At 35.0% G+C, this 57,671-nt stretch carries 55 protein-coding genes and 3 pseudogenes (1 of these 58 running past the window's edge); 13 read left to right on the top strand and 45 right to left on the bottom strand.

All coding sequences use genetic code 11. The features are described 5' to 3' along the window. The 3 genes in view from DSM00_RS13835 to DSM00_RS13825 are tightly spaced (at most 21 nt apart) and all read left to right on the top strand, a layout consistent with a single transcriptional unit that may run on beyond the window. Nucleotides 1-681, top strand: the 3' portion of a protein-coding gene (locus tag DSM00_RS13835; RefSeq protein ID WP_128758568.1) for an efflux RND transporter periplasmic adaptor subunit. The gene continues 402 nt to the left of window position 1, outside the view; 681 of the gene's 1,083 nt are visible here — the last part of the coding sequence; its start codon lies off the left edge, out of view; its stop codon occupies nucleotides 679-681. Nucleotides 682-702: 21 nt separating this feature from the next. Further along, a complete protein-coding gene (locus DSM00_RS13830; protein WP_128758567.1) occupies nucleotides 703-3,909 on the top strand; it encodes an efflux RND transporter permease subunit in 3,207 nt (1,068 codons plus the stop codon). Next, nucleotides 3,890-5,332 carry a TolC family protein gene (locus tag DSM00_RS13825; protein ID WP_128758719.1) on the top strand — a complete coding sequence of 481 codons (1,443 nt, stop codon included), beginning with the start codon at nucleotides 3,890-3,892 and terminating at the stop codon, nucleotides 5,330-5,332. The genes DSM00_RS13830 and DSM00_RS13825 overlap by 20 nt, the downstream gene beginning before the upstream one ends. Nucleotides 5,333-5,746: 414 nt before the next feature. On the opposite strand, the gene DSM00_RS15585 is transcribed toward DSM00_RS13825, so the two are convergent. From DSM00_RS15585 to DSM00_RS13800, 5 genes are all read right to left on the bottom strand, one after another. Next, nucleotides 5,747-5,902, bottom strand: coding sequence for a DUF2306 domain-containing protein (locus DSM00_RS15585; protein WP_164916346.1), 156 nt, complete (start codon nucleotides 5,900-5,902; stop codon nucleotides 5,747-5,749). Between the two features lie 109 nt (nucleotides 5,903-6,011). Then, complete coding sequence (gene leuB / locus DSM00_RS13815; protein ID WP_128758565.1) at nucleotides 6,012-7,127, bottom strand: 3-isopropylmalate dehydrogenase; 1,116 nt, start codon at nucleotides 7,125-7,127, stop codon at nucleotides 6,012-6,014. 121 nt (nucleotides 7,128-7,248) lie between these two features. Then, nucleotides 7,249-7,833, bottom strand: coding sequence for a 3-isopropylmalate dehydratase small subunit (gene leuD / locus DSM00_RS13810; RefSeq protein WP_128758564.1), 585 nt, complete (start codon nucleotides 7,831-7,833; stop codon nucleotides 7,249-7,251). 1 nt (nucleotide 7,834) lies between these two features. Beyond that, on the bottom strand, nucleotides 7,835-9,220 hold the full coding sequence (leuC, locus tag DSM00_RS13805; RefSeq protein ID WP_128758563.1) for a 3-isopropylmalate dehydratase large subunit: 1,386 nt from the start codon (nucleotides 9,218-9,220) through the stop codon (nucleotides 7,835-7,837). Nucleotides 9,221-9,362: 142 nt separating this feature from the next. Continuing rightward, nucleotides 9,363-10,535: a 2-isopropylmalate synthase gene (locus DSM00_RS13800; RefSeq protein WP_128758562.1), complete on the bottom strand. Its 1,173-nt coding sequence runs from the start codon at nucleotides 10,533-10,535 to the stop codon at nucleotides 9,363-9,365. Between the two features lie 128 nt (nucleotides 10,536-10,663). Between DSM00_RS13800 and DSM00_RS13795 the strand changes: the two genes are divergently transcribed. Both DSM00_RS13795 and DSM00_RS13790 read left to right on the top strand, forming a co-directional pair. After that, nucleotides 10,664-12,226: a hypothetical protein gene (locus DSM00_RS13795; RefSeq protein ID WP_128758561.1), complete on the top strand. Its 1,563-nt coding sequence runs from the start codon at nucleotides 10,664-10,666 to the stop codon at nucleotides 12,224-12,226. An 83-nt stretch (nucleotides 12,227-12,309) separates the two neighbouring features. Further along, complete coding sequence (locus DSM00_RS13790) at nucleotides 12,310-13,203, top strand: DMT family transporter (protein WP_317127843.1); 894 nt, start codon at nucleotides 12,310-12,312, stop codon at nucleotides 13,201-13,203. Between the two features lie 17 nt (nucleotides 13,204-13,220). Here the strand turns inward: DSM00_RS13790 and DSM00_RS13785 are convergent, their stop codons facing one another. Together DSM00_RS13785 and panB are read right to left on the bottom strand one after the other, a co-directional pair. Then, nucleotides 13,221-13,931, bottom strand: coding sequence for an RluA family pseudouridine synthase (locus tag DSM00_RS13785; protein WP_128758560.1), 711 nt, complete (start codon nucleotides 13,929-13,931; stop codon nucleotides 13,221-13,223). Nucleotides 13,932-13,971: 40 nt separating this feature from the next. After that, a complete protein-coding gene (gene panB / locus DSM00_RS13780) occupies nucleotides 13,972-14,790 on the bottom strand; it encodes a 3-methyl-2-oxobutanoate hydroxymethyltransferase (protein WP_128758559.1) in 819 nt (272 codons plus the stop codon). Between the two features lie 68 nt (nucleotides 14,791-14,858). Between panB and DSM00_RS13775 the strand changes: the two genes are divergently transcribed. After that, nucleotides 14,859-15,311 (top strand): nuclear transport factor 2 family protein, encoded by a 453-nt coding sequence (locus tag DSM00_RS13775; RefSeq protein ID WP_128758558.1) that lies wholly within the window; start codon nucleotides 14,859-14,861, stop codon nucleotides 15,309-15,311. A gap of 221 nt (nucleotides 15,312-15,532) precedes the next feature. Next, on the top strand, nucleotides 15,533-18,790 hold the full coding sequence (locus DSM00_RS13770) for an ankyrin repeat domain-containing protein (protein ID WP_128758557.1): 3,258 nt from the start codon (nucleotides 15,533-15,535) through the stop codon (nucleotides 18,788-18,790). Here the strand turns inward: DSM00_RS13770 and DSM00_RS13765 are convergent. Next, nucleotides 18,787-20,220 (bottom strand): L-serine ammonia-lyase, encoded by a 1,434-nt coding sequence (locus DSM00_RS13765; RefSeq protein ID WP_128758556.1) that lies wholly within the window; start codon nucleotides 20,218-20,220, stop codon nucleotides 18,787-18,789. The two genes, DSM00_RS13770 and DSM00_RS13765, sit on opposite strands and share 4 nt — an antisense overlap. 117 nt (nucleotides 20,221-20,337) lie before the next feature. Here DSM00_RS13765 and DSM00_RS13760 point away from each other — a divergent pair, with 117 nt between their 5' ends. Beyond that, nucleotides 20,338-20,706 carry a S24 family peptidase gene (locus tag DSM00_RS13760; protein ID WP_128758555.1) on the top strand — a complete coding sequence of 123 codons (369 nt, stop codon included), beginning with the start codon at nucleotides 20,338-20,340 and terminating at the stop codon, nucleotides 20,704-20,706. Beyond that, a complete protein-coding gene (locus tag DSM00_RS13755) occupies nucleotides 20,706-21,986 on the top strand; it encodes a Y-family DNA polymerase (protein WP_128758554.1) in 1,281 nt (426 codons plus the stop codon). The genes DSM00_RS13760 and DSM00_RS13755 overlap by 1 nt, the downstream gene beginning before the upstream one ends. Before the next feature lie 9 nt (nucleotides 21,987-21,995). Here DSM00_RS13755 and DSM00_RS13750 read toward each other — a convergent pair whose 3' ends face one another. Beyond that, nucleotides 21,996-22,655 (bottom strand): CPBP family intramembrane glutamic endopeptidase, encoded by a 660-nt coding sequence (locus DSM00_RS13750; protein WP_128758553.1) that lies wholly within the window; start codon nucleotides 22,653-22,655, stop codon nucleotides 21,996-21,998. Nucleotides 22,656-22,919: 264 nt separating this feature from the next. On the opposite strand from DSM00_RS13750, the gene dnaK reads away from it, so the two are divergent. Next, nucleotides 22,920-24,830 (top strand): molecular chaperone DnaK, encoded by a 1,911-nt coding sequence (gene dnaK, locus DSM00_RS13745; protein WP_128758552.1) that lies wholly within the window; start codon nucleotides 22,920-22,922, stop codon nucleotides 24,828-24,830. 165 nt (nucleotides 24,831-24,995) lie between these two features. Here the strand turns inward: dnaK and DSM00_RS13740 are convergent, their stop codons facing one another. The 25 genes and pseudogenes from DSM00_RS13740 to DSM00_RS13625 all read right to left on the bottom strand — a co-directional run bounded on the left by DSM00_RS13740 (nucleotide 24,996) and on the right by DSM00_RS13625 (nucleotide 44,884). Next, entirely contained in the window at nucleotides 24,996-25,868 is an 873-nt protein-coding gene (locus DSM00_RS13740) for an XAC2610-related protein (RefSeq protein ID WP_128758551.1), read from the bottom strand. Nucleotides 25,869-25,969: 101 nt separating this feature from the next. Next, a complete protein-coding gene (locus tag DSM00_RS13735; RefSeq protein ID WP_128758550.1) occupies nucleotides 25,970-26,428 on the bottom strand; it encodes a MarR family winged helix-turn-helix transcriptional regulator in 459 nt (152 codons plus the stop codon). Further along, nucleotides 26,425-26,859 carry a DoxX family protein gene (locus tag DSM00_RS13730; RefSeq protein ID WP_128758549.1) on the bottom strand — a complete coding sequence of 145 codons (435 nt, stop codon included), beginning with the start codon at nucleotides 26,857-26,859 and terminating at the stop codon, nucleotides 26,425-26,427. Before DSM00_RS13730 ends, DSM00_RS13735 begins: the two co-directional genes overlap by 4 nt. 140 nt (nucleotides 26,860-26,999) lie before the next feature. Continuing rightward, nucleotides 27,000-27,734: an SDR family oxidoreductase gene (locus tag DSM00_RS13725; RefSeq protein ID WP_128758548.1), complete on the bottom strand. Its 735-nt coding sequence runs from the start codon at nucleotides 27,732-27,734 to the stop codon at nucleotides 27,000-27,002. 296 nt (nucleotides 27,735-28,030) lie between these two features. After that, entirely contained in the window at nucleotides 28,031-28,576 is a 546-nt protein-coding gene (locus tag DSM00_RS13720; RefSeq protein ID WP_128758547.1) for a hypothetical protein, read from the bottom strand. Between the two features lie 344 nt (nucleotides 28,577-28,920). Continuing rightward, on the bottom strand, nucleotides 28,921-29,523 hold the full coding sequence (locus tag DSM00_RS13715) for a short chain dehydrogenase (protein WP_128758546.1): 603 nt from the start codon (nucleotides 29,521-29,523) through the stop codon (nucleotides 28,921-28,923). A 12-nt stretch (nucleotides 29,524-29,535) separates the two neighbouring features. Further along, on the bottom strand, nucleotides 29,536-29,805 hold the full coding sequence (locus tag DSM00_RS13710; protein WP_128758545.1) for a CBU_0592 family membrane protein: 270 nt from the start codon (nucleotides 29,803-29,805) through the stop codon (nucleotides 29,536-29,538). A gap of 43 nt (nucleotides 29,806-29,848) precedes the next feature. Beyond that, the gene (locus DSM00_RS13705; RefSeq protein ID WP_128758544.1) at nucleotides 29,849-30,151 is read right to left on the bottom strand and encodes an ArsR/SmtB family transcription factor; all 303 of its coding nucleotides are present in this window, start codon (nucleotides 30,149-30,151) and stop codon (nucleotides 29,849-29,851) included. 301 nt (nucleotides 30,152-30,452) lie between these two features. Next, nucleotides 30,453-31,025, bottom strand: coding sequence for a hypothetical protein (locus tag DSM00_RS15610; RefSeq protein WP_206633813.1), 573 nt, complete (start codon nucleotides 31,023-31,025; stop codon nucleotides 30,453-30,455). Nucleotides 31,026-31,179: 154 nt separating this feature from the next. After that, nucleotides 31,180-31,950, bottom strand: a complete 771-nt coding sequence (locus tag DSM00_RS13695; protein ID WP_128758543.1) for a DUF1883 domain-containing protein — start codon at nucleotides 31,948-31,950, stop codon at nucleotides 31,180-31,182. Between the two features lie 18 nt (nucleotides 31,951-31,968). Next, complete coding sequence (locus tag DSM00_RS13690) at nucleotides 31,969-32,304, bottom strand: hypothetical protein (RefSeq protein ID WP_128758542.1); 336 nt, start codon at nucleotides 32,302-32,304, stop codon at nucleotides 31,969-31,971. A gap of 184 nt (nucleotides 32,305-32,488) precedes the next feature. Continuing rightward, entirely contained in the window at nucleotides 32,489-33,607 is a 1,119-nt protein-coding gene (locus tag DSM00_RS13685) for a hypothetical protein (protein ID WP_128758541.1), read from the bottom strand. Nucleotides 33,608-33,892: 285 nt separating this feature from the next. Beyond that, the gene (locus DSM00_RS13680; protein ID WP_128758540.1) at nucleotides 33,893-34,300 is read right to left on the bottom strand and encodes a hypothetical protein; all 408 of its coding nucleotides are present in this window, start codon (nucleotides 34,298-34,300) and stop codon (nucleotides 33,893-33,895) included. A 50-nt stretch (nucleotides 34,301-34,350) separates the two neighbouring features. Beyond that, complete coding sequence (locus tag DSM00_RS13675) at nucleotides 34,351-34,827, bottom strand: cupin domain-containing protein (protein ID WP_128758539.1); 477 nt, start codon at nucleotides 34,825-34,827, stop codon at nucleotides 34,351-34,353. A 144-nt stretch (nucleotides 34,828-34,971) separates the two neighbouring features. Beyond that, nucleotides 34,972-35,649, bottom strand: coding sequence for an SCO family protein (locus DSM00_RS13670; protein ID WP_128758538.1), 678 nt, complete (start codon nucleotides 35,647-35,649; stop codon nucleotides 34,972-34,974). Beyond that, complete coding sequence (locus DSM00_RS13665) at nucleotides 35,636-36,268, bottom strand: toxin-antitoxin system YwqK family antitoxin (protein ID WP_128758537.1); 633 nt, start codon at nucleotides 36,266-36,268, stop codon at nucleotides 35,636-35,638. The genes DSM00_RS13670 and DSM00_RS13665 overlap by 14 nt, the downstream gene beginning before the upstream one ends. Before the next feature lie 8 nt (nucleotides 36,269-36,276). Further along, nucleotides 36,277-37,047: a YHYH protein gene (locus DSM00_RS13660; RefSeq protein ID WP_128758536.1), complete on the bottom strand. Its 771-nt coding sequence runs from the start codon at nucleotides 37,045-37,047 to the stop codon at nucleotides 36,277-36,279. Nucleotides 37,048-37,297: 250 nt separating this feature from the next. Then, nucleotides 37,298-37,492, bottom strand: a complete 195-nt coding sequence (locus DSM00_RS15580) for a hypothetical protein (RefSeq protein WP_164916345.1) — start codon at nucleotides 37,490-37,492, stop codon at nucleotides 37,298-37,300. Between the two features lie 98 nt (nucleotides 37,493-37,590). After that, the gene (gene map / locus DSM00_RS13655; RefSeq protein WP_128758535.1) at nucleotides 37,591-38,355 is read right to left on the bottom strand and encodes a type I methionyl aminopeptidase; all 765 of its coding nucleotides are present in this window, start codon (nucleotides 38,353-38,355) and stop codon (nucleotides 37,591-37,593) included. An 80-nt stretch (nucleotides 38,356-38,435) separates the two neighbouring features. Beyond that, a pseudogene (locus tag DSM00_RS13650) lies at nucleotides 38,436-38,663 on the bottom strand (DUF4269 domain-containing protein); the annotation flags it as partial. 98 nt (nucleotides 38,664-38,761) lie between these two features. After that, on the bottom strand, nucleotides 38,762-39,742 hold the full coding sequence (locus tag DSM00_RS13645) for an alpha/beta fold hydrolase (RefSeq protein ID WP_128758533.1): 981 nt from the start codon (nucleotides 39,740-39,742) through the stop codon (nucleotides 38,762-38,764). 318 nt (nucleotides 39,743-40,060) lie between these two features. After that, nucleotides 40,061-40,690: a hypothetical protein gene (locus tag DSM00_RS13640; protein WP_128758532.1), complete on the bottom strand. Its 630-nt coding sequence runs from the start codon at nucleotides 40,688-40,690 to the stop codon at nucleotides 40,061-40,063. Nucleotides 40,691-40,832: 142 nt separating this feature from the next. Further along, complete coding sequence (locus DSM00_RS13635) at nucleotides 40,833-42,971, bottom strand: hypothetical protein (RefSeq protein ID WP_128758531.1); 2,139 nt, start codon at nucleotides 42,969-42,971, stop codon at nucleotides 40,833-40,835. 692 nt (nucleotides 42,972-43,663) lie between these two features. Further along, entirely contained in the window at nucleotides 43,664-44,317 is a 654-nt protein-coding gene (locus DSM00_RS13630; RefSeq protein ID WP_128758530.1) for a hypothetical protein, read from the bottom strand. A gap of 186 nt (nucleotides 44,318-44,503) precedes the next feature. Continuing rightward, nucleotides 44,504-44,884 carry a DoxX family protein gene (locus DSM00_RS13625; RefSeq protein ID WP_128758529.1) on the bottom strand — a complete coding sequence of 127 codons (381 nt, stop codon included), beginning with the start codon at nucleotides 44,882-44,884 and terminating at the stop codon, nucleotides 44,504-44,506. 113 nt (nucleotides 44,885-44,997) lie between these two features. On the opposite strand from DSM00_RS13625, the gene DSM00_RS13620 reads away from it, so the two are divergent. Then, nucleotides 44,998-45,372: a winged helix-turn-helix transcriptional regulator gene (locus DSM00_RS13620; protein WP_128758528.1), complete on the top strand. Its 375-nt coding sequence runs from the start codon at nucleotides 44,998-45,000 to the stop codon at nucleotides 45,370-45,372. A gap of 291 nt (nucleotides 45,373-45,663) precedes the next feature. Continuing rightward, nucleotides 45,664-46,068, top strand: a pseudogene (locus DSM00_RS13615) (transposase); the annotation flags it as partial. A 122-nt stretch (nucleotides 46,069-46,190) separates the two neighbouring features. On the opposite strand, the gene DSM00_RS13610 reads toward DSM00_RS13615, so the two are convergent. Next, nucleotides 46,191-47,123, bottom strand: a complete 933-nt coding sequence (locus tag DSM00_RS13610) for a hypothetical protein (RefSeq protein ID WP_128758527.1) — start codon at nucleotides 47,121-47,123, stop codon at nucleotides 46,191-46,193. 227 nt (nucleotides 47,124-47,350) lie between these two features. Between DSM00_RS13610 and DSM00_RS13605 the strand changes: the two genes are divergently transcribed. Beyond that, nucleotides 47,351-48,913, top strand: coding sequence for an IS1182 family transposase (locus tag DSM00_RS13605; RefSeq protein WP_128758526.1), 1,563 nt, complete (start codon nucleotides 47,351-47,353; stop codon nucleotides 48,911-48,913). A gap of 107 nt (nucleotides 48,914-49,020) precedes the next feature. Here the strand turns inward: DSM00_RS13605 and DSM00_RS13600 are convergent, their stop codons facing one another. The 10 genes and pseudogenes from DSM00_RS13600 to DSM00_RS13550 all read right to left on the bottom strand — a co-directional run bounded on the left by DSM00_RS13600 (nucleotide 49,021) and on the right by DSM00_RS13550 (nucleotide 57,391). Then, the gene (locus DSM00_RS13600) at nucleotides 49,021-50,040 is read right to left on the bottom strand and encodes a DUF4238 domain-containing protein (protein WP_128758525.1); all 1,020 of its coding nucleotides are present in this window, start codon (nucleotides 50,038-50,040) and stop codon (nucleotides 49,021-49,023) included. A 172-nt stretch (nucleotides 50,041-50,212) separates the two neighbouring features. Further along, entirely contained in the window at nucleotides 50,213-50,938 is a 726-nt protein-coding gene (locus DSM00_RS13595) for a CPBP family intramembrane glutamic endopeptidase (RefSeq protein ID WP_164916344.1), read from the bottom strand. A 255-nt stretch (nucleotides 50,939-51,193) separates the two neighbouring features. Further along, the gene (locus DSM00_RS13590; RefSeq protein ID WP_128758523.1) at nucleotides 51,194-51,748 is read right to left on the bottom strand and encodes a hypothetical protein; all 555 of its coding nucleotides are present in this window, start codon (nucleotides 51,746-51,748) and stop codon (nucleotides 51,194-51,196) included. A gap of 142 nt (nucleotides 51,749-51,890) precedes the next feature. Then, complete coding sequence (locus DSM00_RS13585) at nucleotides 51,891-52,871, bottom strand: DUF4062 domain-containing protein (RefSeq protein ID WP_128758522.1); 981 nt, start codon at nucleotides 52,869-52,871, stop codon at nucleotides 51,891-51,893. A gap of 167 nt (nucleotides 52,872-53,038) precedes the next feature. Next, nucleotides 53,039-53,395, bottom strand: coding sequence for a hypothetical protein (locus DSM00_RS13580; RefSeq protein WP_128758521.1), 357 nt, complete (start codon nucleotides 53,393-53,395; stop codon nucleotides 53,039-53,041). Then, nucleotides 53,392-53,829 carry a hypothetical protein gene (locus tag DSM00_RS13575; RefSeq protein WP_128758520.1) on the bottom strand — a complete coding sequence of 146 codons (438 nt, stop codon included), beginning with the start codon at nucleotides 53,827-53,829 and terminating at the stop codon, nucleotides 53,392-53,394. The genes DSM00_RS13580 and DSM00_RS13575 overlap by 4 nt, the downstream gene beginning before the upstream one ends. Before the next feature lie 156 nt (nucleotides 53,830-53,985). Then, nucleotides 53,986-54,681, bottom strand: coding sequence for a hypothetical protein (locus DSM00_RS13570; protein WP_128758519.1), 696 nt, complete (start codon nucleotides 54,679-54,681; stop codon nucleotides 53,986-53,988). Between the two features lie 505 nt (nucleotides 54,682-55,186). Then, complete coding sequence (locus DSM00_RS13560; RefSeq protein WP_128758517.1) at nucleotides 55,187-56,095, bottom strand: ABC transporter permease; 909 nt, start codon at nucleotides 56,093-56,095, stop codon at nucleotides 55,187-55,189. A gap of 56 nt (nucleotides 56,096-56,151) precedes the next feature. Beyond that, nucleotides 56,152-56,964: pseudogene (locus DSM00_RS13555) on the bottom strand (IS3 family transposase); the annotation flags it as partial. 46 nt (nucleotides 56,965-57,010) lie between these two features. Next, entirely contained in the window at nucleotides 57,011-57,391 is a 381-nt protein-coding gene (locus tag DSM00_RS13550; RefSeq protein ID WP_128758515.1) for a helix-turn-helix domain-containing protein, read from the bottom strand. Nucleotides 57,392-57,671 lie beyond the last annotated feature (280 nt).

Genomic DNA, 57,671 nt, shown 5'->3' with positions numbered 1-57,671 from the left:
ATGGATAAAGCAAATGCCGAGCTATCTCTCGCTAATGTGCATTTGGGATTTACTCAAATACGAGCACCCTTTGATGGTATTGTTGACCGCTTTCACGTAAGATTAGGTAGTCTCGTGGATGAAGGCGAACTCCTAACTAATCTATCTGATAATAGTACGATGTGGGTTTATTATAATGTACCCGAGGCTGAATATCTAGATTATCAAGAGAATATCACAAAAACTGAAAAGCCACAGGTAAATCTTCTAATGGCAAACAATAAATACTTTAAGCATCCTGGAGTTGTAGAAACAATTGAAGCAGATTTTAATAACGAAACCGGTAACATTCCATTTAGAGCCAGTTTTCCTAATCCTGAAGGTTTACTAAGACACGGGGAGACAGGCAATGTACATGTTACCATACCTATTACAGATGCTCTATTAATTCCACAAAAAGCCACTTTTGAAGTGCTTGATAAAAAGTACGTTTATGTCGTTGATAAAGATCACAAGGTAAAATCGCGCGAGATTACAATAATTAATGAGCTCCCTCATATTTATGTAGTCTCTGAAGGCTTGTCTGTAAATGACCTTATTCTGCTCGAGGGTTTACGCTTAGTTCGTGAAAATGATAAAATTGAATACGAAGTTAAAGATGCTGAATCGGTGATTTCTAATCTTGATTTGTACGCTGAGTAATCGAATCTAAAACGAAAAAACATGTTTAGTCAATTTATAAAAAGACCCGTTTTTGCGATAGTAATTTCGATTATTATCTTATTTATAGGTTCGCTTGCCATCAAGCAGCTTCCTATTTCCCAGTTTCCGCAAATTGCGCCTACGACTGTAAATATATTTATCGCTTATCCTGGAGCAAGTGCAGATGTGTTGGTAAAATCAACTTTAATTACACTTGAAAATGCTATAAATGGAGTAGAAGATATGCGTTACATGGCCACTGATGCAACGAGTGCTGGAGAGGCAACATTACGTATAATTTTTGAACCCGGTGTGGACCCTAATGATGCTGTTGTACGCGTGAAAACGCGGGTAGATCAGGTTATGCCACTCTTACCTGAGTTGGTACAACGGGAAGGTGTTGTTATTACGCCGGTGCAGCCCAGTATGTTAATGTATGTGAATCTGTATTCTAAAGATAAGGGTATGGATGAAAAATTTCTATACAACTATGCCGATGTAAAAATGATTCCTGAGATAAACCGTCTCAAAGGGGTGGCGCGATCTCAGATTTTAGGAAGTCGCCGTTATGCGATGCGCGTTTGGTTAAATCCTGAGCGTATGCGGGCGTATTCTATTTCTGTCGAAGAAGTAATGGAAGCTTTGCAAGAACAAAGTATAATAGGAAGACCCGGTAGAATAGGACAGAGTTCTGGCATAAGTGCCCAATCATTAGAATACGTTCTTACCTACAAAGGACGTTTTAATGAACCTGCAGAATACGAGAACGTTGTTATACGCGCAAATGCAGAGGGAGAAAGCATCCATTTAAAAGATATAGGAAAAGTAGAGTTAGGAAGTGAATTTTTTGACATCTATTCAAACCTTGATGGCCACCCATCTGCAGCAATTGTACTCAAACAGAATTACGGTAGTAATGCAAGTGAAGTAATTGATGAGGTTAAAGAGAAGCTTGAAGAAATGAAAGCAGATTTCCCTCCGGGAATGGATTATAATATTAGTTATGACGTATCAAATTTTTTGGATGCTTCTATAGAGCAAGTTATTGATACGCTTAGAGATGCTTTTCTTTTAGTAGCCTTTGTTGTATTTATTTTTTTAGGAGACTGGCGATCTACATTGATACCTATTATTGCGGTTCCTGTTTCTTTGGTTGGTGCTTTTTTTGTGATTCAGCTGTTTGGGATGTCTATAAACCTGGTTACTTTATTTGCTTTAGTACTCGCGATAGGTATTGTAGTAGATGATGCGATTGTAGTAGTTGAAGCGGTACATGCTAAGTTTCATGAGTTTCCTACTATAACTCCATACAAAGCAGTTAAGCTTGTTCTTGGAGAAATTTCTGGGGCTATTATAGCAATTACTGCCGTGATGGTTTCGGTTTTTCTACCTATAACTTTTATGTCTGGGCCGGTAGGAACATTTTACAGGCAATTTTCAATTACCATGGCGAGTTCTATTGTGATTTCTGCAGTGGTAGCTCTTACGCTAACGCCGGTGTTATGTGCGATGCTCTTAAAAAATAACCACGGAAAAGAGAAAAAAGGAAACCTACTAACTAAAACACTTGACGGATTCAACAATTGGTTTGACAGACTTACAGGAAAGTATGTACGCGTTCTAAAATCTATAGTAAGTAGGAGGGTTTTAACTTTTGGAGTACTTGCTATCGTTTGTGGCTTAATATTTTTTGAAAATCAGATTTTGCCATCAGGTTTTATCCCCAGCGAGGATCAAGGAACTATCTATGCAATTATCCAAACTCCGCCTGGAGCTACGTTAGAGCGAACAAACAAAGTATCCTTAGAACTTCAGAAAATTTGTGAAGAAGTAGCAGGGGTAGAGTCGGTTTCTTCTCTAGCAGGTTATGAGATAATGACCGAGGGTCGCGGATCTAATGCCGGAACTTGTTTAATAAATTTAAAACCGTGGGATGAACGGGAACATACGGTTACCGAAATAATGGAAGAACTAGAAGAGAAATCTAAAAATCTAGGTGCAGTAATCGAGTATTTTGAACCGCCGGCTATTCCAGGATTTGGATCTTCAGGAGGTTTTTCTATGCGCTTGCTTGATAAAACAACAGATACCGATTATCAGGATTTTGATAAAATAAATCAAAATTTTATGGATGAGCTGGGTAAACGTAAGGAGCTAGCTGGATTGTTTACCTTTTTTGCTGCTAATTATCCGCAGTACGAACTTGAGATCGATAATGATCTAGCGATGCAAAAAGGAGTTTCTATTGGCAAAGCGATGGAAAACCTAAACATCATGATAGGTAGTACCTACGAGCAGGGCTTCATAAAATTTGGTCGTTTTTTCAAAGTATATGTGCAGTCTGATCCGCAGTTTAGAAAACTACCTTCAGATATTTTAAATCTGTATGTAAAAAATGATACCGGTGAGATGGTTCCTTATTCGGCATTTATGAAGCTTAAAAAAACGCAGGGGCCAAATGAAGTAACACGTTACAATATGTATAATTCTGCTGCAATACAAGGTCAACCTGCAAAAGGATATACCACAGCAGATGCAATTGCCGCTGTACGTGAAGTAGCTGCGACAACACTACCACAAGGCTATGATATCGCTTGGGAAGGGTTGTCTTATGATGAGGCAGGTAGAGGTAACGAAGCCTTGTATATATTCGGGATCGTATTGGCTTTTGTATACTTTGTACTCGCTGCACAATATGAAAGTTTTATAATTCCGCTTGCGGTAATTCTTTCAATTCCTATTGGGCTTTTGGGATCTTTTGTATTACTTCAGGCAATGGGACTTCAAAATGATATCTATGCTCAAATAGGACTCATCATGCTTGTTGGTCTCCTCGGAAAGAATGCAGTTTTGATTGTAGAATTTGCTGTTCTTAAACATAGCCAGGGCGCTACAGTTTTAGAAGCAGCAATTGAAGGTGCTCGCGTTCGCTTTAGGCCTATTTTAATGACCTCGTTTGCTTTCGTAGCAGGTCTTATTCCATTAATACTTGCTTCAGGAGCAGGAGCCATAGGTAATAGAACGATCGGTGCTTCTTCTTTGGGCGGAATGTTATTTGGAACTCTTTTCGGAGTACTTATAATTCCGGGATTGTATTACATTTTTGGATCACTAGCAGAAGGCAGATCGCTTATTAAAGATGAAGAAGATCACTCCTTGTCTGAAGGATTTGTAAATGAAATAGACCGTTTTTCAAAATTAGAAGATGATGATCAAGATGATAAATAGACTAAATTTAATATATACGGGAGTAGTAATTTTACTACTCTCGTTTTCAGGCTGTAAAGCTCCTGGCCTTATAGAGCGTGATGTAGAAATTAATCTGCCAGAAACTTACTCTGCTACCACAGATACTGCACAGACAACTCTTGTAAACTGGAAAGACTATTTCACAGATCCTTATTTAGGAGCCTTGATTGATACAGCTTTGCAAAACAATCAAGAGTTAAATATTATGCTTCAAGAGATTTCTATTTCTAAAGCCGAGATCAAAGCTAGAAAGGGGGAGTACTTACCATTTGTAGGTTTTGGAGCTGCTGCAGAGACTGAAAAAGTGGGAAGATACACCAGTCAGGGAGCTAATGATGCAAATACAGAAATTAAAGATGGAGTAGAATTTCCGGAGCCGTTGCCAAATTATAGATTTGGACTTCAGGCAAGCTGGGAGTTAGATATCTGGGGAAAATTACGTAACTCTAAAAAAGCTGCAGTTCTCAATTATCTGTCCAGCCTCGAAGGCAGAAACTTTATGGTTACACAACTCGTAGGTGAGCTTGCAGAATCCTACTACGAGTTGATGGCACTGGACAATCAATTGGAAATTGTAAACAGAAATATCGAGATACGTAATAATGCTTTTAAGATAATTAAGCTTCAAAAAGAAGCGGCGCGCGTAACCGGTCTCGCTGTTTCTAGATTTGAAGCCGAAGTATTGCATACAAAGAGTTTACAATTTGATATTCAACAGCGCATTATAGAAACTGAAAACCGAATTAACTTTTTAGTGGGCCGATTTCCGCAGAAAGTAGCACGCAGTACTACTAAATTGGTTGATTTGAATCCTGTAACGATAACCTCTGGAATTCCTGCTCAGTTGTTAGAAAATCGTACCGATGTAAAACAAGCCGAGCTCGCGCTATCTGCAGCAAAGCTCGATGTTAAAGTTGCTAAGGCTCGTTTTTATCCTTCATTAGGAATTAGTGCGGGTATAGGTTATGAGGCGTTTAATCCCAAATACTTATTGAATAGTCCCGAGTCTCTTTTGTATTCTATAGCGGGTGAACTAACAGCTCCTTTACTTAATAGAAATGAAATCAAAGCCGCATATATGACTGCAAATGCTAAACAGATTCAGGCAGTATTTGATTATGAGAAAACGGTGCTTAATGCATATATCGAAGTGGCAAACCAACTTTCTAAAGTGGATAACTTGGCTAAAAGTTATGCTTTGAAAGCACAAGAAGTGGACGCTCTTAACCGATCTGTAGAAATTTCTAATAAACTTTTTAGCTCTGCACGGGCCGATTATATGGAAGTTTTAATGACTCAGCGGGATGCATTAGATTCCAATTTTGATTTAATAGAAACTAAGATGGATCAAATGAACGCGTATGTCCATATGTATCAAGCCTTAGGTGGCGGTTGGAATTAAATTAGTTAGTTAGTGTTGATGTGGTGATGCAAATTTGCCACTGGAAACCGCCCGGATTTGATCTTTCGGGCGGTTTTTTTTATCGTACAATTATATCCAAGCCCGAGCGCATTTTTAATTGCTGAAGTATTCTTTTTCGTCTTGTAAAAATAAGGATAGATCCTAGAAGATAGGGAAGAACCCAAAATAGACTAATACTTAACCAAATGGGCCAATGCGTGACTAATGCAAACAAATGGGAGCCGCCTGCCATTAGCAAACCTACGTAGCTGCACGACATCCACATATAATGCTGCAATACCCATCCGCGATAAGTACGCTTAAACAAAGGGAAATACATACCCAATAAAAGTGTAACGAGAGAGACAATTGATAAAACGTGATAGGGGCCGAACCCGGCGAATAAATCAAAGATTAAAAAGAGGTTAAAATAAGGATGAGCATACTCAATAGATATAAATAGCCGATACGTTTATGAAGTCTAGTGCCTTTTATATTGAGTAACATAAATTCGCCAGAGAATAATGCAAGAACCGAAAATAAGGTATGAATAAGATTTATAATACGCATAGTAATTGGTTTATACGTAGTAATTTAACGAAAAAAAGCGATCCATATCGGGTCGCTTTTTTTCTATTTATCAAAAGTCTTATATCTTAAACTTCTTGTCTAATTTCATTTAGATAATGGTACTCTGTCCCATATGAATATTTTTAAAATTGCGATTGGTATCTTCAGGATGCGTTAGGAAATCGGCAATAAAGTCTCCTACTTTAGCTGTTGTAAAAGGTTTTTTAGGATTAATGTCACCTGTTGTAATTCCTAATTCTAGTGATTTTTCAACTGCATTTTCTATAGCTGCAGCTTCTTTATGTAAATCTAAATGTCGCAACATCATGGCAGCAGATAATATGGAAGCTAGCGGATTTGCAATATTTTTTCCGGTTGCCTGCGGAAACGAACCGTGAATAGGTTCAAACATCCCAACAGTGCTTCCCACTGAAGCCGAAGCTAAAAGACCTATAGAACCTCCAATCACTGATGCTTCGTCTGATATGATATCACCAAATAGATTTTCAGTAAGAATTACATCAAACTGACTCGGATTTAGGATCATCTGCATAGCTGCATTATCTACAAAAAGAAAGTCAAGTTCGACATCTGCATAGTCTTTTGCAATTTCAGTAACGGTTTTACGCCATAAGCGAGAAGTTTCTAAGACGTTAGCCTTATCAACAAGAGTTATTTTTTTTCTTCGGTTTTGTGCTTCTTTAAATGCAAGGTGTGTAATTCTGCTAATTTCTTCTACCGAATAGGAACAACCATCGGTTGCCACTTGACCGTCTTCACTAAGGTGCTTATCGCCAAAATAAATTCCTCCGGTTAATTCGCGATAAATAGAGATATCAGTACCTGAAATTATTTCTCGTTTCAGTGGAGAATTGTCAATTAATCGGTCAAATGCTTTAACAGGTCTAATATTGCAAAAAAGGCCTAAAGACTTTCTAAGTTTTAATAAACCTTGTTCTGGTCTTACTTTAGCTGACGGATCGTTATCATACTTAGGATGACCTATTGCTCCAAAAAGCACGGCATCACTTTCTTTACAAATCTCGATAGTTTCATCGGGAAGGGGATTGCCTGTTTGGTCTATAGCACACGCACCAACTAATGCATTTGTATAAACGAATGAGTGGTCAAAAACATCGGCAATCGCATCTAATGCCTTGATTGCTTGTTCTGTCACTTCAGGTCCAATACCATCTCCGGCTAAAACTGCTATATTAAATTTCATAGATATTTTTTTGATCAAAACCCCACGCAGTTGAAACACGTGAGGTTTTTGATAATTATTGCTATCGTCTAGTTTTGAACAAAACGTTCAAAACTAACGTCATATTTGTTGTTTTTGAGTTTTAAAACGTTTGTTCGCGTTCAAAAGCTTCAATAGTTTCTTTTTTACTTATTAAAAAGTCGATATCGTCATAGCCATTAATCATACATACTTTTTTATACGGATCGATTTCAAATTCTAATTCACCCACAGGCGAACTTAATTCTTGATCTTCTAGATTAATAGTTAATTGGGTATCTGGCTTCTCTTTTATAACGTCTAGCAAACTCTTTAAATACTCAGGTGTTACTTGTATAGGTAAAATTCCATTATTTAAGGCATTACCTCTAAAAATGTCTGCAAAGAAGCTACTTATAACCACTTTAAATCCGTAGCCTGCAATCGCCCAAGCTGCGTGCTCTCTACTAGAACCGCAACCAAAGTTGTCACCAGCTACTAATATAGAACCAGAATACATGTCATCATTAAGCACAAAATTTTCGTTTTTATTGCCTTCGTGATCAAATCTCCAGTCTCTAAATACATTATCACCAAAACCCTGCTTATCTGTGGATTTTAAAAAACGAGCAGGAATAATTTGATCTGTATCTATATTTTCTATAGGTAAAGGAACTGCTGTATCTGTAAGTTTGATAAACTTTTCCATTTTAGTTAAGTTGTTTTGTGATGTCTGTAATTTTCCCTGAAACTGCGGTAGCTGCGGCCATTAGCGGACTTGCTAATATGGTACGAGCGCCCTGACCTTGTCTTCCTTCAAAATTTCGGTTTGATGTAGAAACACAGTACTCTCCTTCCGGAATTTTATCGTCATTCATTGCCAAACAAGCAGAACATCCCGGTTGTCTAAGTGCAAATCCAGCTTCAGTAAATATTTTATCTAAGCCTTCGGCTATTAATTGTTTTGCTACCTGCTGCGAGCCTGGAACTAACCAAGCGTTTACATTAGCAGCTTTCTGTTTACCTTTTACAAAGTTTGCAGCTATTCTAAAATCTTCAATTCGACTATTTGTACAGCTCCCTATAAACACATAATTTATGGGCTTATCAATAAGACTTTCTCCCTTTTTGAAGTTCATATAAGCCAGAGCCTTCTCAAGATTTACATCTTCTTTATCGGGAATATTGCCGGTAACTTTTATACCCATTCCCGGATTTGTACCATAGGTAATCATCGGTTCTATATCAGCCGCATCAAAAGAATACTCTTTATCAAAAACGGCATCGGCATCTGTGGGTAATGTTTTCCAGTAGGCTAGTTTTTTGTCCCACTCTGCTTGCTCAGGAGCGAACTCACGACCTTTAACATAGTCAAATGTTGTCTGGTCTGGAGCAATCATACCGCCCCGGGCTCCCATTTCGATACTCATATTACATACGGTCATTCGACCTTCCATAGACATCTCTTCAAAAATGTTACCTGCATACTCACAAAAATAGCCGGTACCTGCATTCGTACCTATTTGTGATATTACATATAGAATCACATCTTTAGGAAGAACATTCGGTTTTAATTTTCCGGTTACGTTGACGCGTAAACTTTTTGGTTTTGTCAACAACAGACATTGGCTGGCAAATACCTGCGCCACTTGACTCGTACCTATTCCAAAAGCAATTGTACCAAACGCACCGTGTGTAGAAGTGTGGCTATCACCACAAACCATAGTCATTCCCGGTTGGGTAATACCAAGCTCAGGAGCCATAACATGTACAATACCATTATACTTATGACCTAACCCATAAAGAGTAATCCCGTGTTTTTCACAATTATCACTCAATTGTTTTAATTGGTTACGGGATAGTAAATCACGTACCGGTAAATGTTGATCTACAGTAGGGGTGTTGTGATCTGCTGTAGCAACGATTTGATCTGGTCGTGCTACGGGAATGCCGCGTTCTTCAAGTTCAGAAAATGCTTGCGGACTTGTTACCTCGTGAATAAGATGTTTATCTATATAAAGTACTTGCGGACCATTAGGTACCGTGTCTACTACGTGAGCATCCCAGACTTTGTCAAATAATGTTTTTCCTGCCATTGTTATATTCAATTCGTTCTTAAGAACGTACTATTATCATTTATTAGTTGTACTATCGAACACATTCAATAATTAAATTTTTTAAGTAAAAAATAAGGATTCTTATACAAGAATCCTTATTAAAACACTAATATATAAAACGTTAAGCTTCAACCGGAGCTTCAATTTTTACAACTTTCATTATCTCATGAATATCATTGTCGATGATTTCCTTCTTCTTATCTGCAAAGGTAAGAAAGACGTCGTATACATCGTCAAGCTGAAGTTTAGTTAATTCATAACCTACTTTTTTAGATCGATAAGCAAGAGCCGCTCTACCGCTACGTGCGGTAAGTACGATTGCACTTTCTGTAACACCTACTTCTTCGGGATCCATAATTTCATAGGTCTCCCGGTTTTTAATAACGCCATCCTGGTGAATTCCGCTACTGTGCGCAAATGCGTTAGATCCTACAATAGCTTTATTTGGTTGCACCGGCATACCCATTTTTTCGCTTACCATTCTACTGGTATCATAAAGTAAACGTGAATTTATACTGGTGGCTAAACCTAGAGTAGGATGTTGACGCAATATCATAACCACTTCTTCCAGAGATGTATTTCCTGCACGTTCTCCTATGCCATTTATAGTACATTCTATTTGTCGAGCTCCATTAACGACACCGGCGATCGAGTTTGCAGTAGCAAGCCCCAGATCGTTATGGCAATGGCAAGACAAAATCGCACGCTCAATACCTTTTACATTTTCTTTTAAATATTTAATCTTAGCACCATATTCTTCCGGTAGACAATATCCCGTTGTATCCGGAATATTTAAAACGGTCGCACCGGCTTTTATAGCTGCCTCACAAACCCGAGCCAAGTATTCATTGTCTGTACGACCTGCATCTTCAGCATAGAATTCTACATCTTCAACAAATGTTTTTGCATAAGCTACCGCGTCATAAGCGCGTTTTAAAATCTCTTCGCGATTAGACTTAAATTTATGCAGTATATGGGAGTCACTTGTACCTATTCCAGTATGAATACGCGGCTTAACCGCATAGCGTAATGCTTGAGCAGCAACTTCTATATCTTTTTTTACCGCACGGGTAAGACCACAAACAGTGGCATTTTTTACAAGCTTTGAGATTTCTTCTACAGATATAAAATCTCCGGGGCTCGATATAGGAAAGCCAGCCTCTATAACATCAACACCCAGCAGATCGAGACGCTCAGCAATAATCAATTTCTGATTAGTATCTAATTTGCATCCGGGAACTTGTTCCCCATCTCTCAAGGTTGTGTCAAAAATTTGGACTTTATTATCACTCATAAGTGGATTTTTTCTCAATTTAATTGTGAATATATAGAATGGTGGTACTTTTGATATTCTATTTGATCAATAGCCTACGATGTTTAAGTAATTTTAGGATTATTTAATTTACTGAAAATCAAATTATTATGCGTAAAATCATTACAACAGCAAATGATTCAAAAGATTCTCTTTATGTGCTTATTAAGTCCTTATCGAAGTCAGAGAAAAGACAATTCAAGCTTTATGTAGGTCGTCTCGATGGAAATGCCGATTCAAAATATTTGCAGTTATTTAATCTGCTAGATAAGATGAATACGTATGATGAAACCGAAATTTTCAAGAATAACATTGTAAAGAAGCAACAACTCTCAAACCTTAAAGCACATTTATACAAACAGATTCTTATCTCATTGAGACTGAGTCCGGCACATCAAAATATACGTGTACAAATACGAGAACAACTGGACTTTGCCACTGTTTTATATCAAAAAGGTTTGTACCAGCAGTCTCTTAAATTACTGGAGAAAGCTAAACATATGGCGATTGATAACGAAGAGAAAAATGTAGCGTATGAAATCGTTGAGTTAGAAAAAGTAATTGAAACCCAATACATTACGCGTAGTATGAGTACACGTGCAGAAGAGCTGGCAAAGGAGGCCGAAGATTTAAGTGTACAGAATCTAATGACCAGCAAACTCTCCAATCTTTCTCTGCAGTTGTATGGTATTATGCTCAAAACCGGGTATGTGCGTAGTGATGAAGAACGCCAGGAGATAGCTGCCTATTTTAGTAATGCTATGCCCAACTATGATTTGAGCAAGCTAGGCTTTAGAGAGAAATTATGGCTATACAAAGCCTTTTTATGGTACAGCTTCTTAGTACAGGATTTTGTTTCGTGTTTTAAATATGCAACCCGATTTGTAGAACTTTTTGAAGAAAATCCTTCTATGATAGGTAGAAACCCGGTTTTTTATCTGAAAGGAAATCACTACTTACTAGAATCTCTATTCTATTTAAAACATCATACAAAATTTAAAGAGGTCCTTGATGGTCTTGAAGATAGACTTGCAACTGAAGACTTTCCGCGTAGCGATAATTTAGAAATACTCGAATTTTTATATGTGTATTCGCATAAACTGAATTTAAAGTTTATGGTAGGAGATTTTACCACAGATGACGGTCTCATTAACACAATCGAGAAGTACCTCAAACAGTCTCGTCAACGAATGGATGAACACCACATAATGGTGTTTTACTATAAAATAGCGAGTTTGTATTTTGGATCTGGACAAAACAAAAAATGTATAGAATACTTAAGCCGTATCATCAATAATAAATCTCTTAAAATGCGAGAAGATCTTATGTGTTTTGCTCGCATTTTAAATCTTGTAGCTCATTATGAAGCGGGTATGGATTATCATTTGGAAACGCTTTTGAAGAGCACCTATAAGTTTCTCATTAAGATGGATGATCTTCATGAAGTACAGAAAGAAATGATAAAGTTTCTACGAAACTTAGGCGAAGTGTTTCCGGGAGAGATTAAAAATGAATTTATAAAACTTAGAAACCGACTGGAAATCTATGAGGAAGATCCTTATGAGCGACGTGCCTTTTTATATCTTGACATCCTAAGTTGGTTAGACAGTAGAATTCAAAACCGTCCAGTTGCGGAGATCATCAAAGAAAAAGCCCAGGTTTTAAACAGATAATTCTTTGTTTTAACTATAGAGATAACTTATATCAAGGTGACTTAAAATGTACTTGATACTAAAATCTAAAAATTCATATTTTTTTGTCAGTAGCTCCTAATACATTTATTAAAAATATTTTACAACTCAATCTGGCTATGCTCTTGGTGAGTACCAGTGGGGTTTTAGGAAGAGCTGTTAATATGCCGCCAGTTGTTACTATAGCGTGGCGAGCACTTTTAGCGGGTCTATTTTTGTATTTATTTTTAAGGTGGAAACGTATTAGCCTCCGAATTAATAAAGAAGATCGGTTACAAGTTTTTTTAGGAGGTTTGCTTATGGGGATACACTGGGTTGCGTATTTCAAAGCTTTACAACTGAGTAATGTAGCTATAGGTATGTTGACAATCTTTACATATCCAGCACTCACCAGTATTTTAGAACCGCTATTGCTGCGACTTCCTTTTCAAAAAATTCATCTTTTTTTAGGTCTATTAGTATTGGCAGGAATCGCATTTCTAATTCCTGACCTTGATTTTGAAAATCAATATACACAGGCTGTTGCTTTTGGAATAGGTTCTGCGCTTGCCTATGCCTTGCGTAACATATTAATGAAAAAGCAAGTAGCAAAATACCACGGAAGCCTATTAATGTGGTATCAGGTAGTCATTGTAGGTGTTCTTCTTATCCCATTAGGTCTCGACACAACCGCCAAAGCGTTACAAGAAAATATATTTTTTATAATCGCTTTGGCGTTCGTTACCACTGCTGTAGGGCATACCTTATTTCTTTTAACGTTTCGGTATTTTTCAATTACAACAGCGAGTATTATAAGTAGTGTGCAACCGGTTTACGGGATCTTGTTAGGAATACTATTTTTAGGAGAAATCCCTAAGCTTGCAACACTCTTTGGCGGATTGCTAATTTTAAGTGCAGTGGTAATTGAAAGTTTGAGAACGGCTAAAAAAAACAACAAATCTAAAGCGGTTAAACTTTAACGACTCCTAATACGTATCTAATTGTCAGTACAGGCTTTCCAAATAGAATCTTCAGTAGGAGGAGGAGCGACAAACGTGAGTTCTTCTTTAGTTACCGGGTGTATGAGAACCAATTTTCTGGAGTGAAGGTGAATACTTCCGTCGGGATTACTGCGATCAAAACCATATTTTAAATCTCCTTTAATAGGACAGCCAATGGCTGATAGTTGCGAACGTATTTGATGATGACGGCCGGTATGCAGATCTATTTCAAGAAGAAAATAATTATTCAGCTCCTTAATTATGCGATAATCTAATATTCCTTTTTTACTATCTGGTACTTCTTTTACATTACTATAACTCTTGTTTTGCTTGGGGTTACGTTTAAGGTAATGTATAAGTGTATCTGCTGCTTTAGGAGGTGTATTTTTTACTACCGCCCAGTAGGTCTTTTTCGCTTCTTTTTCTGCAAACAATTTGTTTAAGCGCGGTAAGGCTTTTGAAGTACGCGCAAAAATTACAATTCCGCTAGTTGGCCGGTCCAGGCGATGTACTACGCCCAGATATACAGCTCCTGGTTTATTGTATTTTTCAGCTATATAACTTTTTACTACATCACTTAAAGGTGTATCTCCGGTCTTATCTCCCTGTACAATGTCTCCGGGACGTTTATTTATCACGATTAGATGATTGTCTTCATAAATTACCTGAAGATTATCTTTAGTGCTGTGTGTAGATTCTGAATTCAAATAGGTATAGCTATTACTTGGTTATGAACGACTTTTCAGCTTAATATTGCTCCTCGTCATTAGGGAAATCAAGAGACTTCACATCGGTAATGTATTGTTCAAAGGCACCGGTCATTTGTGTATGCATATCAAGATATCTTCTTAAAAAGCGCGGACTAAATTCCTGACTCATTCCCAGCATATCGTGCATGACTAAAACCTGACCGTCAACACCATTACCGGCACCTATTCCTATCACCGGGATAGTAAGACTTTCTGCAACTTCACGAGCAAGTTGATTAGGTACTTTTTCTAATACTACAGCAAAACAACCTAAACGCTCTAATAACAACGCATCTTGTTTTAATTTTTCTGCTTCTTGTTCCTCTTTTGCACGTACTGTATACGTACCAAATTTATATATGGATTGCGGTGTTAAGCCCAGGTGTCCCATTACTGGTATGCCTGCATGAAGTATACGTTTAACCGATTCTTTAATCTCAGTACCACCTTCTAATTTAACCGCGTGACCACCACTTTCTTTCATTATACGTATTGCAGAACGTAAAGCCTCTTTAGGATCACTTTGATAACTCCCAAAAGGTAAATCAACTACAACAAGAGCACGCTTAATAGCACGTACTACAGATGATGCGTGATAGATCATTTGGTCTAAAGTAATAGGTAGCGTAGTCTCGTGACCGGCCATTACATTAGAGGCAGAATCGCCTACCAAAATTACATCGATCCCGGCTCTATCAACTATGGTAGCCATGGTGTAATCATAAGCGGTAAGCATAGCGATTTTCTCACCCTGAGATTTCATTTCAGTTAGTGATTTTACAGTAATACGCTTGTATTCTTTTTTACTTGCAGACATTGTTGCGGTTTTTGTGCGCGTAAAAATAGTAAATTACTAAGGTATTAACTACCTAAGCTTATTTTACAATGATTAAAACGTATATGCTACTGGCTTTACTCAGCCTTCCGTATGGCTTACTTGCTCAAAATCAAGCTACACCAAAAGATGTAATTATTCAATTTTTTGAAGCATTTCATAAACAAGATACCACAGCAATGCGCCTACTGGTAAACGATTCTATTAGAATGGAATCTATAAGTAGTGATGAAGAGCAAGAAATTGTAATTACCCAAACTAATTTCAGCCATTTTCTTAAATCGATAGCATCAATTCCAAAAACCACCGAATTCCGAGAAGAAATCTTAGAATACACGGTAAAAGAAGATGCTTTAATGGCAAATGTATGGACGCCTTATACCTTTTTTATAAATGATAAACCCAGTCACTGCGGAACAAATAATTTTCAGCTTGTATTGGAAAATAAGGTGTGGAAAATCATTTATATTGTAGATACTCGAATAAAAACGGATTGTATCTAGTTTTTCTTTTTGATATGAAGTAATTGTCTATCTTTTCAACCCCTTATGTTATAATTTCCCCTTGATCAAATTTTATTAACTCCAACTAAAAGGGTACGATTTTGATTAAGTTCAGCTTTTTATATTTTCTATTTTTTATCAGTTTTTCGGCGGTTTTAGCACAGCGAGAAACCTCGAATCGACTGCTTTTATCTCCTGGATTTTCAGTAGATATTCGGTTTATGGATCCTTTAGATTATAGTAAGGTTTCCGTTATTTCTGGAACTACTTCTGCCATTTTTAACTCCCCAGAAGAGATTACCACATCTAAGCTGAAAACTAAACTCAATTCGCAACTCAACTATGAGTTTATTACATCTGCATACGACTATGAAAAGCAAGTATTAAAAGCCGATAACCTGCAAAGACCATTTTCCTCCCGATTTTCTTCGGTTTACAACACGGCGAATATATTAGAAACTTCAGAAGATTTTTTAATCGTTTTTTGTTTAAGAACAAAACCTGTCTACGAGCGCCAATTGGCTAACCAACCTCTTTCTGATACATTTAGAGATGCGGTAGTTAGATTAGGAAGAGATATTTCGCCTCAAGGCTTTATATCAAAATTTGGTACGCATTACAGCACACAGGTAACGTATGGCGGAAAATTTATAAGTAAAAATGCAATACGTCGGCAGGATTTTGTAGAGTCACCATACACCGAAAATGAATTTAAAGCTGCCGTTTTAAAATCCATTACGCAACAGCAACAGAATACCACAATTACAGATCCATACATCCACCTAGCACCGGCGCAATATTATACACAAGGAGGAGCAACCACCGAAATGTGGGACGAACGCTGGGAACAAACCGTAAATTCTGAAAATGCTGAAGTCATAGATGCACAATTTGTTGAAATTACGAACTTATTAACCGAGACAAACTTTCCTGATATAGAAGATATCGAACTAAAGAGAAAAAGTTTGCAAGAAGCAATTGAAACCGCCAGACTTAAATCGGTTTCCTGGCAAACAAAAATGCGTCCTACCGAGTTTTTTAAAAAATATTCGCTTCAGTTTACTCAGAAAATAGGAAAGCTAATCAAACAGCGGGTAGGTACCGAAGAGCAAGATGCTAAAAGTTATATAGGCGATTTATTCTTCGGAAGTTTTAATGAGCACGGGGAACCTATGAAAACGACACCACTCATCGATTATAATGGGATTGATCTTAATACACTTCTAACTGAAGAAGAAATTAATGTAAATAAGCTTCTTGAATTTACCATCTCTCCGGAAGAATTGAAAAATGCCTATGTAAGTGTTTGGGACGATACTCAAAAGCTGGTAAAAGGAGCCAACAGAACAACCTTATTTATATCGGGTAACGAGGAGGCTCGTACCTATTTCAGAGAGGCTCTTGTAAAACCAGTTTATAAAGAGGTGACGATTACTACCATTGATAAGGACGTTTTTAAAGTGGCATATAGCCTCGAATTGGTAAAAACAAAAAAGAATCTTCAATCTCTGGCGAGTGGATATAATTACTCATTAGATTCTGAATTGATTGCAGCGGCTGCAAGTGGAGACACTGCAAATCTTGAAAAATTGTATTTCAAAGGAGCATCTCGTAGAACTGATGGTGTTGTAAAAGCGATTATTCAAAATTTTGAAACTGCAGATCTATTAAATCTCGTATTTGATTTTGGTGTAATCCCGAGTACAGATGATCTGGATTTGGCATTTGATCCCGATTATTTTGCTAAGGAAAAAGTAATTGCATTGCTAGAGCGGGGAGCGGTGCCTAAAAATAATATGATTTATAAAGCTGTCGCATATCAAGAGCCCGAAGTTATACACGCGCTTCTGAGAACAGGAGCAAAATCGGTTAATAATGATGTCGCTTTTGCTGCTAAGTCGAATAATTATCAAGTGATTAAAGCTTTGATGTCTTTAGATTATGAAGGTTTTGTTGCTGAAGAAAATATGCTAGCAATCGCCGTGGCAAATGGAGATGAAGAACTAACTAAAAAATTTATTGATTATGGGGCTTCTGCAAATCCGGAGATTTTAAAACTCGCACTTGATGCAGATAGTCCGCAGATTTTAGATCTGGTAAAAGCTGTTTCAAAGAATTCTTCTCAAGTTTTTGAAGTGGTTGCTGCTTCTAATGATGAGGTGCTATTCGATTATTTTGCAAATCAGGGAGCCGTAACTATTACAAATGAGGTCTTAACTACGGCAATATCAAATAACAATATCAATATACTTAAGCAGGCTTTAGATTCTGGAGGTTCGGTAGCATTTGCTTTAAACCAAGCGCTGAAACTGAATAATATTGACGCCATTCGTTTAAGTCTGAAAAAAGGTGGAGCTGCAGATAGTGTTTTTGAATATGCAGCATCAAATAATGATTTTGAGCTTTATAAAGAGCTTATCGAAAAATATAAGGGCGACAGTCAGCTGGCTTTAACTACTGCAGTTTCCTTAGATAAACTAGAATTTGCGAGGTATATACTAGCAGGTAAAGAACATAAGGTAGAGCTAGATACTTCAATGGATTTGGCCGTTAAAAATGAAAATATCGATATGCTGCAATTATTAACTTCTGAAGGTGGTAATCCGCAAACAGTTGTAGAAGCAGCAGTCAAAACGGGGAATGTTAAAATTTTAGAATATCTCATCGGTCAAGGTGTAAATACCACAGATGCTTCTTTAATTAAAAGTGCAGCAGCTGCTAAAAACAAGGAGCTGGTGGCACTATTATTAGCTACAAAGCAGGTTGATATAAATCTGGTACTTACAGATTTAATTAAGTTGCAGAGTCCAGAGATTATTGAGGATGCCCTTAAACAAGAAGTAAGGGTTAGCAAAGAAAACCTAGAACTAGCTATTGCATTAGACAATGAGCGCATAGTTGCTCAATTATTAGAGCAGACTGAACCTTCTGTTTTAAGTGAACGTCTTCTTTCAAAAACAATTGAAAAAGATATGAATGTAGCTGTAGACTTCTTAATAGAAAGGCTTGACAATCCCGATTTTGCGTTTAGAGCTGCTTTTCAATATAAAAACAAAAATGCCTTGCAAATCGCATTACGCCGAGGTGCCACTGTCCAGGAGTCTGATCTAATGGAAGCGGCAAAGTTTCATTTTAATGATGCCATCCCTGTATTACTTAAACAAAATTTACCCGCAAGTATTACCGATATGGAGGGCAATACCTTATTACATATTATTAGCTATCGCTACGATTCGGGAGATGAAAATCTGCTTGATTTGCTAATTGCATCAGGGATTAATATAAATGCTAAAAATAAGATTGGGGAAACTCCACTGCACTGGGCTGTCAAAGCCGGAATGTCTAATGAGATTCTTATAAAGAAACTTATAGAAAACGGAGCTTTACCCGAGGCAGAAACCGTATCTAGTAGATCGGTCACAGATTATGCCGAGACAAAAGAAGTGCGTCAGTTATTAAAACGATTAGAATTGCGTTAGCAATCGCTGAGCGCAACGTTTACCGCCAGACCGCCTTCACTTGTTTCCTTATACTTAGAATTCATATCTTTTGCTGTTTGCCACATTGTTTCAATCACTTTATCAAGGGGCACTTTAGCATTTTTAGCATCTGTATCTAAAGCCATTTCACAAGCGTTGATCGCTTTAATTGCTCCCATAGCGTTGCGCTCAATACAGGGTATTTGTACCAGACCGCCTATGGGATCACAAGTTAATCCCAGATGATGTTCCATAGCAATCTCGCTAGCCATCAAAACTTGTTCTGGAGAACCTCCCATTAGCTCGGTGAGTGCTCCCGCAGCCATTGCGCTTGAAACTCCTATTTCTGCCTGGCAGCCTCCCATAGCGGCTGAGATAGTTGCACCTTTTTTGAATAAGCTTCCTATTTCTGCAGCCACTAGCATAAACTGCTTGACATCTTCAAAATCTGCATCGTGATTTTCGATTACCAGATAATACATCATTACTGCAGGGATTACTCCGGCGCTACCATTTGTAGGCGCTGTAACCACGCGACCTAAAGAGGCATTTACCTCATTTACTGCCAGTGCAAAACAAGATACCCATTTAAGAATTTGTCTAAATTTAACTTCTGTACCGCGTATGCACTCAATCCATTCTTCAGCGTTTGTATATTGGCTTTCTCCTATTAAGGTTTTGTGTGTATCAAAAGCTCTTCGACGTACATTGAGTCCGCCCGGTAAGATACCTTCAGTATGGCAACCGGTATACATCGAGTCGAGCATAACTTCCCAGATTTTTTGTAATCCCTCATTAATTTGCTCTTCGCTGGCCAGCGACTTTTCGTTTTCCCAAACGATCTCCGATATCTTTTTGTTTTCGGCTTTGCAATAAGCAAGTAGCTCGAGACCACTTTCTACAGGAAACGGAAACTGCTTAAGTTGCTCCTGCTTGATTTTTGAACGTTTACGCTCTTCTTGCACTACAAATCCGCCACCTATAGAATAAAAGGTATCCGATGTTTTCTTTCCTGATGCTAATAATGCTCTAAATGTTATACCATTAGGATGAAACTCTTTAAATTTTCTATTGAAAATAATTCCGCTATCAGGGCTAAAATTCAGGGTGCGTTCTCTATTAAATTGAATTTGTCCGGTTGCAGTAATACGATCAATTACCGTGTTGATTTCAGCAATAGGAAACGTCTTAGGGTCTAAACCTTCCAGACCTAAAAGTACAGCGATATCTGTCGCGTGACCCTTACCGGTTAGGGTTAACGATCCATATAATTCAACCGTAATTTGTACGACATTGTCGAATTTATTTTTCTGTTTTAATTTTTCAATCCATCTCAAAGCAGCGCGCCAAGGACCTAATGTGTGCGAACTCGATGGTCCCACACCTATTTTTAACATGTCGAAAACGCTGATACTCTCAATTTTACGCATACCTGAAATTTGGGCTAAATATATAATATTTAGAAGAGCTTAAAAGTTTAGTTCGACCAACTTAATTAACACGGATAAAATCCAATTAATTGGAAATATTCCATAATTTTGCGATCTATGGAATTTGAAAGTATACATAAAATTAAACGTCCCGATAAAACACATAAAGCCGGGAGTTCTGAACAAACCGGATTTCCGAGTCCGGCGACGCATTATCTTGAAAGTACAATAGATTTAAATCTCATTCTTACCCGTAATCGGGATGCTACTTTTTTTATACGAATTCAAGGTGATGGGTGGCGGGAACATATGATTTGCAATCGCGATGTTCTTATTATTGATCGCTCATTACCTGCAACTGCTGGTAAGCTAGCTGTTATTGTAAAAGATGGAGATTTTACAGTAGCCCGTATAGCCAAAGATAGTTTTAAGGATTCTGATACGGTGCTGTGGGGAGTAGTTACCTATATAATACATGCTGTATAATGATAGCACTGGTAGATTGTAATAGTTTTTATGCATCCTGCGAACAGGTTTTTAGACCTGATTTGTGGGGAAAGCCGGTAGTGGTATTAAGTAATAATGACGGGTGCGTTATTGCAGCAAATAAAGAAGCTAAAGCGCTTACTCAAATCCCTATGTTTGAACCGGTATTTAAGATTAAGCAATTACTTATTGATCACGATGTCTCTTTTTTCTCCTCTAATTATACGTTGTACGGAGAGATGTCTCAGCGGGTGATGAATACGCTAAAACAATTTTCACCGCAGGTAGAAATTTACAGTATCGATGAGTCTTTTATAGATCTTGCCAATATGCGTTTTGTAAATTTAGACGCCCACGGGCATCATATAAAAAACACCATATTTAGAAATACTGGTCTACCGGTAGGAGTAGGGATCGCGCCAACAAAAGTGTTAGCAAAGTTGGCAAACCGTATGTCAAAAAAAATAGCTCATTACAAGCACGTATGTGTTCTAGATACACCTGAAGCCTGTAAGCAGGCTTTAAAAGATGCCGAGATTAAAGACGTGTGGGGAATAGGTAAAAAACATTGTCAACGATTAAATAACCGAGGCATTTTTACCGCTAACCAGTTCGCTTACGAAGTATCTCTTGAATGGGTGCGTAAAAATATGACAGTAGTAGGGGAGCGCATTTGGCGAGAATTGCGAGGAGAACCCTGTCTAAGTTTAGAAATGCTTCCGAAGGCCAAAAAAGCAATAGGTACAGCAAAGTCATTTGGTAATAAACTTACCGATTTGGGACTTATAGAAGAAGCTTGTGCGTATTATATAAGTGAGGTTAGTGAAGTACTACGGAAACAGAACTCCTGTGCCCAATTTATACAGGTATTTTTACAAACCAATTATCATAGTGACCGGGATGCGCAATACTCAAATAGCATAACAGTAACCTTATCCACAGCAACAAACGATACTTTTATTCTAACCCTTGAGGCTACCAAAGCTTTGCGAACTATTTATAAGTCTGGGTATCGATATAAAAAGGTAGGAGTAAATCTTAGCGGACTCATACCGCAAGAATTTGTACAGATGAATATATTTGATTCAGTAAATCCCCAAGAGCGGTCTGCGCTTATGCAAACCGTAGATAAGCTCAATCAGAAGTATGGTAAATCTACAGTAAACTCCGGTCTTGTAGGAAACCGGCAAGAAAAGTGGGAGCTTATTAAAAAAGACCGTAGCCCCAGATATACCACGCAATGGTCAGAATTACTCGCAATTGATTCTAACTGGTCTTAGCTAGTAGGCTTAGTGAGCTAAAAGCAGCATCGAGATTGGGATTGCATTATTCATACTGTGCATGGCAATTGACCAGCCCAGATGTTTGTTTTTAATCTTTATATATCCAAATATGAAGCCTGCGACGATGCGGGGAACAATTAATAAGAATAGCGGAATATTGAGGGTAAAGGTCTCTACATAATTAGTAATATGAACAAGTCCAAAAAGAATCGAGGTCAAAATCCAGATAGGAATATACCAGCTTGTAATTTTACTACGCAGATGTCTTGCTTTAAATGGGTTTATTAATTGAGTACCTATATAAGTAAGACACGCCAGAACTACGGCCAAAAAACTTACTTTAAAAAACCAATGCACATCTGGAGGGATGTAGGTGCCGGCAATAAAAACCGGCCAGGCTGCAATAAAAAGTACCAGATCTGTATGAGAAGGCTTAATTAAAGATCTAAACATAAGCTCTTCGATAACCGGTGCAACGAGAATAATCATAATACCAGCGCGCAAAGGATTTGATTGCAGTAAATTCTGAAGTTGGCTTTGTTGATAATCGGTTTGAGAAAATTGCGGATACAGTTTGACAAGCAGCAATCGAAGGAGACCAAGAAGGATATAAATACCAAAAAGGAGAATGAGACTTCTAGTAAAAATTTTAGTTTTTGCGGTCATTAAGATTTTTGAATAATTCTAATTGTTGCCTTGTTTACAAATGTAGGTTAGAAGTAATTAATAGCTGCAAGAGGGATAGCAATGTAAATCCTGTCGCTCTTTTTGCGACAGATTGCAATGTATAGCCCGACAGTAATGCGCGGTTTGGCAAAATTACTGTCTTGCCCTAAATAAAATTATGACAGGTTGACAGTGTTAATCTAGTGGCACAAAGATTGACTTTAACAGCCTGAATAAAATTAATAACACTTAAAATTATATATAATGAGTAAGATCATAGGAATTGATTTAGGTACAACAAACTCCTGTGTTGCCGTGATGGAAGGTAACGAGCCTGTTGTTATACCTAATGCAGAAGGTAAAAGAACAACTCCTTCTGTGATAGCATTTGTTGAAGGCGGTGAAATCAAAGTAGGTGACCCTGCAAAAAGACAAGCTGTTACTAACCCAACCAAAACGATATCTTCTATTAAACGTTTTATGGGTAACAAATTTTCTGAGTCTAATAGAGAATTAGAGAATGTTGCTTATGGCGTAAAGAAAGGTGATAACGATACTCCACGTGTTGATATTGACGGTCGTCTTTATACTCCACAAGAATTATCTGCAATGATTCTTCAAAAAATGAAGAAAACTGCAGAAGACTATTTAGGTCACGAAGTGACTGGAGCTGTTATTACAGTACCTGCATACTTTAATGATTCTCAGCGTCAAGCTACAAAAGAAGCTGGTGAGATCGCTGGTCTTAAAGTAGAGCGTATAATTAACGAGCCTACGGCTGCTGCATTAGCTTACGGTCTTGACAAGAAAAGTACAGATCAAAAGATCGTAGTATTTGACTTTGGTGGTGGTACGCATGACGTTTCTATCTTAGAGTTAGGTGACGGTGTATTTGAAGTACTTGCAACTGATGGTGATACGCATTTAGGTGGTGATGATGTTGATAGCAAAATCATCAACTGGTTAGCAGAAGAGTTTAAGTCTGAAGAAGATATGGATCTTCGTAAAGACCCAATGGCACTTCAACGTTTAAAAGAAGCTGCTGAGAAAGCAAAAATTGAGCTTTCTTCATCTAACCAAACAGAAATTAACTTGCCATATGTAACGGCTACTGCTAGTGGACCTAAGCATTTAGTACGCACATTAACACGTTCTAAGTATGAGCAGTTAATAGACGATTTAGTAAAGAGAACTATTGCTCCTTGTGAAACTGCTCTTAAAGCTGCAGGTCTTTCTAAGAGTGACATCGATGAGATTATCTTAGTAGGTGGTTCTACACGTATTCCTGCTGTACAGGAAGCTGTTGAGAAGTTCTTCGGAAAGAAACCAAGTAAAGGTGTAAACCCTGATGAGGTTGTTGCTGTAGGTGCTGCTATACAAGGTGGTGTATTAACTGGTGACGTTAAGGATGTACTTTTATTAGATGTAACTCCACTTTCTTTAGGTATTGAAACTATGGGTGGTGTTATGACAAAATTAATTGAGTCTAATACAACTATCCCTACTAAGAAGTCACAAGTATTCTCTACTGCTGCAGACAATCAACCAAGTGTTGAGATTCACGTATTGCAAGGAGAGCGCCCAATGGCAAATGATAACAAGACTATAGGTCGTTTTCACTTAGATGGAATTCCACCAGCACAAAGAGGTACTCCTCAAATCGAAGTTATCTTTGATATTGATGCTAACGGTATTATTAAAGTAAGTGCAGAAGATAAAGCAACTGGTAAGAAACAAGATATTCGTATCGAAGCTTCTTCAGGACTTACAGAAGAGGAAATTAAAAAGATGAAAGCAGATGCTGAAGCAAATGCAGAGTCTGATAAGAAAGCTAAAGAAAAAGTAGACAAACTTAACGAGGCAGACCAGATGGTTTTCCAAACTGAGAAATTGTTGAAAGATTCTGGTGATAAATTATCTGCAGATAACAAAACCAAAATTGAAGGTGCTTTAGAAGACTTGAAAAAAGCTCACGCCACTGGTGAATTAGAGCAAGTAACTCCTGCTTTAGATAATCTAAACGAGATCTGGAAGTCTGCTTCTGAAGAGATTTATAAAGCTCAGGCTGAAGGTGGTGCACAACCAGGTCCTGATGCAGGTCAACCAGCTGGAGACAGCGCTGATGGTTCTTCTGCGAGTGATGTAGAAGATGTAGATTTTGAAGAGGTTAAATAATCTGTAACCTTAAGATTAAATACCTCCAGAGTTTCTCTGGTTATTAATACTCAAAAACCCGATGCATTGGCATCGGGTTTTTTTATGGCTCAAATTTACAATTGAAGTTGTTGAGCTAACTTGTTTACAGGATGAATTATATACCGAGATTTATGAAGGTACAACTTACTCACAGTCTACCTCGATGTATTCTGCTGTAGATTCATCATATTGAAGACAATTAGTATCTAGAAGCACCATAGCGTTATCTACCACTTTGTAGGTTGAATTAATTATGCTTGTACCTGCGCAGCATTGATTATGCTCATAGATACGTTTTAATTCAGGATCAAATTCTAAGGACATACCACTAAAGTTACTGATGCTGTATGTTTCTGAATTGGGATCTTTAAGAATGTAAATTCTGGAAGTATTCGCCCCGGCATAACTGGCTTCAAATACTGAAAAATCTTGTAGCCCGTCAAAATTATAATCTTCAACTTGCAAATTATCTATTCCGAGTAGTTGACAATCGAGACTAAGGGTTTGAATTAATTTATCGGTACGCTTTTGAAAAATTTTTACTGCTTTAACACGCGCATAGAATTCGTTTTTCTCTTTCTTCGTGACCAGTTTAAAATAATGGTTTGCAGTAGTTGTGGGCTGAATAAATTCTCTGGAAAACCATTGAATATCTGTTCCAGAATCTATACTAAAATCTTTCTTCAGAAAAATTTTATAATGTTGAGAATGATCTGCATTTATCCAATCACCAATGAGATTCTTTGTGGACGTATTATAATTTCTGAAAGTTAATGTAGCTGCTATAGCACCTAAATTATCGTATTCAAAAAGTTTTAAATTACCCTGATCTAGGTATCCATCTATGTTGATAGGAGAATCATATTTATCGTAAGCGTAAAAGGCACGCGAATTTCCATCGGAATATTGGTGTAGAACAAGCTTAATAGGTGATTTACCTATTTTTCCCGAATAGGAAATTTGACAATTGACTTGTAAAGCAAAAAGGAGGGAAGCAATTAAAAATACTGTTTTCATAAACCTGTTTATCAAAGTGATCAATTTTGGTAACTACTAGATTGGGTTTCTTAAAACTCAATCTTATTTAACAGGTTCAAAATTATTTCAAAAGTCTGGAATTAGGAGTCAATTTCCTGTCGAAGCATGTCCAGCAATTTTTTAAGATTATTTTGAAATGTAACAAGTTCGGATTTCTCAAAAGCTGATTGAGAAAATAGGTTATGAATGTGTAGCGGAATCGTTTCCGCTTCATCTTTTAATTTTTCTCCTCTTGAAGTTAATGATACAATTACCGTTCGTTCATCTTGTGTAGAGCGCATTCTAACGATAAATTTCTTTTGTTCTAGACGTTTTAATAGGGGTGTAAGGGTATTAGATTCTAAAAACAAACGGGCACCAATTTCTTTGACAGAAATTTCTTTTTGCTCCCAAAGTACTAGTAAAACCAAATATTGGGGATAGGTTATATCCAAAGGCTTAAGGAGCGGACCATAAAGTTTTGTGGTAAGCCGGGAAGCCGCATATAGCGGAAAACATAATTGGTTCTCGAGCTTTAACTGTTCACAAGCTTGACTCATAGCTCGTTCTTTTGTCTTTTAATGAGGTAGGTGAGCGCTCTGGTTGACCATAGAGCCCATAAAATAAGTACGGGCTGAAAAAACAGTCGTATAAGTCGCTTGCGATCTGTATCCAGGCCAAAGGCACTAATCTCGTTTGTGTATTGTGAGATATTCCCCGGAAAAATTAAAATGTAAAATATAGCTAATACTATTCCTACTTTGATTTTATGCTTAAAAAGAAATATCATTGCTAGTCCCAGTGTAATTTCTACTACACCCGATGCAAGAACTACTATATCCATAAATAAAGGATCGTTTGGAAGCCACCGCGGTACTTGCGCCATAAACTCTTGCCTTTGAAAAGTTAAATGTCCTATACCTGCAAGAAGCATCAAACTTCCTAAAAGTATCCTTGCAAATTTCTGAAAAGCTGAAGTTTTACTATTCATATCGTAAAAGATTAAATCGTGCGCGATGTAAATTTATATCATTTATCTGTAACTCTATTTAGATTTCCTTCGATTTTAGCTCAATTCTGCAATGTGATAAACCTTCTCTTCTATTTAATCTCAGAAAAAATATTGGGCACTTATATCATAGCGCCATTCGCGTAAATAACCTGTCCTGAAATCCATTTTGAATCATCATTTGCAAGGAAAAGAACAACTTTAGCAATATCTAAAGGTTCGGCAATTCTATTAAAAGCACTCTTTGAACTTAGCTGATCAATAGTTTCCTGGGACTTTCCTTTATTAAATAATTCTGTGGCTGTAGGTCCTGGAGCAATGGCATTTACAGATATACCTCTTCCAATTTCATTAGAAAATACACGTGTCATCTGCTCAATAGCCGCTTTGGTACTCGAGTATAAAGCATATTTAGGTAGCATTAACTTGGTAGTGCTCGATGAAAAATTGATAATAATTCCATTATCAGCGAGCTTAGAATGAGCCTCCTGAAGTGTGTTGAAAACGCCGCGTACATTTATTTCAAATACTTTTGAAAAATCATCCTGTGTGTGGTCTTTCAGAAATTTATTATCCATAATCCCGGCATTATTTATCAAAACATCAATTTTACCGAATTCTGCTATGGTCTTATCAAATAGCATGGTCACCTGATCTCTCTGGCTCACATCAGCTTTAACAGCTATGGCACTGCCTCCATTTTTAGTTATATGTGCAACGGTCTTGTTTGCTTCCTTTTCACTACTTGAATAATTTACGACAACTTTAGCGCCATTTTCACTGAGTAAAATTGCTACTTCACGACCTATTCCACGAGATGCTCCCGTAATAAGAATTACTTTATCCTGTAACTTCATATTATTCTGTTTGATATTATTCTAATCTTAAACCTCTAATTTTCTATAAGAAATACGCAATTTAAATTCTTAATGGTACCTAACTTCCATTTTAAGTTTTGTTTATAATAGTAGTGTTAGCCTATATCATCTTTTTAACTAAAATACTTAGAGAAAGGTATAAGCAAATTACTCAAGGAAATCGTTGCTCATTTATTCCATTTATTTTAAAAACCAATTTATTTTAAAAAAGAGGCAGCTTAGAAATTAATTAAAAATATGGAGACCCTTAGTATAGGAGAATAATACAGATTCTCTTAATAATAGGAAATATAAAATCTGGCGTTTAGTTTATTGTATTTTTCTATTATATAAATAATATCTCTTTGACTCCCTTTTAAGGAGTTAAATTCTTGCAGAATAACCGAATTATCTTCAATTAAGGGTCGTATTTGATCCATTGAATCCTCTCTATTGTTTAGTCCGCCAAAATCATTTAAAATGATATCAGAATCATCTTTTGAAGTAAAAAATACAATTCCGTCTACTAGTTGATAAACTTTAATTCTACCATCTAGAATTCTCTTAACAAACCACTCATCGTAAATAGGGGCAATAATACAATCCCCATCTACACCATCAAGCGATCTAATAAATTTAATTTTTGCAGGATTAATACGGCTTTTACGACCATCTGCGGACTTTATTTTATATCCTACTTTTGCCGTGTTCAAGAGATTTAATGAACGTGATATTTCACCATAAATGGTGTCATTTTCATTGGTTACCATATATTCTTCCTGAGCTAAACAGTTTATAGAAGAACATAAGAAAAGTACGATCAAAAATGCAAGTGTTTTCAAATAGGTTTTTTGGTGATTTAATTTTCTTTATGCCAGATTAGTTGTGGCAAAGTGTTGTTTTCTAGTTTCGTTTTCATCTAGTTCGGTTATCAAACCTTTATTTTAATTAAGATAGTAAGATATAGTCTTATTCTTTACATATTTTCCCCGTCATTTGATGCTTTATTCCATTGAATACATAGTCAAGTCTATTTTTCACGAAGATTCATGTTGTACTTCTACTAAAGGTAGTGTACAAAAATAAAGCGGTCCTAAAGGTTAGCTTTTCAGATTACGCTAAAGGCAAATTTTCAATAGGCCTTAACCTTATCAGAACCACTCATTAAAATAGTGTACGCAACTTTTTAGTTGTAAATTCTAATTATTTCGCCGTTCCCTTTCCCGTTTACACTTCTAACATATCCATTAATTACTTTATTCATGGGTATTGGGTTATGTCCTGGAAAATAGTCTTTATACTTTTCAAAAGCATCTTCTACCATTCCGGAAGAAACAGCATTTACTCGAATTCCGTTTTCAATTTCAAGCGCAACAGCTTGTACAAAACTATGTACTGCGCCATTTACCATAGACGCACTGGTTGTTTTTACAACTGGGTCGTCTGCTAAAATTCCTGTGGACAGCGTAATTGAACCATTCGGATTTAAATAATTATGACCAATGCGCACAAGATTCACCTGTCCCATTAATTTACTTTTTAGTCCTAGATAATAGTCATCTTCGGTAAGCTCATTAAAATCTGCCCATTTGGCTTCTCCGGCGATACAGATGATAGCATCCACGTTACCAATTTTCTCAAACATAGATTTTATCGAACTACTATCTGCAATATCAACAAGGACATCTCCATTGCTTCGGCCAGCGATTAAAATTTCATTGTTTTCTTTAAAGTGTCGAACAATTGTTTTTCCTATTGTTCCATTTCCTCCAATTATTAGAATTTTCATGATCTTTAAATTTTAAGATAAGCATTGCGCTTTGTTACATTTCTCTTTTTTAGTTCGCGACTTGTATATGGTTAAAGTGGCGATGACACTCCAAAGTAAATTAGTTACAAATGGTGGAATTGCATTGTAGTAATAGCAGTTTATGGCTATTAGAAGGCCTCCAAGCAAGTTTAAATATTTACCATAATCTAAATATTTTCTATTTTGAATAAGGGTTAGGGCATAGGCAAGGATTATGAATCCCGAACCAGACCATCCTAAAATGTCAATTAGTGTCCTCATAGTTTGTTATATAGCGAATTATCGATATGTAGTTCTAAATTTTTTATATTAAAAAATCGGTAAACTGTTTAATTGTTTCTTCGTTTCTTTTTAAATAAGACCATTTTCCATGTCTTGTTGATATTAAAAGTCCACATTTCTCCATATTCGTCAAATATGTTGAAATAGTTGATTGAGATAAACCGGCCTTTTCTTGAATATAAGTAACGCAAACGCCATCGTTGAAATGTTTTAAGGTCTCGTGAGGCGGAAAGTTTTTTTCTGGTTCTTTCAGCCATTCCAAGATCTGAAACCTGGTCTGGTTAGATAGACATTTACCAATTTCTGTTGCTTGTTTCAAATTCATACTACAAACATATCTATAAATTGCGATATATTAAAATGAAAAATGTACTTATTTTTAGCAGGATGCTTTTGTGTTTGTTAGAAATAGGATTGTGTATGGATCTTAATTAAATATGAATTGTCGCATTTACAATTTGTATCGATTTTACAAACAGACCTTAAGCTATAGTTGTAGCAATAGCTTGAGCTATTTTCTTATACGTTGTTGCCTACAGTATCTTATTTTGATCTTCAGTCAAGTGTCACATATTTTTCCGATATAGGCTTGAAGCTAGTACTAATGATCTACGGATTTAGTAGCTTTATTTTATCTCAAATTCTTTAATTATTGAATTTATCGGAATTGCTTTTACCTTTTTACCCTGCAATAAAAAAATCACATCTTTTGTTTTTCCAATTAGTATTCCATTGATAGTTTCATTGTCGGAATATTTAAGGTTTATTGGTGATTTTTCTTTTGTTTCTTTACTTGTAAATATCCCATAAAAATCAGCAGACAGATTAATATATAAAATAAAAAGAAGGAAAAATAAGGAATACCTGTAGGTGTTGAACCAACTTTTTTTGTCCCAACCAAAGTTCATACTCGAGTAATTCTTCGGAAATTTTCTTTTATAGAGACTGTCAAGTTTAAAAAAGAGAAAAACTAATAGTAGTGTTATTGTAGAAAATAATATTATTTTAAAATCAGAAAAAGGAGCTACTAAAAAATCAAAAACATCTGCATAATCAAAAATATTAATTCCGAATTCTGAGTATTTTTGATATGTAAAAAGCATTCCAATACCCACAATCAAAATATAGAATATTGTAATTACCGTTTGAATTTCTTTAAAAACGAGTTCGTAAGTATCTTTAATTAATCCTTCTTTCATTTTTTGATCATAGAGCAACTAACGTTGATGTATAATATTAGTTACGAATTGAACACGGAATTTAGCAAATACAAACCAAATAGAGAATTTGTGAGGGTTTTCAGAAGTAGAAGGGAACTAGTAATTACTTATAGCCATTGTTGTACATAGTACTTTATCGATTGTTAATCACTTCTGCAATTTCTGCTGCAATTTCTTCTACAGTAAATGACGAAGTGTTTCTCGCTAATTTGTCCGCTAAAGAAGGGCTATAGTCAATAACCTCTTTTTTGGTCAGATTGTGCCAAATTGGTAACATAACTTGTTCATCGGAAACTGACTTTGTAATAATTCCATCAAGCTCATAATTTGTCCAACCCTTGCGAATAAAATCTTTTGATAAAACAACTATTCCAAATCGACTATTTGCCAATCCTTTGTCAATTTTTCTTCGCAACGAGTCTCCGATTTTCATTTCGAATTCATCATACCAGACTTTCAATCCTTCAGATTTCAAAGCTAACGCTAAAGGTCTAACAACTTCGTCTTTATCTTCTGAAGCGTGTGAAATGAAAACATCATATTCTCTAATTTCATTGTCATATTCAGGTGGTTTTTGTCTTTCTTGAACTAAAGACGGAACTGTCGATAATGAAGGTTGACGCATTTCAGGTAAGGCACTTGGCAACATTCTAATTGAACTTCTTGTCGTTCCTCTCAAACCTTGCATATCGACAGTTACATACCAATGTCCTGAATTTGGTATTTGTAATCGAATAGGTGACTTTTTCGCTAATCCGCCAATATAACTGTGTCTTCTTCCATTTCGATAACTTTGAAAATTTGATGAATTCATAAGTCGCACATTAGCTGCGCTACCTTGTAATGTTATTTCAACAATATCTCCTCTTTGTTTATTTCCTAAATCATATTTGGTAAAGTTCATTCTATTCGGATTGTTTTTTTAATTGTTTTCTTTATCCATTGAAGCTATTTTTTTCTTAATCTTTTCAAGAAATTCAGACATATCGCCTCCAAAATAGTTAGGTCTTACGAATTCGTCCCAAATAATAGCTCTACCAAAATCGCTGGTTTCATCTCCACCTGTTAAAAGATTAAAAGCTTCTCCATATTTTTGAATCCAAGTGCAAGAAAGTCGGATGCTATTATTTACTTTTCTTTCAGCATCTCCTCTTATTTTTTTATTCTTTTCATTTCTCATTGTTGGATATTCTAACAAAAAAGTTGAGTGTTCATTATCTAGAATTCCATACAGTTTTTCCCATTCGTTTTTTGTCATATTATCCTAAAGTTTATTTTTAATCGATGAGTTTTTTGCATTATGTACAACGTTCCAGTATATGATTAGTGGCGTGTTTAAGCACCTAATTTAGCAAATACAAACCGAATAGAAAATCCGCAAGGATTTTCGTAAGTATGCGAGAACTAGCCATTAATTATACACGTTGTTGTGGGTAGTGTTTTTATTTCTTTTCGGTGCTTTCGTCTTCTTCCTTTATTGTATATTTTTCCAGTAGAAGCTGTTTTTCTTCAACATTAAGTTTCTTGTATCTTTCACGAACAATAGCTGTTTCTTCTCGTAATTCGCTACCTAAATCTTTTTCATCTTCTAATTCTTCATCGATTTCAGGTGGTGTTAAAAGTTTCACTTCATTTCCTTTAATAATGTGGTCTGTTATAACTTTTGCAACTTCATCTGCTTTTTTAGTTGCACTCGTTTTGGAAATGTTTTTATCCTCAGATAATCGTTGTTTATGTTGTTCAATTGCTTTTTGTTTTATTGAACCTTTAATATTGTCAAGCATTAGTTTTTCTCGTTCAACTTCCATTTCAATTAACTTAGTATTACCCATATATGAATCGATAATTTCTCTTGCTTTCTTGGATTTGTATAAAAGATAAGCTCCGTAAACTTTAAGTCCAGTTTTTATTAGTTCTGTTAAATCTACAGCAACATCAAAGTCAATATTGAATATGACGTCAATCGAGCCATTTTGAATTTCTACTAATGAAATTTCTTTTGGTGATTCCGATTTTAGAAGTGTATGATAAGTCAATAAAGTTCTATTCCATCTTTGTAAGACTCTTGCAAACTCCTTTATACTTCCTGTTGATTCAAGGTCTTTAAATATTAGCGACATTACTGCTTGTTCTCCTTCAGTATCATATTCATTTTGGTCAGAAACGTATTTGTCAAATGTTGATTTTACAGTATTTAATTCCGTTTCGTTGGCTGTTATAGATTTTTGAAGTTGAGTTAGAATGGCTAAAAATTTTTGTAAATATTTTTGTCCATCAATTTCTTTGTCGTTATCCAGCTCTTCCAATTCCTCTAACGTGTTTAGAGTAGTAAATGGCTCATTGTCTCTTAAGACGCTATGAAGTTCACTATCAAGAGAATTATTTTCAAAGTCAATTAAATTTGTTTTAATATTCTGTGACAAACTTTTCATAAAAACTAAGTTTTGATTTTGAGGTTGTCCAATTGATTGGCGATAGTCCGTAACATCTCTTTTGAAACCAGAATCAACTACTAGTTCTTTGAAAATTTTGATTTTATTAAGTAAGCTTTCTATATTCATTCTTTTTTCTTAGGTTGGTTTACATTACCCACAACAACCAAATATAAGTACAAGCACTTATATTTCCTTTAACTATTCATTTTTAAATGCTTGCAACTAGTTACAATTAGTTAAAAACTGATTTTAAGATAAATGTAAGGCATTAAGAGTTATCAAATTTACAGAGATCTGTAATTGATGAAATTATAATTGGAGGAGATTTACCTAAAAGTACAGACCTCACGGTTTTCTATATGAGAAGAGCTAATTCTGAAGAAATCAAATTAAATGCGCAGTGAAGATATTTTAATTTAAATCATAACGCTGCAGTTCGTTTATTAGTTCTGCTAGTGAAATGGGATCTACAATTTGGGTGTTAACTATAAATTCTTGTTTTGAGGTGATAAGCTTTAAATCGCCGGCAAATTCTTTTATCGATTTAAGTTGGGTAAGTTGAATATGTTTTGGAAATAACGTGTGCTTAGTCAATACTCCATTTCTAAGGGTGAGGTATTGCTTTTTATATTCAAAATAATATACAGCAAGTAGAGTAGAGCCTCCAAAAATTTGTCCACTTCCTATAACAGACATTGAATTATCTGCTCCGCTAAATAATAGTTCTCCTACAAAGAGTAACAAACCTGTACCAAAAAAGAATAACCCCAATCTTAAATTGCTAGTCAATCGCTCTTTAGCGTATCTAATTGTTATCATTTCGCTTTAGTATTCCATTAGAAATTTAAATGGCTTGTGTTGGGCTACGCTTAGTGGCTTGTTAGTTTTTCTGCTACGCTATCATAATATTCCTGCGTAACTACTTCGGTCCAGGTGGTAGGCTGTTCTTCACCATATAGCGCCAGATAGGTCACATCACTTGTTTTAGTTGAAGAGTGCCAATGCTCTGTATCTTTCTCGCATTTAATAATATCCCCTTTTTTTAAAATCACCGGCTGGGTTTCTCGCTCTTGATAATAGGCTTCGCCATCTACGATTATTAAAACTTGTGCCGAACCGTGTTTGTGCCAGTCTAAGGTAGAATTTGCTTTAAAAGTAGCTTTTGTAATCGCATAGCCCAGTTCTTGATCATCGTGTATTATACTGTTTAACCAGGCTTCACCTATGTAATGCGTATTTGGTGCTTTTGTTCCTGGCGTTAAATAGGAGAAGACCTTATAATTTGATTTCTGAGCAAAAACTGACGTAGAAATGAAAATTAGTAGGAGTGGTATTAGATTCTTCATAGTAAAAGTTGTCGTATAGAATTGCATTGAGTACAGTTAAAAATTAGGCATCGATTACCTCTTGTGAGGTGCGGCCAAATTCAAAACATAATTTAGTAATTCTAAACCAATTCTCGAATGTTTTTTATGAAGTATCTGGAATAGCTAGTTTTCTTTTTTCAGCGTTTTGATGTCTGTAATTAATTGGGCAATTGAAGCTCTGTTTAAGCCGTTATAAATGCCTCTGATATGTTTATTTTTATCAATAAGTAGGAAGTTTTCGGTATGTAAAAAATCGTCTATGCTTTTAGGTTCACCTAAATCATTTTCTACAAAGTACTGATCTCTGCCTAGTGAATAGATTTCATTTTTATCACCTGTAACCAGGTGCCATTTATTGTCAATAACACTATTGGTTTCTGCATACTCTTTTAAAACTTCAACGGTATCTGTACTGGGCATTACCGAATGGGAGAGCAAAAGAACATCTTCATCATTTTTAAATTCCTCTTGAATTTTAAACATATTATCTGTCATTTTTGGACAAATCCCCGGACAAATGGTAAAGAAAAAATCTGTAACGTAGATTTTCCCTTCAAAGGTCTTCTGGGTTACTGGTTCTCCCAATTGATTTACAAAATTAAAATCTGGTATTTTATGGAATGCTTTTTCATCTGCGCTATTGGGTGTTATCCATCGTGGGGTGAAAGACTCATCATCGTAATACGGCAAATATGCAACCCGGCTAGTTTCAGCGACCTCGGTTTTTTCCTGTTTTGTTTCACTCTTACAACTGAGCACTAAAAAGAGAAGGATACCTATTAAAAAATTATATTTTTTCATCTTTAATGATTTGTTCGTTTTCTAACCTGTAGCACGAGTTGGCACGACGCATACCAAAAATGCGACCGTTTTTTGCTTCGTAGTTAACGTATAGCGTTCCGTTTTGCAACCAGGCTTGTTGCAAGCCTTCTTCATTTCCGTTAAGCAGTTGGCGCTTTTTAGCAAGCTGCCCGGTGGGATACCATTCTTTTTCTACGCCTTGTTTTTCCCCTTGCTCATAATACGATTGTGAAGCCAGAACTCCGTTTTCCCACCAGGTGGTGTACGTGCTGTCTAGTTTATTTTGCTTGTAGTAAGATTCAATACGAAGAACGCCATTTGCCGACCATTTTCTGGCTATTCCCGTTCTTTTTCCATTCTGAAATCGCAACTTTTCGCCCAGTGTGTCATTAGCATGAAATTTTAAAGAATAACCTGAATAGGGGACATTATTATAGTACCACTTTCCTTCATTCTGATTGAGTACCAGATCTTTTTTTAAAACTTCGGTCGTATCTATATCAAGAGCAAGTTCTGAAGCTGATTCGTTTAAAGAGTTACTTTTAGTGTTTATAGTTTTGGTACAACTACAGCATAATAATAATAATAATAATGGTATTAGGTAAACTAAAACTTTCATAGCGATTATTAATATCCTTGATACGGTCCTGCAAAAGCAATATAAGATCCCGTGTTAGAGTAGAGTTCGTTAATTATGTGATAATGGTATTCTTCCTCGCCTGCAGTGTATTGCGTGGATGTGATGTGACCTCCCGAAGCATCTAAATCTGTAGGGTAGCTTCCGGTTGAATTGCATTTTCTCCCATAAAGAAAAACGCCGTCCAGCAGAATACCCACTAATGCATCATCATCATCTGTAAATGCCTTTGGTTCTAAATGATAGTGATAAACGCCCGGCCCAATGTGCGCACCAGTCCAGTCTAAACTCCCTGCTGCCTGATCTAAAGCACCGCCACCTTCCTGATCGTTAAATATAGAGGAGCCGCTTACTGCAATCCCTATAGTATTGAGCTGTGTAGCTACCGAATTACCGGTAAGATTAGGAGTAGCATCTACAGAAATTGTCACCTCATTATTGTTACTAGACATAATAGACGGAGTTCTATTTACATCAGGCTCTTCTTTATAAAGTGTGTGCCCTTCACCCCAGTAAACAGTTTCATGATTAGGCAGACCGGTCGTTTCAATAATCACTTTAGATCCATCGAGATAAATTGTGGTTGCCTCAGGATTGAATGCAGAAAATGCTGCGTGTAATTCGGTTACTATTTCTTCCTCATTTTCTGTATTTACAACATTATCTTCACTATCTGAACAACTAATAAATGACGTAGCAATTAAAGCAATGCAAAATACAATAGTGCAATTTATTTGTTTTTTTATGATCAATTTTTTCATTTTAACCTGATTTATAAGTTATTAGGAGACTAAAGTAACTTTTTTCAGGGTACTGTATAAAACCAATCAGTGAATGCGTTTCACTTTTCAGTGAACACCTGTTTTTAGCCGTAAATATGATTTTACTGCGGAAGAAAAATAGGTAGAATTTTTAGATTTTGGCTAGAAGATGGTACGGGAATATCACTCAAGCTGGAGCAAAAAAATGACAAAACAATAAAGCCTTAGCAATATTGAAATTATTAAACTACTAAGTAGTTTTAGAATTATTCATTCTTATAGTATAGATTGTATTGAGGAATACCATAAATAATGCAAGGATTAAGACTTTAATCCAGTCTATCTCGTCTTGTGCAAAATAATCATAGACCACTAATCCTGCTGCAAATACGAGTCCCATTTTAAGATTATTAAAGTTTAAAAAATACTTCGTTGTTTTGATCATTTATTTATTCGTATCTAACTTATTTGGGAATTAGAGGCAAAGTAGTAAGACTCTACAGTCTCGCGTGACATATTTAGTATAAGGGGGAAAAGTATCAGTTAATTATAAATTTCATTCGATTTGGTTAAAATCACCGGGTATGTATTGGTTACTAGTATTGTTTGTTCGTGTTGAGCTACATATCCACCTTTATTTCCTACCAGCGTCCAGCCGTCATTTAATTCTACTGCAGCAGTTGAATTTGTCGAAATAAATGTTTCAATTGCAACTGTGGTGTTTTTTTTAAAACGCTCCCTGTTACTTTTTACTCTATAATTTAAAATATTTTCAGGCTCTTCGTGTAAACTTCTGCCCACTCCATGACCCGCCAGGTTTTTAATAACTTTAAACCCAGACTTTTTTGCTTCAGTTTCTATTAGATATCCAATTTCAGAAATTTTTACTCCGCCTTTTATACGCGTAATTGCCTTCTGTAAAATAGCTTTAGAAGCATCTACAAGAGGTTGGTGATTATGAATATCTTTTCCGAGGACAAAAGAGCCCCCATTATCAGACCAAAATCCGTTTAATTCTGCAGAAACATCAATATTAATCAAATCTCCTTCTTTTAATATTTTTTCTTCAGAAGGTATTCCGTGTGCAGCCTCTTTATTAATACTTATACAAGTATAGCCCGGAAATCCATAGGTCTCATAAGGTGCTGACTTAGCACCATAACCTTTTAAAAGCTGACCACCATATTCATCTAACTCTTTTGTAGACATGCCTACCTTAGCATATTCTCTCATCAACTTTAGTGTAGTTCCTACGACTTCACTAATTTCTTTCATTCCGATTAATTCAGATTCTTTGGTTATCGACATTAGGGTGCGTTTACGTTAGTTTGAGAATTTATAAGAGGTTCAAAATTTAATACTATTTTTTTAAAATGAGGTTTAATATACTATAATTCAAACTTTAATAATTCGGTATATGGGTTTCCCTTTAATCCTAATAATTTAGCAAAAGCGGGTTCGGTTTTCATTCCGTTAGCTTTTAATTCTTTTACTTTCTGTAAAAATATAGAACCTCTTTCTTTTAAAATTCTATGTTCAATAATCATATGTCGATAGGCATTTTGCTTATTGGTAAAAATATTTTGTCCAAAAATTTCAAACAGAAAATTATTCGATTTTGAATTCTGTAGTGGTTGATAGAATCCATTTTTATTGTCGAATACCCTTTAAAATCTTTAGCGATTAACTGCAATTGGTAACCGTTTCCAAATCTTTAATTGGATAAGTATTTCTCAATTTTCTCTAAAACTTCGTTATTCTTCACAATGTTTAGGTGATTTACACCTTGTAAGATTTGTATATCGACGTATCGAGAAGCCGGACTAAAAACTTTCTTGAATTTATTAGGATAGAAACTTTCATCCTCAGAACCCACTAAAACAAAACTACTTGTTTGTAGGTGATCAATATCCTCTTTATAGTTTTTAGGTGCAAAATTAACTGCCATACGGTAAGAATAGGATTTATTCTGTAGACTGTCATCATAAGCTTTAGATCTGTTAAAAAAGAGAACCGGTTTTTTATTATAATTTTCAATACCTATAGTATTAAGCATCGATAAACCAACCCATCTTTTGATTCCAACTGTTACCCAACCGCCACTTTTCGGTTTTACAGTAGGAGCGTCGTGTCCTAGATATGGAGCAATCATTATTGCTTTATCAACTCTTGTTAGATTTGCATTAGCGATATATCTTAAAACTAAACCACCACCCGAAGAATGTCCTGCTAATACAATCTTCTTAGCCTTCAAACTTTCTTTTGCGTAGTTGATAATATCTTCGATATCTTCTTCTAATTGACCAATGTAATGAATGTCTGGTAGCTCTTTGAGATTACGTCCATGACCTCTTAAATCTGGTGTAATTACAGTGGCAAAGTTATCGTGAGAAATAGTTCCTGCTAGTGGTTCCAGGTATCGACTTTCTGATCCACTTCCGTGAATTAAAATTAAAACAGTTTTAGACTTACTAGGGTAAATTTGACTAAATAATTCATTGCCATCGCGCATTATAATCCAGTACTCTTGTTTTTTAAAGCTTTTAACTGAAAGCGTATCTATCGAACTGTAATCATAATTTTTGGCAGATTCTTTTTTAGGTATTGGCCAATTGATAAGTACAAATGCAGTCAAGAAGAATATGCATATGTTAACTACCAGAAAGATTATTACTCGTTTTAGAATTTTATTCATCGTTTGATATTTATTTATGGCCAAAAGTATTCTAGACATTAAATAATTCTCAACTATAATCACTGAGTTGTCTAAATGGATTGCTCAATTGTATTGTTGCCCCAAATGTTGTGAATGCAGTAGTGATTATATAATAAATCAAAAAAATACTCACAAAACCCTAAGAGGATTTTGTGAGTAGGCGAGGGAAGTCAAAGTAATTCCAGTCCTATTTCTCGAACTAGAATGCATTCAAAAGAACAAATCCAGTTGAGGCCAAAATTTCTCGTTTAATAGATTATCTTCTGGTTTATTTATTCATTAATAATTGCTGGGAATTTATTTATTCATACGTTGGGTTGCCTCCCAAACATATTCTTTTCCAAATTCACCGAAATAGCTAATATAGTTTCCGTCTTTTGAAATTACTACAAAACTGCTACACGGATAATGATATTCAAAAAATAGTCTTTCAACTGTTCCTTCTGGATCTTTATGCCAAGTCAAACCTCCATCGTATTGTTCTAGGCCATTATTATCCTTATAAACATAAATGGGATTAGTTTGAGCAATTTGATTTATTCCATCATTTAACTGTTTGAACCAAACTTTTCTTGATTCTTGCGGGATTGAGCCACTTGAATTACAAGGATCTTTTCCTGGATAGTAAATTATAACTATTGGTTTGGTTGAATCTATTTCTTGGTTTGTTTCTTTCTCAAGCAGTGATTCCAATAAATCTCTATTTGTGATTTTCCCTTGTTTCTCCCTTAAAGTCAATTTTTTATGATTTGCAGAATCTCCGGGAATATCTAATAATTTATTGGTAGAACGAACACGGTTGAACTTTGATTTACTTATTTCGACATTGTTTTCGTCGAAGTATTTGGTGCTATCATTTCCAACTTTTGAGGAGGAACAAGAACAAATTAAAGCACTAAATAGTAAGGTTAGTAGGATTTTCTTCATATATGATTTTTTATAGTATTATGTAAGATCACTTATGTGGTTGAACAACTAATTTAGCAAATAAGTTCTAGATAAAAGAGTTGCGATGTTTTGAGATGTAAGTACTTACTGATAATAATTAGTATGAATGGTTATCAAAAATTTAATTACAATTTCCATCTATTAGATCTTGTATAGATGGATTTCTAAAATTATTTTCAACTATGTAGTTTCCTTTATATGAGTTTTTAGTGAAATAAGATGCTAAGGAACAAAAATTTGATAATTCTGAATTTCCGTTTATTTCTATATTCTTATCAATCATAGATATAGATTCCAATCCGTTTAAACTCTCTAAAAATTCATTGCCTCTTATTTCTAAAGTCCCATTGATTTGAGCTAATTTATTTAAGCCAGTTAAATTTTTTATTTTTCTATTGTAATTTATACTTATCCCTTGATCTGAAAAACCATTTCCAATTGATTTAACATTAGTCAATCCTTCTAAATTAAGCATATTATTGCATCGTTGAATTTTTAATATTTTCCCAATTTTTTCTAATCTTTCTAACCCTTCTAAAGTAGTAATGTTTGATTCTTCAAGGGTTATTTCTTCAACAAATTGCAACTTATTAAATCCTTGTAAATTGGTTAATCCTCCACCATACGCGATAAATATATAGTCTAATTGAGTTAAATTATTGAATACCGGTAATTGCGTTAAGTTATTACTTCCTTCTAGAACAAATCCGTTTAGTGTGGTTATTCCTGCGATAGCATTAATATCATTAAGTGATTCGTTATGAATTAGATGCATCGTTTTTTTGATAGATTTCAAATTTTGAAGACCATCAAAGCTTGTAAGAGATTTATTTGTAGTAATATTCAATGAACCATTCACTTCTGTTAAACCTTGCAAACCATTTAGACTTATAAGATTTTGATTTTCATTTATTGTCAATCCTGAATAAAAGCTACCACTTCCTATAGATTTTACATTTTCAAAACCTTTAAAATCTATAAGATTATCGCAGGAAATGAGTTCAAATTTATTATCGATATACTCCAAATTTTCAAGACCTTCTAAACTCAAAATATCGGATTGTAAAAAGAGTAAGTTTCTAACAGATTTTAGATTTTTAAAACCTTCTAAACTAGTTAAACCTCCACCATATCTAATTTCAATAGAACTCATCACTGTTATGCTTTTAAAAACTGGTAATTGAGTTAAAGCATTGCACCCGTCAATTTTTAAAGCATTAAAAGTGTTTAATGTTTTTAAAGCATCAATATGAAGTAGAGATTCGTTATTGTTTAAATATAAATAATCCAAGTCTACCATATTCTCCAATCCGTTTAGATTGGTCAAGGAAGGATTTTCGCCTATGTATGTAGATCCTCTTATAATTGAAAGATTGTTTAAACCTTGTAGATCAAAAATATTGGGATTCGAATTAATTGCTAGATTATTATAAATCAATAATAGGCTCTCTAATCCTATCAAATTCTCGAGGTTGTCATTTAACCCAATTCCTAGAGTTCCTATTTTATATAGAGAATCAAAACCTTTTAAGTTTTTAATTTTAGGATTGCGAATTACTTCTAAAATGGGAAGTTCTCCTAAGTTAGTTATACCTACAAAATTTTCCAATGATGTATTGTTATCTATAACTAAATGTCTTCCAACAATTTTTAGATTATGAAGCCCATCAAAATTCTTTAATGCAGTTGTACCTTTTATATTTAATTCATAGTTCACAAAAACCAAATCTTTTAGTGGTTTAAGGTCGGTTACAGTGCCTTCAATCGTCAAACTACCTTTGATTGTCTGATAATTATTAGCGCCAAATATATTTACCTGCTCTTGTGTAGATAAGGTGACGTCACCTTCAAACACTTTTTCATTTAAGGCAGTAAATTGTATCTCGTTTCCATAACCTGTACCATCACTATTTATGGCATACGCTTTAACATAATACGTCGCACCTTGTTCAAGTTCAATTAATTCAATTGAAAATTCATTACCTTCATTTATCGGCAGGTTAAGCTTATTTATATTATTTTCTATTGTAGGATTAGGTGAATGCCCTATTAACAGACCTTGCTCAGTGAGTTCAGAATTACCAATATTTAATACTTTACCACTTAAAATTACTGAATATACCGTCAGATTTGAAGCTTGATTAGTAAGTAATTCAGGAAGTATCAATTCTTCTTCTATAATAATTTCTTCAGATTCATCCTTGTCGCACGAATAGAAAATAAATACTATAGGTATAATTAAAAGTATTAGTTTTTTCATATTTGACGTGATCAAAATCTCAACGCGATAAGTTATATTAATTAATACTTCTTCAATTTAGTTTTTTCTTTTAAAAAAGCTTACATTTTAGATTTGATAATCTGGAAGATTCTATTTTAAGGCTTCTAATAGTCTTCTGCATCCCAATACTTTTCTGAACCCGTTATGTAGTGCTGTTTGAATTTTTGTAGGCTGCTTTTCTGAGATTGTTTTGAAGTCTGTTCCTTTGGGTAAGTAGGGTCTTATTAATCCCATTAATTCAGCAAAGGAGGTATAAGTAGGAGTTATGTATAAACTAGAAAAGATACAGTAACAAGAAGCTCAGAAATCTTTTATTTTATGTGCCTTTAATGTCTGTAAGCAAAACAAGGGCTGAGGGGAAATCTATGAAATAATTGTAGCAAGTTGTCTCGGACTATTGAGGTAGGAAAGAGAGGAAATATGAGTAAGAAATTAGCATTAAACGCAGTAGCCAATAAGCTTTTAAAATAAGCATTTGCCATTGCTAAATCAGGATTACCCTACGATTAAATCTTTTTTTCCATTCTTTCTAAAGGATAGTATAAAAAAGAATAAATAAAACAGTTAAGGTCTGTAGTTATAGATTTTTGCAAAGAATACGTAGGTCTACTAATTTTATCAAGAATAGGGTTGTTTTTCACCTCAGTCCTTTGTTGTGGTGTCGTATTTTTTCAATTCGTTGTTATTTCATAAGGTTTTTTTGGAAATCCATATAATGTAATTTTTTCAGCACTAATTTCACGAATAGGAATTAAGATTTCTCTTATTCCATTATCATAAATTGCTCCAAAATAAGTTCCATTAAGGTTTTCTAAAATCATTTTACGACCTTCTCTTTTCATTCGTTTATTAATTTCCTGAATAGTTGGACTGCTAAAATCTTTATTAAAAACAAATCTTATTTTCTCATTATTCCATTCTACATTAAATTTCGATTCTTCAATTTCCGTTTTTGTTAAATCAGTTTTAGTAGGCTCAATTCGTTCGTAATCAGTTGCAAATTCGGTGTTTTCTATTTTGAATTCGGTTTCGCTTATTACTGTATGAGTTTTTCCCATTCTGTAAAGTCTAATCCGATTTTCATTAACGAATTCATTTTTGGTTTCCGAAAATTTCTCACTATAAACTAACTTTTTTTCTAATGCTCCATTCTTTGATTGTTCCGAAATATCGTAATGTAAGATTTGGTCATTTTTAAATTCAATAAACATTGGCTTTCCATAAGTAGCTCCATCTTTAATCATTAGCCAGGTTCCACTTAAATTTTTTCCATTTACTGAATTAAAAATCATTGTTATTAATATTATGAATGTCGTTTTTCGCATATAAACTACCGATTTGGAGTAGGATTAGTAACTGGTTTAATATGCTAAATTTCAGATTTTACTCAACTATAAATATACAAAAAAGCCATTGGTAAAGAATTAAATCCACAATGGCTTATATACTCTATTTAAAGTCGTATTGTAATTACTTTTAGTAAATAGAAATGGAATTCTTTTTATTCTATTTTATTTCCCTTTTATAATTGGTTCGAATTTAGACCAGTTGGCGACAAGTACCCAAATATTAATTGCAAATAGTATTAATGCGATTCCAATTCCTGATAGGTCGTGAACTAAATGATGAACAAATATTCCTACCATAACAGGAAGAATTATTATCGCTCCCAATGCTCTTGTTTTTGGGATTGCAATTAAAGCACCTCCAACGATTTCAACAATTGCTACAAGTGGTAAAATCCATTTAATTGTCATAAATGCTTCCATAATTAGCATCATTTCTTCAGACATTTCGGGCATAGGCATATAGTTGAAGAATTTGTTTAATCCTGAATTAACCATCATTAATCCGAATAAAATACATAAAGCGGTAAAAATTTTGTTTTTCATATTTAACTAGTTGTTGTTAATAATATGGTAAAATTAACTAATTTTGATTACCATTAGTAATCAGCTACCTTTAGGTAATCAGTTACTTTAAGGTAATCAATAAACTAATTGCGATGAAAAAAAAGGAACATAAAGAATGTACCTCTGCTTTGTTACCGGTAAGGGACACTTTAGATGTAATAGGTGGAAAATGGAAGCTTTTAATTTTAATTTCAATTTGGGAAGGCAATAAGCACTTTAGGGAAATAGAGCGAAGTATTCCAAAGTTGAGTACCAAAGTTTTGTCAAAAGAATTAAAAGATTTAGAAGAAAACCAGTTGATTACAAGAACTGTTTTAAATGGTTTTCCTGTTAGAACAGAATATATGCCTACAGAGCATTCTCGAACGCTGGGAAAGGTCATTTTTGAATTGTATAATTGGGGTATCCACCACAGAAAAAAAATCTTTGGGAATGAGTCTTTTTCAAATAATTCAGTTCAAGTGTAGTGAATTTGGATTTCATTAGTTTTAACGGTTTTGTATATGAAAAGTAGGCGATTTAAAAGCACGAAACTTTTGGACAAGTACTTATTAGCTATGTTTAATACACGGTGTTGCCGACTGGCTTTCTTTCCGCAAACTTGCTAGTGTTGGCGTGAAAGCTCTTTTAAATTTGTGAGGTACGAGCAAACTTTAAATGTGCTTGAACTTGCGTTGGCTACTTACGCTATTCTTTTCAGTTTTTGGTCAATCACATATACACCAACCATACAAAATTCTGAAAATTTACCATCATTTAAATTCACTTTATTAACAAGTATACCTGGTATCGGTATTAAAACGGCCTTATTTTTAGTTGTGATAACAGATGGCTTCTCTAAGATTGAGAAGGCCTCTCAACTGTGCAGTTATGTAGGAGTCACCCCGACAATACGGGAATCTGGGAGTAGCGTAAGAGGCAGAAGCAGGATCAGTAAAATGGGAAACAAAAAGCTAAGGAACCTATTGTTTTTGTGCGCGTTCAATGCATGTAAATACAACAAAGGTTGCAAGGAAATTTACGATCGAATCGTAGCTAAGGGTAAGAGTAAAAAACTGGCATTAATTGCAGTGGCTAATAAGCTTTTAAAGCAGGCTTTTGCTATCGCTAAATCAGGATTGCCCTACGATGAAAATTATGTGTCTGTTCTACATAAAGGATAGCTCCAAAATGAAAAAGTGAAACAGTTAAGATCTGTAACTACAGATTTTAGCAAAGGATACCTATGTCTCAAATTTAATCAAGAAAAGAGTTGTTTTTTACCTCAGTTCTTTGTTGGGTACAGTTATTTTTGTTCATAACATTTATAATTCGAATTTCTTTTTCGGAAATAGTCTTTCAATGGTTCTAATCCAATTCTTTTTCGCTCTTTCTCTGCTGTTTCACAATCGCAAATAATTGCTTCCTTACTTTTTGAACCAAGATAAGAGCCAATGATATTACAAGTCTCTACAAAAATTGTATTTCCTCTTTTTCTTTTTGCTATTGTTTTTAAGTTTTTATAGTCTAATGGATAAGCAATATTATAAGGGGATAAATTCCCATTTAAAATAGCTTCAATTAAAATTGGTTTTAAATTCATTACTTGTTCTGTTGAGAAGTGATGTAACATAATGGTTATTTCTCCGTAAGCATATTTTCCATCTTCATTTCCATCACCAATATTAATTCTCCCTGGCCATTTTCCAATATTCTCTTTTATTATTTCTAAAAGATGATTATGATTATAAGTGTCAGTTTTTTTCATTTTTTTCCAACTACCAAAAATTGGATGTCGGGCAGATTGGTCTTCCTCAACCATTTTGAGAAGTTCATTTCTCAAAGTCAAATTCAAGGACTTTAAGTAATTTTCTCTTATTAAATCATACTCTTTCTTTAAAGGTTTCCACTTGACAGACTTTTTAAACTCTGAAAGTTCTTTTCTTATTCTTTTTTTAGTTAAGCCAACTGAAATTCCTTTTTTCAGGTATTCGTAAGTTTTTTGATTGTCATTTAGATTTTCAGAATTGATAGAAGCTAATAGTAAATCATCTTTAAAAGGTTTCTCAACAAGTTTAAATGCGATTCGATAGAGTGAATCAGATTTTTTGAAATTTCCATCAAGATTTTCAATTTCAGCTTTGTTTATTGTTTCGTAGTAATTCAGATAATTTTGAGCTGAAATTTTATGAATTCCAAATAGTATGATTGTAATTGAAAATGCTAATATTTTGTTCATTCAGTTCGTTTTTCGGTAATTGTACCCAACGTTGTTGTGTATGGTTAGTTGCGTGTTTCAGCAACTAATTTAGTAAACAAAAACGAACGCGAGAAAATTCCGAAGGAATTTTCCAAATAAGCACTTGCCAAAGCAATTAATTATACACGGTGTGCCTGTTGCACAAGTTAGCAAAAATGTAACATTCAAGGAATGGTATATTTACTTGGCTGTTGTAAATTCATGGTATGCAAGGAAAGAAAGTATATCAAGAGCAGTTGTTCAACAGTTTTCGCTTGAGTGATCGCGTACCCTCCACAAATTTCTACCGGCGTCTAAAGGGTGCGTTGAACCTGGATTTTCTTTATGAACTTACCCGTGACTTTTACGGAAGCAGTGGTCAAAAAAGTATAGATCCCGTTGTGTTTTTTAAGCTGTGCTTAGTGGGCTATTTAGAGAATATCATCAGTGACCGGAAGCTTATTGATCATTGCAGTATGCGTTTGGATATCCTGTATTTCATCAGTTATGATATTGATGAGGAGTTGCCCTGGCATTCCACCATTAGTCGTACACGGCAGTTGTTCCCTGAAGATGTGTTTGAATCTGTTTTTACTAAAGTGTTCACGCTTTGTGTAGAAGCCGGAATGGTAAGTGGCCATACTCAGGCTATAGACAGTGCTCCTGTAAAAGCCAATGCCTCGATGGACACTCTGGAACTTAAAGTACCTGAGGAAGAACTAGAATCTCACTTGCGCAGAATACGCCATATCAGTGCTATGGACAAAGAGCAGCCGTTTCGTAAGAGCAAAGGCGATAAATCAGATAAGAGCCAGCGCAGCATAACTGCCAGCGAAGAAGAATTAAAAGCCATTAGCACCCGCAACAAGCGCTGGAGCAAAGATCAGGATCAGCGTCCGGGAGCAGGAAATAAGGGAAGTAAGTACACCAGCAATAAAACCCATTACAGCCCTACCGATCCTGATGCACGGATTAGTGTAAAACCGGGCAAGGCCAGAAAACTCAATTATCTGAGCCAGCTTAGTGTAGATACGGGTCATCACGTGATTACAGATATCAGAGCGTACCACGCAGATGGAAAAGATAACCAGCAACTGGCCGATATTGTTAAACGGGTAAAGCGGCGCTTGTGGCAGCAGGGTTTGGTGTGGGAGAATTGTGTAGCCGATACGGGATATAGTAGCGGCGAGAACTACGCATTTTTAGAAGCACAGAGCCTAAAGAGTTTTATACCTGCCCACGGAACTTTTAAAGGCGGTCCCGATGGGTTTAAGTATGTTGAAAATCAGGATCATTATCTGTGTCCACAGGACAAAATAATCCCGTTTACCAAAGAGTTCAACGATTATAGAACCGGAACCCGAAAAAAGGAATACCGTGCCCGCAAGCACGTGTGTATTGATTGTCCTATACGCAGCAGCTGTCTGGGCAAAAGCGCACAGGAAAAGAAGTTTAGTGTTACTTACTACCGCGCAGAATACCAGCGTAACATCGCCCGGGTAGAAAGCCCTCAGGGCAGGTATATGAAAGGCAAACGACAAAGTACCGTAGAACCTGTCTTTGGAACCTTAACTCAGTTTATGGGTCTGAGAAAAGTAAACACCTTAGGGTTAAAACAGGCCAACAAATGTATGCAGCTATCCGCCATAGCCTACAACCTCAAGAAGTACCTGAAGTTTATTGAAAAACGCACCAAAAGTGGGGCAGGGATGCTCGCTTCATTTTTTTCTCTGGAAAACAGACTGATAACCCTCGATAAATACGTTTTAACGGTTCTGAATTTGGTCTAAATCCAGATGATCAAAAAAAGAAAAACCGCTCTAAAAGCGGTTTAAATAAGTGAGATTTTCTGAGAATTAGAGGCTTGTGCAACGGTTACCGGTGTTAGCAGTTGTTTTTATTCGCTAAATCTGAAATTCATAGCTGGGTTTTGTCTTTGTTTTTTCATTTCTACATATTTCTCAAAATCATTTGTTTTAGAGATGACTTTGTCAGAACTTTTCAGAAATGTACTATAGTTTAAATTTGTAATCAAATCAGAATTCCAATCTCTAATTATTCCAATACCTCGATTCAATTCCGTGAGATTTTTGTCAAGTTCTTTTTCGAAAATAAAAATAGAAAAATCACTTGATATAGGTAGGTGTATTGTTAAAAACTCAATATAATTTCCAATATCAACTACAGGTTTATCTTCTCCAGGAAATGTCATTAAAGCTCTATGGTAAGCAAGAAAATCTGGTTTCCACCGAATGTTAATTGGTGTGTTGGTTGTAATAAAGTGTTCTTTTGATTTATTTAATAAAAATAACTTTCCAGCATTTCTTAATTGAGTTTTAATATTTAAAATTTCGTCAATTAAATGGTCAAAAAACAGGTGGTAAGTTTTGTTTAATTTGAAGTCTAACCCATAAAGTTGCTCAATAATTCCGAATATTAGTAAATTATGGATTACATCTAAAAACTCTTTGTCTTCTAAATCTTTAACTCCAGTCTTTAAAGCAAATGAAACACCTAAATATCCTAGTCTTTCCCTATAAAATGGTGTCCTAAAAGTTTGTAATAATATGAAGTCATATAATTTCTCCCTTTCAGATCTTTCAAATTTAAAGTCTTTTTCAGATTTTATAGTTCTATCTAGGAAGTTCAATAAAATAGCAGAAACTTCCTCGTTTAAGATTCTAATATTGTCATCAACAATTTCTTCGTAATTTTCTGAATGGTCACTAAATTTATTCAGAATATCAGGATTTATATCATAAAGAAGTTTTTCGTAACATTCTTTTTTTGGGGAAGTTTGATATTTATTTTCTCTATTAACATCAAAAACAAAAAACTTCTCATTTTCATCAGCGAAGTTTCTCAAATAGAATTGAGGCACATAATGTTGCTTGATGTTTGTTTTTCTCGATGTCATTTCCCAAATAACTGCTAACGGTTTTGTGTATGATTAGTGGCGTGTTTTAGCACCTAATTTAGCAAATAAAAACCGAATAGAAAATCCGCGAGGATTTTCGTAAGTAGGCGAGAACCAGCCATTAATTATACACGGTGTTAGCCTTTGTTATTTTTCAATTTTCAGTAATTATTTATCCGAATGGCGAACCAATTACGTGAAGAACAACATCCGAAATAAAATGGACTATCATAGCCATTATTAAGCCATAACGCCAAAATATCCAACCAAATGTTGTTCCTGTTATCACATTTCCCAATATTATAGTTCCGATTACAATTGGTGATTGGTCGAAATAATTACTTGACATTGGAATATGAATAAGTCCAAATAATAAAGCAGTTATTATATTTCCAGTCCATACTATTCGATTGGAAGCTTTTTTTGTTTTAATAATGTATTTAATTACCGTTACAATTAATGACATAATACCTAAACGGAATATTATTTCTTCAGTAATTCCAGCTGAAAATGATGCAAATAGATTAGGAATTGCAGAAGGATGTTTAGCTTTTGCAGTACCTATTGGAAGTATAAATTCTTGAATTTTAAGTAACCCTAGAATAAATACCCCTAAAATGATACCGATAAATATACTTGCAAAGACTATTTTTTTATTAAAAACCTCAGAAAATGGTTTTCCAGATAATTTTTCTACAATTAAAGGTGCTCCAAGGTTTGCTTTAGCAGATACCCATAATCCAATCCAAATAAGGATAGAGCCAATAATTAAAGAAGTTACTCCATTTGAAATTATTGATTGAAGAATTGAAGAGTTCTCCAATTCACTAGCTTTAGAAGTTAATTCTTTAACAGCTCTAGAATGAGGTATATTAGCAATGGCTGCTATAACGAACATAGTTAATAAGCACCAAAAGGTTTTCCACCGGAATTCTGTCTGATTCTTTTGATTACGTATTATAGGTTTTGGTAGAGATAAGTTCATTTATTTGCCAAAGTGTTTTTTTAATAAAGGCTAACGTTTTAGGCTATGTGTCGTAGCGTGGTTTTGTAACTAAGATAGCAAAAAGAAACTGACGGGAGCAAGTCTGTAGGATTTTCCAAAAGTGCAGGGAAGAAGCTATGGTATATAGCCATTGTTCTACGCAGTTTCTTATTGCGTTATTAATTCTGGATCTTCTATTTCAATTCCTGTGTAGATATGATAATCGCTGTCAGGCATTATATTTTTCATTGTTTTGCAGTAATCAATCAGAAATTTTGCATTATCTCCCAATCCAACAGTCATAAAGTTTAACCTCTTTTTTTTATAGGTAATCTGTAATCTACCATATTTTAGGCTGTCTAGATTCAGTCTATTTTTATTCCTTTTTAAGAACTCATTAAATTTCCAAGTGGTGTCATTTACAGAAATAAAAACGGGTTTAATTTTCTTAAACTCAGCACCAATTACCATTGACTCGGCAAATTCCGGTTGTACCTTCAGTGAGTCCTTTTCTCGTGTGATTGTTAGTTTTTCTACACCTTGGAACAAACATTGACTTAAGCCAACCCAAATTTTTATTGTATCCAATTCAGTTATTTTATTGGTCAATTCTGTATAATCGTTTTGTATTGAAAAGTTCGATTTAGCCAATTGTGGTTTCTCTTCTGTTCTACATGAAACAAAAAGCATAAGCAGAATTAATATTTTTAGTAAGTTTGTCAAATTGCGTAGAACGTGTTTGTGTATGATTAGTTGTGTGTTTGAGCAACTAATTTAGCAAATAAAAACCGAATAGAATATTCCGTAGGAATATTCGTAAGTAGGCTAGAAACAAGCAATTAATTATACACGGTGTTGGGCATAGTTATTTTTTCACACTTCTTAATTCTTTCATTGTTTTTAGACCTTTCTCAGTTAAACTCCAAAACAAAGACATTCCGCCATTAGTACTTTTACTGTATTTAACATTTATGAGACTTAATGAACTTAAATGAACTTTCATAGTGTTGAAATCATCTTCTTTTATTATTGCGTAAACAGTAGATTTTTCAAACTTTTCTAAAATTCTCTGCGCAAGGTATCTTTTTACATTTGAATCAGCAGGATGTTCCAAAAGATATGGTGAAATGATATAAAAAATTTCTCCCCAAGTCATTTTAAATTCTTCACTAGCTGAACCTGAACCTGCTTTAAATGAAAAAGTGTCGTCTAAACCGGCTAACTCTTTCTCCGAAATGAAAATTGGGTTACTGTCATTTTTTTCTATTTGTTCAATTTCCTCTTTTAGTTTATTGTTTTCTTTCCGTAATTCATTAACCTCAGATAAGATTTCGGTATTTCCAACTGTATTAGACCTAACCCAACCTATCGCTGGGTATGTTTTAATAGTTTTTTGAAGACTTAAGGCGACAAGACCTGGTAAGTCCTCTGCTTTATTCCAGAACTTGACTAATCTTCCAGTTGTCACTTTGTTTCTGAAATTCTCGAGTTTCTCCCTTAAATCAGGGTCAATATCAGATTTGCTAACTGGAATTTTATCTGGATTTTCGTGAACTAATGCTATGACTTTTATCTTCTTTTCGCAAGCATAATCAAACTCCTTTTCTGTGTAGCTTAATCCGTCTTCTGATAATGAACCATATCTACCTCCAATTATAACTATATAATAATCGCAATCATCAATAACTCGTTTTATGAAATTTAATTGTTCTTCGTCTAAAGCTGGGAAAATTTCCATTCCAGCAGGAATACAATCCATTTCCATTATTGTTTGTATTACTTGCGAACGCTCATCTTTTAAATCAGCATATGTAGAACTTACAAAAACTTGATATCTTTTGTCCATTTTTAATTAGTGATTTTCTTAATTATGCCCAACGGTCTCGTATAACCGTCAGTTACGGGTTAATATGCATTAATTTTCGGTTTGGCACAGACTTTAGCAATTCCGAGTGGATTCGAACGTAGTCGAATCCGCCGTAATTGCGGTTATACATTGTTGTAAAACGTTTTTTATCCGATGCATATTTCTAAATTTTCGTTTGGTAATTCATTTTCAAATAATCTCGTTAAAAATAAATTCGACCGTCTTACTTTTAAATCTTTCTGGTTTTTAAATTCAATTTCAAAGTTTCCTCTTTGTCCAATATCAAGAGTAAAAATCTTCTTCGCTCGTTTTTTAAAAGCAAATGATTGAATTCTCCACTGAGTTCCTTTGGGTTTTATAATTTGTCCGTTATCGACATTTTTTAAATCGAACGAAAAATTACCAACTTCAACTCCCCAACCTCCAAGAACTTTGACGCTATAAATTCCAACAGGAAGTTCAATTTTTGCGTTTGAACTATAAATGTTTATTGGTGAATTCATTTCTTGATATATTCTTCTAACCAGAATTCTGCATAAGTCCACATAAAATTTTCTTTCTCTTTTGAGAGTAGCTTTTTCAACTCGATTTGGTCGAAATATGTGCATCCTGAACAAACAGAAACCAAATCGTTTGATTCGTAGGCTTTTTTTATTAGTCCTTTGTCAGTTTCTGTCAGCTCGTATTTATTCAATTCGGCTAACCTTTCCGCAACTATTACCGCTAAATACCTTTCCGCTGGATTTTTAGAGTTTAGTTTCTTAATTACTTTTTTGTACTTATTATCGTGTAAGTCAAAAGTAAAATCATTCACAACATCCGAACTTGTTCCGCCAGCATAACATCCAAATCCAATTAATTCTTTCGGATTGATATTATCTTGGGCAAATCCGATGCTTGAAAGTAAAAATGTCAATATTAAAATCGGTATTCTCATTTTTGGTCAAAATGTTTTACAACGGTCTCGGCTATGAGTAGTTGCGTGGGTTGGTACGGAACTTTGCAAGTACGCACCAAACTGAAAATCCGCGAGGATTTTCAGAAGTAGGCGAGAACAAGCAATTACTTATAGCCATTGTTGTGTGTAGTGCTTTTATTTTTTTATAAATCTTTTAATTAGTTCGGAAAATCCATCTTTGTTTTTGATGTTGCTAAAAATTCTGTTGTATCCGATTATTACTTGTCCACTTGGTCTAATACAATAGCCACAGTCATTTTTCCATTCCGTTTCTAAAACATCGTCATAGTCCAGAATTGTGTCGAATACGCTTTTACCTTCGCAAACAATAACTTTTGGATTTGTTAATTCAATAAGTTGCCCAGTCCATTCATAACTTTTTTGCCAAAAATCGTTGAAAGAATAATTGTCAAGTTGATTGATACATTTACTAATATCAGTTTGATTTTTTGTTATCAGATAATAAAAGTTTGTCTTAATTGACTTTTCATTGAGAAGTTCCTTAACCTCTGGAATTGAAAAACCAGCCATTTCAAATGACTTTATGGTTTCTATGGCTAATCTGTAATTTGGATTCTCGCCATCAAGAAATTCCATATATGAAATTTGATGTTCTGGCTCTGTAATAACTTTTCCTGAATTGTTGGGATTTCCATTTCCTGGATTAATTCCAATGAACATAATTTCAGGATTTTCTATGTATTTGCTATCCCAAACATAAAATCCTCCATATAGAGATTTTGAGATTTCGTTTTGGTCAAGTTTATTTTTCAAGTCCGTTAGACTTGTTTTGATATCGTCAGACCAATTTTGATAAGTTAATATTTCCATTTTATAGTGCTGGTGAATGTTGTCCTTTATTCGTTCCGTTTGGATGTCTTGCACATCTATTCACAGTCATAGATGAGATGCTGTTGTATTTAGTTCCGCAATATTTACATTCGTAACGGGATTTTTCACTTCCTTCGTAAAGTTCGTGCGAACCTTTGTTTGTTCCGTTCGGATGTCTTGCACATTTATTGATTGTCATTGTCGAAATACTTGAATATTTCGTTCCGCAATTTTTGCAATAATAGTTTGCCATAATTTTGATGTTTTTCAGTTAGTTTGTTGGGTTGGTCGCATTACACACAACGGTCGTGGCTATGAGTAGTGCGGGCACAAAAACGCACTTTCCTTTCGGTTGAGCACAGAGCCAAAACCTTGTTTTCTGGTTTTTTATCTTATTATTTCAAAAAGCCAAAACAAGGTTTTGGCGGTATTCCAAATATACCTGAACTTTCGGTTAAACACTTAATCCCGCATTACGTATAGCCGTTGTTGTGAGCTGGCTTTTCTAAAAAGGTCTAAAATATCTCGAATGTTTCTTTGGCAAAGTGAACTTAAGTTTTTTCTTAGGTCTTAAATTCCGAATTTCAGATGCAGGTATAAAAATCGCTAAAATGGCGATAAAAACTGTTAGTAACCAAGCGATTATTATACTAAATTTTAGAAAGGAAAAGTTACTGAAAAACTGTTTGAATCGATATATAAATAATTCTTCGGTTGTGTATGTAAGCTGATAAAGTACAAAAGCTAACAAAAAAGCAATTGCTCCAAAAATAAGTCCTCCCCATATAACTGTTTTATCAAAATATAGACTTCGAAACTCGGAATAATCTCTTGGTAATGGCTCGCTATTTATTACTGGCGGTAAATCGTCTGCTGTTATTTGAAATTTATATAAGTTAAATCCTTTTCTATCGTAAATACTAAAGATACCATCTTCATCAACTTCTTTCTCGGTAGGTCTAGGAACTTCACCTTTAATTAAAAGTTTTACTATAAAAAACTCTCCAGAGTTTAAAAGTGGAAAGTTTAATTTGGAAACATTCCCAGGTTCAGAGATTTCTAAGCTTACCTCACGTCCTTCTGGTTCGATATCTATCAGATTAGCATCTAGGATAGTTCCATTATTTGGAATTTCTAGTGTTAAAGGGGAAATGATATTTCTAATAGCTATATCACCTGTATTTGCTATTACGAATTGTATTTGATATAAGCTCTCTACTTTTTGTCCTTTGAAATCAACCTCTAGATTGTTCTTAACTTCAGGGTCAATATTGGTCAATATTTCACTGATGTATTGTACGAAACAAGATAAAGTTTTCGCTTTAACTGATTTTTTGTAAAAATATCGACTCGCCCATACTGTAATTAAACCACCAATTATAATTCCTGATATTGTTCCAATAAATGTTTCCATATTTTTTTGTCTTATACTGAAATAGGTTGACCAGTTGCCGGTTTACTATTTTGTTTTTAATGAGTTACTAATATCGGTATTTTTCTGTATTGTCTGTAATTATGATTTTGATTTGAGTGAGCGAGGTTTGGAGTTTTAAATTCCAGGCTGTAGTGCATTCGTTTGGAGTTGTATATTTTAACTGCTTTTTTAACCATTTTCTGAGCTAGTTTAAGATTCACAATTGTTTTACCCAATCCAAATTCCTGTTTTAATATTCCGTTGATTCGTTCGGCTACGGCATTCTCATAAGGGTCATATTGCTGAATCATACTGATTTTGATTTGGTTTAATTCAGCAAAGGAGGTATAAGTAGGATTACAGTATTGCAACCCGCGGTCTGAATGGTGAATGAGCTTTTGATGTGGGTAGTTGCGTTGTGTTAATGCCATTCGTAATGCATCAATGCAAAGACTTGTTTTCATATGATCATCAATTTTATAACCCATTATTTTTTTAGAATAGGCATCTGTTACCAGCGCGAGATACGCATTACCTCCATCAGTTTTAATATAGGTGATATCACTTACCCACAGCTGCTCTGCAGCTTGGGGAATGAAGTCTTTAACTAAATTAGGATATTTATAAAAGTGATGTTTAGAGTTTGTAGTGATGTGTGCTCTTTTGGTTCTGGGTATGAGCAGTCGATGTCTTCTAAGAAGTGAATAGAAGCGATCTCTGCCCATTTTAATATTCTTTTCAACAAGAGCCGGTTTGATTGATTTATATAGTTTTAAACCGCCTGTTTTGGGCATTTCTTTTCTGACCTGTTCAATAAGGTCAAGAATTGCCAGTTCTTGCTTGTTGGACTTTTGATGTGTTGCCAGACGCTTGTAAAAGCTTGTTTAGATATCCCGAAACATTGATAAACCCATTTCATTTTAAAAGGTCTCTTTTGCGTTTTTCTATCTCTTTGGCCAATGCTTCGGGCAAATGCTTTTTTGCTAGATCGAGTCCTGATAAGTTCTCGAGATTAGCGATGTAATCCCTTTGAAACTCTTTTACAAATTCCAGTTCTTCAATTTTGTCTTTTAGCTTTTTGATTTCATCTTGTTTACTCATACCTCGTTTCTTTTGTTCTAAGGTACTGTATTTTTTTAGCCAATAGTCAATAGAAGATCTTGAAACGTTGTAGGATTTAGCAGCGTAATTAACGGAGATCTGACCATTCTGTATTTGGTCAATGATCATTAGCTTAAGTTCAAAACTTACTTTTTGGTACTGTTTTTTTTGGCAGGGAGGTATGTTGTCTTTCATCTTGATCCTGAATTAAATGATTGATTTTTGGTCAACCTATTTCAGGAAATGACGTTTTTTCAGCTTGCTCACAACGGTCTCGTATAACCGTCAGTTACGGGATTAAAGTTAATAATTTTCGGTTTAGCACTGACGTTAGCAATTCCGAGTGGATTCGGACGTAGTCGAATCCGCCGTAATTGCGGTTATACATCTTAAGTTTGATTCTCTTTAAATTGATAGTATAATTAGAAAGAACAAAGAGAGGATTAAGGTTAAGTTATACGGTGAAGCTTGTGAC

This window comes from Leeuwenhoekiella aequorea (assembly GCF_004104375.1).
GTDB classification, from domain to species: domain Bacteria; phylum Bacteroidota; class Bacteroidia; order Flavobacteriales; family Flavobacteriaceae; genus Leeuwenhoekiella; species Leeuwenhoekiella aequorea.
This window is presented reverse-complemented; position numbering and strand designations above follow the sequence as displayed.

Bases quoted from the DNA above. Each gene is read 5' to 3' on its own strand.
- DSM00_RS13830 (WP_128758567.1), top strand. From the start codon at position 703: ATGTTTAGTCAATTTATAAAAAGACCCGTTTTTGCGATAGTAATTTCG.
- DSM00_RS13825 (WP_128758719.1), top strand. From the start codon at position 3,890: ATGATCAAGATGATAAATAGACTAAATTTAATATATACGGGAGTAGTA.
- DSM00_RS15585 (WP_164916346.1), bottom strand. From the start codon at position 5,902: ATGCGTATTATAAATCTTATTCATACCTTATTTTCGGTTCTTGCATTA.
- leuB (WP_128758565.1), bottom strand. From the start codon at position 7,127: ATGAAATTTAATATAGCAGTTTTAGCCGGAGATGGTATTGGACCTGAA.
- leuD (WP_128758564.1), bottom strand. From the start codon at position 7,833: ATGGAAAAGTTTATCAAACTTACAGATACAGCAGTTCCTTTACCTATA.
- leuC (WP_128758563.1), bottom strand. From the start codon at position 9,220: ATGGCAGGAAAAACATTATTTGACAAAGTCTGGGATGCTCACGTAGTA.
- DSM00_RS13800 (WP_128758562.1), bottom strand. From the start codon at position 10,535: ATGAGTGATAATAAAGTCCAAATTTTTGACACAACCTTGAGAGATGGG.
- DSM00_RS13795 (WP_128758561.1), top strand. From the start codon at position 10,664: ATGCGTAAAATCATTACAACAGCAAATGATTCAAAAGATTCTCTTTAT.
- panB (WP_128758559.1), bottom strand. From the start codon at position 14,790: ATGTCTGCAAGTAAAAAAGAATACAAGCGTATTACTGTAAAATCACTA.
- DSM00_RS13775 (WP_128758558.1), top strand. From the start codon at position 14,859: ATGATTAAAACGTATATGCTACTGGCTTTACTCAGCCTTCCGTATGGC.
- DSM00_RS13770 (WP_128758557.1), top strand. From the start codon at position 15,533: ATGGATCCTTTAGATTATAGTAAGGTTTCCGTTATTTCTGGAACTACT.
- DSM00_RS13765 (WP_128758556.1), bottom strand. From the start codon at position 20,220: ATGCGTAAAATTGAGAGTATCAGCGTTTTCGACATGTTAAAAATAGGT.
- DSM00_RS13760 (WP_128758555.1), top strand. From the start codon at position 20,338: ATGGAATTTGAAAGTATACATAAAATTAAACGTCCCGATAAAACACAT.
- DSM00_RS13755 (WP_128758554.1), top strand. From the start codon at position 20,706: ATGATAGCACTGGTAGATTGTAATAGTTTTTATGCATCCTGCGAACAG.
- DSM00_RS13750 (WP_128758553.1), bottom strand. From the start codon at position 22,655: ATGACCGCAAAAACTAAAATTTTTACTAGAAGTCTCATTCTCCTTTTT.
- dnaK (WP_128758552.1), top strand. From the start codon at position 22,920: ATGAGTAAGATCATAGGAATTGATTTAGGTACAACAAACTCCTGTGTT.
- DSM00_RS13740 (WP_128758551.1), bottom strand. From the start codon at position 25,868: ATGAAAACAGTATTTTTAATTGCTTCCCTCCTTTTTGCTTTACAAGTC.
- DSM00_RS13735 (WP_128758550.1), bottom strand. From the start codon at position 26,428: ATGAGTCAAGCTTGTGAACAGTTAAAGCTCGAGAACCAATTATGTTTT.
- DSM00_RS13730 (WP_128758549.1), bottom strand. From the start codon at position 26,859: ATGAATAGTAAAACTTCAGCTTTTCAGAAATTTGCAAGGATACTTTTA.
- DSM00_RS13725 (WP_128758548.1), bottom strand. From the start codon at position 27,734: ATGAAGTTACAGGATAAAGTAATTCTTATTACGGGAGCATCTCGTGGA.
- DSM00_RS13715 (WP_128758546.1), bottom strand. From the start codon at position 29,523: ATGAAAATTCTAATAATTGGAGGAAATGGAACAATAGGAAAAACAATT.
- DSM00_RS13710 (WP_128758545.1), bottom strand. From the start codon at position 29,805: ATGAGGACACTAATTGACATTTTAGGATGGTCTGGTTCGGGATTCATA.
- DSM00_RS13705 (WP_128758544.1), bottom strand. From the start codon at position 30,151: ATGAATTTGAAACAAGCAACAGAAATTGGTAAATGTCTATCTAACCAG.
- DSM00_RS15610 (WP_206633813.1), bottom strand. From the start codon at position 31,025: ATGAAAGAAGGATTAATTAAAGATACTTACGAACTCGTTTTTAAAGAA.
- DSM00_RS13695 (WP_128758543.1), bottom strand. From the start codon at position 31,950: ATGAACTTTACCAAATATGATTTAGGAAATAAACAAAGAGGAGATATT.
- DSM00_RS13690 (WP_128758542.1), bottom strand. From the start codon at position 32,304: ATGACAAAAAACGAATGGGAAAAACTGTATGGAATTCTAGATAATGAA.
- DSM00_RS13685 (WP_128758541.1), bottom strand. From the start codon at position 33,607: ATGAATATAGAAAGCTTACTTAATAAAATCAAAATTTTCAAAGAACTA.
- DSM00_RS13680 (WP_128758540.1), bottom strand. From the start codon at position 34,300: ATGATAACAATTAGATACGCTAAAGAGCGATTGACTAGCAATTTAAGA.
- DSM00_RS13675 (WP_128758539.1), bottom strand. From the start codon at position 34,827: ATGAAGAATCTAATACCACTCCTACTAATTTTCATTTCTACGTCAGTT.
- DSM00_RS13670 (WP_128758538.1), bottom strand. From the start codon at position 35,649: ATGAAAAAATATAATTTTTTAATAGGTATCCTTCTCTTTTTAGTGCTC.
- DSM00_RS13665 (WP_128758537.1), bottom strand. From the start codon at position 36,268: ATGAAAGTTTTAGTTTACCTAATACCATTATTATTATTATTATTATGC.
- DSM00_RS13660 (WP_128758536.1), bottom strand. From the start codon at position 37,047: ATGAAAAAATTGATCATAAAAAAACAAATAAATTGCACTATTGTATTT.
- DSM00_RS15580 (WP_164916345.1), bottom strand. From the start codon at position 37,492: ATGATCAAAACAACGAAGTATTTTTTAAACTTTAATAATCTTAAAATG.
- map (WP_128758535.1), bottom strand. From the start codon at position 38,355: ATGTCGATAACCAAAGAATCTGAATTAATCGGAATGAAAGAAATTAGT.
- DSM00_RS13645 (WP_128758533.1), bottom strand. From the start codon at position 39,742: ATGAATAAAATTCTAAAACGAGTAATAATCTTTCTGGTAGTTAACATA.
- DSM00_RS13640 (WP_128758532.1), bottom strand. From the start codon at position 40,690: ATGAAGAAAATCCTACTAACCTTACTATTTAGTGCTTTAATTTGTTCT.
- DSM00_RS13635 (WP_128758531.1), bottom strand. From the start codon at position 42,971: ATGAAAAAACTAATACTTTTAATTATACCTATAGTATTTATTTTCTAT.
- DSM00_RS13630 (WP_128758530.1), bottom strand. From the start codon at position 44,317: ATGCGAAAAACGACATTCATAATATTAATAACAATGATTTTTAATTCA.
- DSM00_RS13625 (WP_128758529.1), bottom strand. From the start codon at position 44,884: ATGAAAAACAAAATTTTTACCGCTTTATGTATTTTATTCGGATTAATG.
- DSM00_RS13620 (WP_128758528.1), top strand. From the start codon at position 44,998: ATGAAAAAAAAGGAACATAAAGAATGTACCTCTGCTTTGTTACCGGTA.
- DSM00_RS13610 (WP_128758527.1), bottom strand. From the start codon at position 47,123: ATGAACAAAATATTAGCATTTTCAATTACAATCATACTATTTGGAATT.
- DSM00_RS13605 (WP_128758526.1), top strand. From the start codon at position 47,351: ATGCAAGGAAAGAAAGTATATCAAGAGCAGTTGTTCAACAGTTTTCGC.
- DSM00_RS13600 (WP_128758525.1), bottom strand. From the start codon at position 50,040: ATGACATCGAGAAAAACAAACATCAAGCAACATTATGTGCCTCAATTC.
- DSM00_RS13595 (WP_164916344.1), bottom strand. From the start codon at position 50,938: ATGTTCGTTATAGCAGCCATTGCTAATATACCTCATTCTAGAGCTGTT.
- DSM00_RS13585 (WP_128758522.1), bottom strand. From the start codon at position 52,871: ATGGACAAAAGATATCAAGTTTTTGTAAGTTCTACATATGCTGATTTA.
- DSM00_RS13580 (WP_128758521.1), bottom strand. From the start codon at position 53,395: ATGAATTCACCAATAAACATTTATAGTTCAAACGCAAAAATTGAACTT.
- DSM00_RS13575 (WP_128758520.1), bottom strand. From the start codon at position 53,829: ATGAGAATACCGATTTTAATATTGACATTTTTACTTTCAAGCATCGGA.
- DSM00_RS13570 (WP_128758519.1), bottom strand. From the start codon at position 54,681: ATGGAAATATTAACTTATCAAAATTGGTCTGACGATATCAAAACAAGT.
- DSM00_RS13560 (WP_128758517.1), bottom strand. From the start codon at position 56,095: ATGGAAACATTTATTGGAACAATATCAGGAATTATAATTGGTGGTTTA.
- DSM00_RS13550 (WP_128758515.1), bottom strand. From the start codon at position 57,391: ATGAAAGACAACATACCTCCCTGCCAAAAAAAACAGTACCAAAAAGTA.